Source organism: Alloalcanivorax gelatiniphagus, from assembly GCF_005938655.1.
Taxonomy (GTDB): domain Bacteria; phylum Pseudomonadota; class Gammaproteobacteria; order Pseudomonadales; family Alcanivoracaceae; genus Alloalcanivorax; species Alloalcanivorax gelatiniphagus.
The window spans coordinates 109,721-164,564 of record NZ_VCQT01000012.1 but is presented as its reverse complement, the minus strand read 5'-3'; the positions used below and the strand labels follow the sequence as shown (position 1 = coordinate 164,564).

Below are 54,844 nucleotides of genomic sequence, written 5' to 3'. Positions count from 1 at the left end.
ATGGCCGCGCCGGCAAGCAACGCACCACGGTACGCCAGATGCTCACCCATCGGGCCGGCATCCCGCGCCCGGACCGGCCGGTGGAGCCGGACATTCTGTATCGCCCGGACGACATTCTCGACATCCTGTGCCGCGCCGAGCCCGCCACCCTGGGCACCCAGGCCTACCACGCCATCACCGCCGGTTTCGTGCTCGGCGCGGTGCTGGAGACGGTCACCGGCGAGCCGCTCAACAGCACCCTGGACCGGGTGGTGCGCCGGCCCCTGGGCATGCGCCATTTCACCTTCGGCGGCACCGGCCCGGAGCGGGCCCGGGACGTGGCCACCGGCCGGCCGATGAAGCTGGTGGACCTGTTCCTCAATCACGCGGTGGGCGGCACCCTGGACGAAGTGGTGCGGGTCACCAACGATGACCGTTTCCAGGACACCGTGGTGCCGGCGGGCAATCTGTACGCCACCGCCGAGGAAGCCAGCCGCTTCTTCCAGATGCTGCTGGACGACGGCCGCTGGGGGGATCATCAGCTGTTCCGGCCGGAGACCGTGCGCGAGGCGCGCCGGCCCGCCTCCCGGCGGCCCCGGCTGGACCGCACCCTGATGCTGCCGCTGACCTTCTCCGCCGGCTTTATGCTGGGCAATCGGGGCATCGGCCTGTTCGGCCCGGCGGCGCCCCGGGCCTTCGGGCATCTCGGCTTTATCAACATCTTCTGCTGGGCGGACCCGGACCGGGCCCTGAGCGGCGCCCTGCTGACCACCGGCAAGGGCCTGATCGGCCCGCACCTGCCGGCGTTGCTGAATCTGCAATACACCATCAACCGGGCCACCGCCGGCGCCTGATCGCGGCTGAAGCCGCTCCTACGGTGCTCGGTAGGAGCGGCTTCAGCCGCGATAAAAAAAGGGCGCGTGATTACGCGCCCTTCTTTGTTGTGGCTGAAAGCGCCAGGGTCAGACCGCGGCTTTCATGGCCGCCCGTTCCGCGCTCAGGCCCCGGTAGAGGCTCAGGCACATCACCAGCAGCACCACGGTAAACGGCAGACCGGTGGTCACCGCGCCCGCCTGCAGGGCGTCGAGCGCCTGCTCGCCGCCGCCGTACAGCAGCGCACCAGCGATCAGGCCTTCCATCACCGCCCAGAACACCCGCTGGGGCACCGGCGCGTCGAGCTTGCCGCCGGCGGTGATCGAGTCGATCACCAGGGACCCGGAATCCGAGGAGGTGATAAAGAACACCAGCACCAGCAGGATCGCCAGGAACGAGGTGATGCCCGCCAGCGGCAGTTGCTCCAGCATCTGGAACAGGGCCAGGGAGGACTCGCCGATGCCGCCGGCCAGTTTACCGACGCCATTGAGCACCTGATCCAGGCCGGAGCCACCGAAGGTGGCCATCCACACGATGGTGACCACGGTGGGCACGATCAGCACGGCGGTGAGGAATTCACGCACGGTGCGCCCGTAGGAAACCCGCGCCACGAACATGCCCACGAACGGGGACCAGGAAATCCACCAGGCCCAGTAGAACACGGTCCAGTTGTGCAGGAAGTCCTGATCCTCCCGGCCGAACCAGTTGCTCAGCGGAATCAGGTTGGTGGCGTAATCGACGGCGGTGCGCCCCATGGAGGTGAAGATCAGCAGGGTGGGCCCGGCGATCATCACGAACAGCAGCAGCAGCGCCGCCACGCCCATGTTGATGTTACTGAGCAGCTTGACGCCGCCGTCCAACCCACGCACCACCGAAAGGGTGGCCACCGCGGTGACGCCGACGATGATGCCGATCTGCACATTGAGCGCATTGGGCGTATCGAACAGAAAGTGCAGGCCGCCGGCGGCCTGTTTGGCGCCCAGCCCCAGGGAGGTGGCCAGACCAAAGATGGTGGCCAGCACCGCCAGCACATCGATGATGTGCCCGGCCCAACCCCAGCAGCGGTCACCGAGGATCGGATAGAACGCGGAGCGGATGGTCAGCGGCATGCCCTTGTTGTAGGCGAAGAACGCCAGCGACAACGCCACCACGCCATAGATCGCCCAGGGGTGCAGACCCCAGTGGTACATCACCGCGCCCAGGGCCCGGTCCATGGCCTGCGGCGTATTCGGTTCCACGTTCAGCGGCGTGCCGTACCAGTCGGTGTAATAACCCACCGGCTCCGCCACGCTCCAGAACATCAGACCAATACCCATGCCCGCCGCGAACAACATGGCGAACCAGGACAGGGTCGAGAATTCGGGTTTGGCGCCCTTGCCGCCCAGGCGAATCTTGCCCACCGGCATCACGATCAGAAACAGACAGAACAGCACGAACACATTCGCGCCGAGCATGAACAACCAATCGAAGTGTTCGATGGTCCAGGTTTTGGCACCGCCCAGGGCGGTGTTGGCGACTTCCGGAAAGATCAGCGTACCGATCACGAAAGCCAGAATAAGCACCGCGCTGATGAAGAAGACCGGATTGTGCATGTCCATGCCCAGGACCTGCACATTATCCTGCCCCACTTCATAGTCGGTTTCATATTCCACGCTCATGGCATGACTCCTTTTGTGTCATGCGCGGAACCGTGGCGGGCGCGACGGTTCCGCACGGGGACTCAGCCGGCCCGAGGGTCCGGCTGAAAGAGGGACGACCGACCGACGACTAGAAGTAGAAATCGAAGGCGACGTAGAAGGCGTTGAAGTCCGATTCGTAAACATCACCGTAGGCGTTGATGTCACCGTCGGACTGCAGATACTCGACGTAGATCCAGCCGGGGCCGTACTGATAACGCACGCCCGGCGCGAAGAATTCCACGTCGTCGGCGTCGTTGCCGGTGGTGTCGGTGCTGGCGACACCGGCGTCGATGTAATAGAACCAGTCGTCGTGGTTGTAGCCCAGCTCCACCACATGGCGCTGGTTCTCGATCTTGTCATCCACCGGTGCGTTGGCGGAGGCCAGCAGTGCGTCCATGCCTCCGAAGTCCCGCTCCACGCTGATGAAACGGTACTTGGCGGTCCAGTTGTCCTTCTCGAACATGTAGTGCAGGTCGTAGGCGCGGTGGCTGCCGTCGTCATTGCTGGCGGACGGATTGCCCGCCGCCACCGGCACCAGATCCTGCAGGCGGCCGTACTGGGCGGACACACCGACGGTGTGGTGTTCCATGAAGTTCCAATCCAGATTCACCACGCCGGTTTTGATTTTCCGGTAGGTGTCGCTGGAACCCCAGTGGCCGTTGTCGTCCACGGTGTCGGTGGAGTCCTCACCCCAGTCGTCCTGGTGGTAGTAGGCCACGTCGTAGTGGAAAGCACCGGCGTCACCGCTGTACTTGAGGCCCACGTCCATCTGGTCGCCGTAGCCGCCCTGCAGGCCATCACCGGGCCAGAAGTTCGCCGTCTTCCAACCGAACGGCACCTGGCTTTTACCGATTTTCAGGCTGCTGTCGTCGGTGACGTCGTAACCGATCCAGGCTTTGTGAACGGTCAGGTTGTCGCCGCTGTTGTTGCTGGAGGGGTCGGTGAACGAACCGGTGCCAAAACGGGTTTCGGCGCTGAAGTGCCAGGGGCCATAGCTGCCGTCGTCGTCGGCGTAAATAATCAGGGCGGGATCGGCGAAGTTGCCGCCGGTTTCGTTGTCCAGATCTTCATTGAAGGCGGGTGAATTGAAATCGGATTTGGTGATGTTCTGATACACCCACCAAACCCCGGCGCTCAGCTCGGCGCCGGCATGGGCGGAGGTCGGCAGCGTCAAGGACGCAGCAGCGGCCGACACCGCGATCAAGCCCATCGCGGGCGTTTTGATAAGAGTCTTCATTATTGTCTCCCCAGCTTCAGGTAGGTGAAAGCCTAAGGATCAGAGAACCAATGTCAAACGAGGAGACCGACTCCAAGCCTCTTGCAATCGAGGAAAAAGCCTTCCAATACAGGGGTTTGGCGAATTATAAAAATATTGAAAAATGGCGGAACTTTTCGGCGATGATAATCATTCTTGTGCCAGAAAAATAAAAACAGAAAATATCAAGACAAAAAAAGCGCGGCGTTGGACGCCGCGCTTTTTCATTCACCGTAAATAAAAACGGCGATTTTCACATGTTACTGACGATGGCATCGCGCACCGCGCCCAGGTCCGCATCGATGGTCACCATGCGTGAATCCTTGCACTGATCGATGGCGGTATCCGGGTCCTTGAGGCCGTTGCCGGTGAGCGTGCACACCACCGTGGAGCCCTCGGCGATCTTGCCCGCCTTGATGTCGCGCATGGCACCGCCGATGGAAGCGGCGGAGGCGGGCTCGCAGAAGATCCCTTCTTTTTCGGCGAGCATTTTCTGCGCCGCCAGAATCTCCTGGTCGGTCAGTTCGTCGAACCAGCCGCCGGACTCTTCCTTCACTTTCCAGGCCTTGTCCCAGGATTGCGGGTTGCCGATACGGATGGCGGTGGCCACGGTTTCCGGGTCTTGCACCGGCGCGCCGCGCAGGAACGGCGCGGCGCCGTTGGCCTGGTAGCCGACCATCTTCGGACGGCCGCCGATCACCGGGCCGCCGGCATAACGGCATTTGCCTTCGCAGAAGGCGCAGGCCTCGGTGATCAGGTCGCTCTTGGCCGAGGAATACTCGCAATAGCCGATCCAGTGGGCGGTGATATTGCCCGCGTTGCCCACCGGCAGGCAGTGGTAATCCGGCGCCCGGCCCAGCTCCTCGATGATCTCGAAGGCGGCGGTTTTCTGCCCCTGCAGACGATAGGGGTTCACCGAGTTAACGATGGTCACCGGCGCCTGGGCAGCCACTTCCTTGACCAGCTGCATGCCCTGGTCGAAGTTGCCACGGATCTGCATGATCACGGCGCCGTACATCATCGCCTGGGCCAGCTTGCCCATGGCGATCTTGCCTTCCGGAATGATCACGAAGGCGGTGATGCCGGCACGGGCCGCATAGGCCGCCGCCGCCGCCGAGGTGTTGCCGGTGGAGGCGCAGATGATGGCGTTGCTGCCCTCTTCCACCGCCTTGGTCACCGCCATGGTCATGCCCCGGTCCTTGAACGAGCCGGTGGGGTTGAGACCTTCGTATTTGACGTAGATGTCCACGTCCTTGCCGAGCAGGCGCGGAATGTTCTTGAGCCGGATCAGCGGCGTGTTGCCCTCGCCCAGGCTGATCAGGGGGGTGTCGTCGTTGACCGGCAGGTGGTCGCGGTAACGGTTGATCAGGCCGGTGTAACGGTCACGGAATGGCATGGCTTGGTCTCTCTAAGCGTCTCAGGCGTCCAGCGTTTCCACGCGGATGCGCATTATGTTCTTGTCCACGGTGTCCAGGGCGGCGATCTCCGCCAGGGCGGCGTTCATGTCGCCCTCCAGCACCCGATGGGTCATCATCACGATGGGCACCAGCCCTTCTTCGGTTTCCTTCTGCACCATGGCTTCGATGCTGACCCGGTTGTCGCTGAGAATGCGGGTCACGTCGGCCAGCACGCCGGGCTTGTCCTGCACGTGCAGGCGCAAATAGAAGCCACAGGACACATCGTCAATGGTGAGGATGCGCTCGTCGGACATCTGGTCGGCGTGGAAGCCCAGGTAGGGCACCCGCTCCTCATGGTCCACGGTGAGCGCGCGGCCCATCTCGATAATGTCCGCCACCACCGCCGAGGCGGTGGGTTCGGCGCCGGCGCCGGCGCCGTAGTACATGGTCGGCCCCACCGCGTCGCCGTCGATCATCACCGCGTTCATCACGCCGTTCACCGCCGACAGCATGGTCTCGGTGGGGATCAGGGTCGGATGCACGCGCAGCTCGATGCCGTTACCGGTGTCCTTGGCGATGCCCAGATGCTTGATGCGGTAGCCGAACTGGGCAGCGCTTTTCACATCCTCGATGGTGATGCGGCCGATGCCTTCCATGTACACCTTGGAAAACTGCAGCGGAATGCCAAAGGCGATGGAGGCGATGATGGTGAGCTTGTGGGCGGCGTCCACGCCTTCCACGTCGAAGGTCGGGTCGGCTTCGGCATAGCCCAGCTCCTGGGCTTCCTTGAGCACCTCGGCGAAGGCGCGACCGCCCTGCTCCATCTCGGTGAGGATGTAGTTGCCGGTGCCGTTGATGATGCCCGCCACCCAGTTGATGTGGTTGGCGGCCAGGCCCTCGCCCAGGGATTTGAGAATCGGGATACCGCCGGCCACCGCCGCTTCGAACGCCACGTCCACGCCGTTCTCGTGGGCGGCGTGGAAGATCTCGTTGCCGTGCTCGGCGATCAGCGCCTTGTTGGCGGTGACGATGTGCTTGCCGGCGCGAATCGCCGTGAGCACCAGCTCCCGGGCGGTGTCGGTGCCACCGATCAGTTCCACCAGGATGTCCACCTCGGGATCGGTGGCCACCGCGAAGATATCCCGGGAAACGCGCACCCCGGTGATGTCGCAGTCCGGGTTGTCACGGCGCGCGCCAATATGGGCGATCTCAATGGGACGGCCCACCCGCCGGGCGATTTCCCGGGCGTTGCGTTTCAGTACGTTGACGGTACCTGAGCCCACGGTGCCCAGGCCCGCGATACCGACCTTTACCGGGTTCACACGCTTTCCTCTCAGTCAGTCCAGCAGGCCGTCGGCGCGGAACATCTTCTTGATGCCACGCAGGGCCTGCCGGGTGCGTTGTTCGTTTTCAATCAGGGCGAAGCGCACATGATCGTCGCCGTATTCGCCGAAGCCAATGCCGGGGGAAACCGCCACGCCGGCTTCCTTCAGCAGTTTCTTGGAAAACTCCAGGGAGCCCATGGCCCGGTACGCGGCCGGCAAGGGTGCCCATACGAACATGGTGGCGCGGGGCTTTTCCACCGTCCAGCCCAGCTCGCAGAGGCCGTCGCAGAGCACGTCGCGGCGCCGCTGGTAGAGGTCGCGGATCTCGCCGACGCAGCTTTGATCACCTTCCAGGGCGGCGATGGCGGCCACCTGGATCGGCGTGAAGGTGCCGTAGTCCAGATAGGACTTGATGCGCGCCAGGGCGTGAATCAGCTCCTTGTTGCCGCAGCAGAAGCCCACCCGCCAGCCGGGCATGTTGTAGCTCTTGGACAGGGAGAAGAACTCCACCGCCACGTCGCGGGCGCCTTCCACCTGCAGAATCGAGGGCGCCTGGTAGCCGTCGAACACGATGTCCGCGTAGGCGATGTCGTGCACCACCCAGATGCCGTATTCCCGGGCGATGGCCACCACCTTCTCGAAGAACTCCAGGTCCACGCATTGGGCGGTGGGGTTGCCGGGAAAATTCAGCACCAGCAGTTTCGGCTTGGGCCAGGATTCCTTGATGGCGCGCACCAGCTCCTCGAAGAAGTCCACGCCTTCCACCAGCGGCACATGACGAATGTCCGCGTTGGCGATAACAAAGCCATAGGGGTGGATCGGATAGCTGGGGTTGGGCACCAGCACGGTGTCGCCGGGGCCCATGGTGGCGAGGGCCAGATGGGCCAGGCCTTCCTTGGAGCCGATGGTGACGATGGCCTCGGAGGCCGGGTCCAGCTCCACCTGGTAACGGCGCCGGTACCAGTCGGTGATCGCCCGGCGCAGCCGCGGAATCCCCTTGGACTGGGAATAGCGGTGGGTGTCGCCCCGCTGGGCCGCCTCGGTGAGCTTGTCGACGATGTGCTTGGGGGTCGGCTGGTCCGGGTTGCCCATGCCGAAATCAATGATGTCCTCACCCCGGGCACGCGCCGCCATCTTCAACTCGCCGACGATGTTGAAGACATAGGGGGGCAAGCGCTTGATGCGCTGAAAATCAGCTTCCACGGCATCACCTTGGCGGGGGGAATCGGAAGCCGGACACATTAACGGGGCAACCTGCCGCCGTCAATGTAAAAGGCCCCGCCAGCGCGGCGCAAAGCGCCGTCTGGCGGGGCCTGCGGGCCGCCGGACCGGTTACAGGTCGAGGCGCTGCCGGAGTTGCTCCGGGGTCACGTAGCCACCCAGTTGCTGGCCCTCGGCGGTGTAGATCGCCGGGGTGCCCCGCACGCCGAAGTCCAGGCCCATCTTGTAGTCCCGGTCCACCGCCTCGGCGCAGTCGCCCAGGTCCGCGTCGGAAATGCTGTCGTTCAGCTTGGCGGCGGTGAGCGCCTGGGCGGGTTTGGCGTCACACCAGATATGGCGCATGTCCTCGGCGGACTGGGAATCCGGCCCGCCGCGGGGGAACGCCAGATAGTGCACGGTGATGCCGGCCTTGGTGTAGTCCTCGATATGGCGGTGCAGCTTGCGGCAGTAGCCGCAGGTGATGTCGGTGAAGGCGAAGATCTCCGCTTTCTCCTTACCCTTGGCGGGGTAGGTGATCATGCTGGATTTATCCAGGCCGGCCAGACCGTCGCGGCGCACTTTCTCGTAGCGCTCTTCCTTCAGGTTCACCGGCCCGGCGTCGCGCATCTGGATCACGTCGCCGGTGAAAATCAGCTTGCCGTCGGTGGAGGCGTAGATGATGTCGCTGCCATTGATCTCCACTTCCACCAGACCGTCCGCCGGGGAGGGATCGATGGCGGTGATGTTGGCGCGCGGAAACGCCTGCTTGAATTCGGCGCGGAACGCTTTCTCGTCGATGCCCCCATCGGCACGGGCAATCGCCGTAACGGCCAGCAGGCCGAGGGCGGCGGCGGTCAGTGCTTTCATTGTGTCGTTCTCCAGTTCCATGTTGTCCGCCGGGCGGGGGCGGGCTTTGATGATATAGGACTCAGGCCACGGGAGTCAGGTTCCCGAGCGCGGATGGTGGGCGTCGTAGACCTCCCGCAGGCGGTGCTGGGCCACATGGGTGTAGATCTGGGTGGTGGACAGATCGCTATGCCCCAGCAACAGCTGCACCACTCTCAGATCGGCGCCATGGTTAAGCAGATGGGTGGCGAAGGCATGCCTGAGTGTATGGGGGGAAAGCGACTTTTGCACTCCCGCCCGCACCGCCAGCTGCTTGATGCGGTGCCAGAAGGTCTGGCGCGTCATGCGCGTGCCCCGCCGGCTGGGAAACAGCACCTCCCGGTCGTCGCCGAGCAGCGCCGGCCGGCCGTCGCGCAGATAGCGCTCCAGCCAGTGCAGCGCCTCCTCGCCCAGGGGCACCAGCCGTTCCTTGTCGCCCTTGCCGACCACCCGCACCAGCCCCTGGCGGGTGTTCACCTGCCCCAGGGTCAGGCCCACCAGTTCCGACACCCGCAAACCGGAGGCGTAGAGCACTTCCAGCATGGCCCGGTCCCGCAGCCCCAGGGCATCGTCCAGATCCGGCGCCGCCAGCAGGGCTTCCACCTCCGCTTCCGAGAGGGTCTTTGGCAGCGGCCGGCCCAGGCGCGGGCGCGCCACGTTCAGGGTGGGGTCCTCGGCGATGCGGTTCTCGCGCTTCATCCAGCGGAAAAAGCTCCTCATCGCCGACAGTTGCCGGGCCAGGGAGCGGGCACTGATGCCAACCCGCCCGGCCAGGTAGTCGAGCACATCGGACCGCTGGCAGCGCGCCAGACCCTGGTGGCGGGCGGCCAGCCATTGGCCGAACTGGCGCAGGTCGCGGCCATAGTTGTCCAGGGTATGGCGGCTCAGCCCCCGTTCCAGCCACTGGCCGTCCAGCCAGGCGTCGATCAGGGCCTGGTCGGCGTCGGGCAGGGGCGGCGGTGCGGGGGTTGGCGTGGGCATGGCGGGAGTATTGGCGAAGGCCAGGAAAAACTCAACGGCGGCGGGGTTTTACCATTTATTACCCGGGACGGCGGCGGCCTCTTGGCATACTGGGCAGGGAAACATTCAACAAGCGAGGAGCAAGTGTTATGGGCATTCTGTCGTGGATCATTCTGGGCTTGCTGGCGGGCATCATCGCCAAGTGGATTATTCCCGGGCGCGACGGCGGCGGCTTTATCGTAACCACCTTGCTGGGCATCATCGGTGCCATCGTGGGCGGCTGGCTGGGCGCCATGGCGGGCATTGGCGGACCGGTGAGTTCGTTCAGCCTGGGCAGCCTGTTCACCGCCATCGTCGGTGCCCTGGTGGTCCTGGCGGTGTTCCGGGCGGTGGCCCGCTGATCCTTTCGATGCAGGAGCGGCTTCAGCCGCGATAATCCGCCTCGACGGTGGTGGTTATCGCGGCTGAAGCCGCTCCTACAGAGGGAAGCACAAAAAAGAAGGGCCGCCCTTTGCGGGGCGGCCCTTCTTTTTGGGTCCGTGGTCGTCTCCACGCCGGACCAGAGGTCGCTTCCAAAAGCCCTACAGCAAAGGCTGAAGCGACGTGGCTCGCGGACGCGGTCGCCGCGGGAACGTTTCCTAGCGGATTTTTTCCTTGATCCGCGCGGATTTGCCGGAGCGCTCGCGCAGGTAGTACAGCTTGGCGCGACGCACGTCACCGCGGCGGTTCACTTCGATGGAATCGATGATCGGGCTGTGCAGTTGGAACACCCGCTCAACGCCCACGCCGTGGGACACTTTACGCACCGTGAAGGCGGAGTTCAGGCCGCGGTTACGGCGGGCGATGACCACGCCCTGGAACGCCTGCAGACGCTCCCGGTTGCCTTCCTTTACTTTCACTTGCACGGTGACGGTGTCACCGGCGCCGAACTCGGGCACATCCGCTTTCATCTGTGCCTGTTCGATTTCCTGAATCAGGGGTTTCTTGCCGCTCATGGCGCGCTCCTCGGTTCATTGTCGCTGTATCGCTACTCGCCGCCGTCCGCCTGATGTTCACGGATGTATTCGTCGAGCAACTCGCTCTCTTCCTGGCTCAAGCCCCGCGCCTTGCGGGCCTCAAGCAGTTCGGGACGCCACCGCCAGGTGCGTCCCAGTGCCTGTTTCAACCGCCAGCGGCGAATCCGCTCGTGATCGCCGCTGAGCAGTACCTCAGGCACGCTGCGGTCCCGATAGGTCTCGGGCCGCGTGTAATGCGGGCAGTCCAGCAGGTTCTCCAGTTCTCCGGAGAACGAATCCTGGGCCGCCGAATCCTGATGCCCGAGTACTCCGGGCAACAACCGGGTGACCGCGTCGATCAGCACCAGCGCCGGCAGTTCACCGCCGCTGAGTACGTAGTCGCCGATGGAAACCTGTTCATCCACCTCGGTTTCGATCAGCCGCTCGTCCACGCCTTCATAGCGCCCGGCCAGCAGGATCAGCCCCGGTGTGGCCGCCAGCCGCGCCGCCCGGGCCTGGGTCAACGGCCGCCCCTGGGGCGACAGATAGACCACCCGGGCACCGGGGTTGCCCTGCCGGGCCGCCGCCAGTGCTTTCTCCAGCGGCGCCACCTTCATCACCATTCCGGGGCCGCCGCCAAAGGGCCGGTCGTCCACGGTACGGTGCCGGTCCTCGGTGAAATCCCGGGGGTTCACCGTGTCCAGCGTCAGCAGGCCGTTTTCCACCGCCCGCCGGGTAACCCCGAAGTCGGTGACGGCGCGGGCCATCTCCGGAAACAGGCTGACCAGCGTGATCCGCACTAGAACTCCGGGTCCCAGTCCACACGCAGTTCGCCGGCATCCAGGTCCACGTCGCGCACCACCTGACCGGGGGTCCAGGGCAGCAGCCGTTCCTGTCGGTCCAGGCTGTCCCCGTCGCCGCGCACCACCAATACATCGTTGGCGCCGGTTTCCATCAGGCTGTGCACCCGGCCCAGGTCCCGGCCGTCGTCGAGTTTCACGCGCAGACCGATCAGGTCCCGCCAGTAATACTCGTCGTCGCCGGACTCCGGCAGTTGCGAACGGGGCACGGCGATTTCCCGCCCCACCAGTTCGCGGCGGGCCTGTTCACGGTCGTCGTACCCGTCCAGGCCGGCCACCAGCCCCTTGCCCTGACGGCGGCGGCCACCGAGCTTGACCTCTCGCCAGGCGCCGTCGTCGAACAGATACCAGGGCTGGTAATCAAAGATGTTCTCGATGGGGTCGGTGTAGGAATAGACCTTCACCCACCCTTTCACGCCGTGGACCGACACAATGCGGCCCACCACCAACACCTCATCGGGTGTCAGCATGATCAGGCGCTCTGCTGGGCTTCCCGGCGGGCTTCCTTGACCAGCGCCTTGACGCGATCAGAAGCCTGGGCACCCTTGGCAACCCAAGCGTCCACCGCCTCGACGTCCAGCTTCAGACGGATTTCACCGCCACGGGCGATGGGGTTGAAGAAACCCAGGTTGTCGATGAAGCGGCCATCACGGGCGTCGCGGCTGTTGGCGGCGACAATGCGATAGAAGGGGCGTTTTTTGGAGCCACCACGGGCAAGACGAAGCACTACCATAGTTATCTACCTTGATTTCAATCCGGTTTCCCGACCGGTGCCCGCCTGGTTGGCGAGGCGCCGGCCATCGTATCCGCTTGAAAATCCACCGGAATCGGGTCCGGGGATCGCGAAGGGCGCAGATTGTACGCCGTTCAGGGAGCGAGATAAAGTCCCGCCGGCGGTTAGCGGCCCCCGCCCATGGGAGGCAGGCCACCTCCGCCGCCGCCCATGGGCGGCAGACCACCGCCACCGGGGGGCATGCCGCCGCCACCGGCACCGCCGGAGCCACCGCCGCCCATCATGCCTTCCATGCCGCGCATCATGTTTTTCATGCCGCCCTTGGTGCGCATCTTCTTCATCATCTTCGCCATCATTTTCTGCTGCTTCATGAGGCGGTTGAGATCCTGCACCTCCAGGCCGGCGCCGCTGCAGATACGCTTCTTGCGGGAGCCCTTGATCAGGTCCGGGTTACGGCGTTCCTTGGGCGTCATGGAGTCGATCAGCGCTTCCATGTGCTTCATTTGCTTCATCGCCGCCGGGTCCTGGGCGGCCTGCATCATGCCGCCCATGCCGGGCAGTTTGTCGAGCAGACTGCCGAGGCCGCCCATGTTCCGCATCTGCTGGAACTGGTCCTTGAGGTCCTCGAAGTCCATCGCCTTGCCTTTCTTGAACTTCTTGGCGATTTTGTCCGCTTTCTTCTTGTCGATGGTGCGCTCGGCCTGCTCCACCAGGGACAGCACGTCGCCCATGCCGAGAATCCGGCTGGCGATCCGGTCCGGGTAGAACGGCTCCAGAGCGTCGGTTTTCTCGCCCATGCCGATGAACTTGATCGGCTTGCCGGTGAGGTGGCGCACGGACAGGGCGGCGCCGCCCCGGGAGTCGCCGTCGGCCTTGGTCAGGATCACGCCGGTGAGCGGCAGCGCCTCGTTGAAGGCGCGGGCCGTGTTGGCGGCGTCCTGGCCGGTCATGGCGTCGACCACGAACAGGGTTTCGGTGGGGTTGATGGCGCTGTTGAGACGCTTGATCTCGGCCATCATGTCTTCATCGACGTGCAGCCGGCCGGCGGTATCGACGATCAGCACGTCCATGTATTTGTTGCGCGCCGCCTGCAGGGCGCCGTTGGCGATCTCCACCGGGTCCTGGTCGCTGCGCGACGGGAAGAACTCCGCCTTGACCTCACCGGCCAGGGTTTCCAGCTGATCGATGGCGGCCGGACGGTAAACGTCGGCGGACACCACCATCACCTTTTTCTTCTCACGCTCCTGCAGGAAACGGGCGAGCTTGGCCACGGAGGTGGTTTTACCGGCCCCCTGCAGACCCGCCATCAGGATGATGGCCGGCGGCTTGACGGCCAGATTGAGGGCGTCGTTCTCGTCGCCCATGGTGTGGATCAGCTCGTCGTTGACGATCTTGACGAACGCCTGGCCCGGGTTGAGGCTCTTCAGCACTTCCTGGCCCAGGGCCTTTTCCTTGACCTGCTCGACGAATTCCTTGACCACCGGCAGGGCCACGTCGGCCTCCAGCAGTGCCTTGCGAACCTCGCGCAGGGTATCGCGGATGTTGTCCTCGGTGAGTTGCCCCTGACCGGCCAGGCTCTTCAGCGACTGACCGAGACGGTCCGTGAGATTCTCGAACATGATCATCGACCTCCAGAATTGCGGGCGCCCGCGGGCCGGATTGCACGGCGCGGCGCGACAGGGGGCCGATTATAGGGCACCCACCCCCCGGCCGTCATGGCGGCGCTTCAAATGGTTCCCCACCTATGCCAGACTTCGGCGGCTTTCGCGGAGAAATCACCACCTATGAACCCTGCCGTGGCCTTTGGCCTGATCGCTACTCTTTTCTATGCTCTGGCCGCATTGCTGGTTTACCGGCAGTTTGGCAGCCAGACGGCCCCCTCGCGCCTGCGCTTGCTGGCGCCCGCCACGGTGGCGGTGGTGGCCCACGCGGTATCGCTGTACTTCCTGCTGGTCACCGACCAGGGTCTGATGCTGGGCCTGCTGCCGGTGGCTTCGTGCATGGCGGCGGCGGTCACCGGCATGGTGGTGGTATCCAGCCTGTACCGCCCGTTCCAATGGATCGGCGCCCTGGTGTTCCCGTTCTCGGCGGTGATCGTGCCGGCCAGCCTGTGGATACACACTGGCTATGTGCGCCCCATGGAACATGGCATCGGCCTGCATGTGCTGCTGTCGATCCTGGCCTATTCGGTGCTGGTGATCTCCGCCTGCCAGGCGATTCTGCTGCTGATCCAGCACCGCCAGCTGAAGGACGGCCATATCCGTGGCGTGATGCGCGTGTTCCCGCCGATCCAGATCATGGAGTCGATGCTGTTCGACACCATCTGGCTGGGCGAGGCGCTGCTCACCGTGGCGATTCTGTTCGGCTTTTTTTACGTGGACGATCTGTTCGCCCAGCACCTGGTGCACAAGACCGTGCTGACCCTGGCGTCCTGGGTGATCTTCGCGGTGCTGCTGGCCGGCCGCCACCTCAAGGGCTGGCGCGGCCTTACCGCGATCCGCTTCACCCTGACCGGTTTCGCGGTGCTGCTGGTGGCCTTCTTCGGCTCCCAGCTGGTGCTGGAGGTCATCCTGAGACGGCCGTGACCGGCGCCGTCACCAACGGCATGGCCGCTTGACAGCCCCGCGCCCCGACCAAACAATGGCCGTCCAATAAGCAACCAAACGACTCCCTCTTGGACAGTTTCTCCGACGGGTGGCTGATCACCGCCCTGGTCATCCTGATTCTCGCCTCCGCGTTCTTCTCCAGCAGTGAAACCGGCATGGTGGCGATCAACCGCTACCGACTGCGCCATCTGGCCCGGCAAGGCCACCGCGCCGCCCGGCGGGTGGAGGAACTGTTGCGCCGCACCGACCGGCTGCTGTCGGTGATTCTGATTGGCAATAATTTCGTCAACAACTTCACCGCCACGGTGGCGGCGATCCTGGCGATCCGCTGGCTGGGGGATTCCGGCGCGGCGGTGGCGCCGGTGGTGATCACTCTGGTGATGCTGGTGTTCGCCGAGATCACGCCGAAGACCTACGCCGCCATGAAGCCGGAGCGCATCGCCTTTCCCGCCAGTGTGGTGCTCAAGCCGCTGCAGGTGCTGCTGGCACCACTGGTGTGGCTGGTCAACGGGGTCAGCATGTTCTTCCTGCGCCTGGCCGGCGCACCCGCCGGCCAGGGCGAGGACGACCATCTCAGCCCGGAGGAACTGCGCACCGTGGTCAACGAGGCCGGCGGCCTGATTCCGGAAAAACACCAGAAGATGCTGCTCAATATCCTCGACCTGGAAAGCGTCACGGTGGAGGACATCATGATCCCGCGCAACGAGATGGTGGGCGTGGACATCGATGATGATATGGACGAGATCATGTCCACCCTGCGCGCCAGCCAGCACACCCGTCTGCCGGTCTACCGGGGCGACCCGAACAACATGCTCGGCACCCTGCACCTGCGCAAGCTCAGCCGCCTGCTGCTCAAGGAAGACATCAACAAGGCGGAACTGATGCAGTACACGGTGGAGCCGTATTTCGTGCCGGAAGGCACCTCCCTGAACCGCCAGCTGATCAACTTCCAGAACGCCAAGCGGCGCATCGGCATCGTGGTGGACGAATACGGCGACGTGCTGGGCCTGGTGACCCTGGAGGATATTCTCGAGGAGATTGTCGGCGAGTTCACCACCGATCTGGCCGCCAGCAGCCAGGACATCCATCCCCAGGAGGACGGCAGCTTCGTGATCGACGGCGCCACCCACCTGCGCGACATCAACCGGTCCCTGGAGTGGGAGCTGCCCACCGGCGGCCCGCGTACCCTCAACGGGCTGATCCTGGAACATCTGGAAGACATCCCCGACGCCAATATTTCGATCCGCATCGGCGACTATCTGATCGAGATCGTGCAGGTGAAGGACAATATGGTGAAAACCGCGCGGATGCGGCGGGCGTCGACCTAGCCGTCGTCGCGGTCGGCGGTGGTGTCCACCACCGCGTGGGGTGAACCGATCCAGGCACGAATATCGCCCTCGTGGCGATCCACCAGCCGCCGGCCCTCGTCGATGGCCTCGCCGGCGCGGTGGAAGTCCATCAGGGCGAAGTCCTCCAGCAGCGGAATCAGGGTGATCTCCGGCGGGTCACCGGCCATCCGGGACCGGGTGATACGGTCCTGCATGATATTGACGCTGGAAGCCACCACATCGAAGAAGCCCGGGCTCTGCCCTTCCCCGGTGGTGAAATAGCCGGCCATCTTCTGCCACAGGCTGCGGTCTTCCTCGCTCTGATGCTCATCGTCCGGGGGCCGCTGGCGGCTCAGATGGGCCCCCACCAACTGGGCATTCAGGTTCACCGCGATCACCACGTCGGCGCCAAAGGCGCGGGCGGCGGACACCGGCACCGGATTCACCAGACCACCGTCGAGCATCCAGCGGGTCTGGTGCTGGAACGGCGAGAACAGGCCCGGCAGGGCGCAGGAGGCGCGGGCGGCATCCAGCACCGGGCCCTTGCTGATCCACACTTCCCGGCCGCTTTTCATGTCCGTGGCCACGGTAACGAAACGCTTGTCGAGCTGCTCGATGTCCGGGTTGCTGTGCATCTCCTCGAAGAAGCCGAACAGCTTTTCGCCCTTCACCACGCCGCCGGAGAAGGTGAAGTCCATCAGGCCGAACACATCCCGGGTGGTGAGGGTCTTGACCCAGTCGCTGAACTCCGCCAGCGCGCCGCTGACATAGGCGCCACCCACCAGGGCGCCGATGGAGGTGCCGGCCACCACATCGATGTCCACGCCCAGTTCCTCCAGGCCCTGGATAATGCCGATGTGCGCCCAGCCCCGGGCCGAGCCGCTGCCCAGCGCCAGCCCCACCCGGGGCCGGCGCGGCACCTGCGGGGCCGCGCTGCCGTGCTCGTTACCGTCGCTCTTCTTCAGGCTGGGCAGGTTAAGGGGGGATTTCATCGGCGCGCTCTCATGACCATTGCTCAGGAAAGGGTGACTTCCTCCATCACGCAGGGGGCCTCCTCGCCCGCCATGCGCCGCTGGCTGCGCGCCAGCACTTCCCGCTGCCAATCCGCCGGCAGCCGGCCCCAATAGCTGATCTCGCGGCCGGTGCGGAAACAGCCCACGCACACGTCGTCACCGTCCAGCGCGCAGATCGATACGCACGGGGACACCACCCGGGGTTCAGTCCTGGAAACGCTCATCGATCTCCAGATGCTCCTCGAAATGGCGGGCATGGGCGGCGTAATGCTGGCTGCTCATGGTGAGGATGGCCTTGTGGCCGTCGGAAATCTCCTTGACCACCTTGGCCGGGGCACCCATCACCAGGGAATTGTCGGGGATCTCCATGCCCTCGGGCACCAGGGCGTGGGCGCCGATGATGCAGTTGTTGCCGATCCTGGCCTTGTTGAGCACCACGGCATTAATGCCGATCAGGGTGTTATCACCAATGGTGCAACCGTGCAGCATGACCTTGTGGCCGATGGTGACCCCCTTGCCAATTTTCATCGGCACGCCCGGGTCCACATGCAGCACGGAGTTTTCCTGAACATTGGAGTTGTCGCCGATTTCGATCAGGTCGTTGTCGCCACGGATCACCGCGCCGAACCAGACACTCACGTTCTCGCCCAGCACCACCGAGCCAATCACGGTGGCATTGGGGGCGACCCACTGTCCTTCGCCGCGCAGCTCCACGCGCCGATCTCCCAATTTATAGATCATCGTTCACCCGTCAGGTCGAAACGCACATCGGCGTCGTACACATGGTTGATCAGGTCCAGGATCATGAACGCGGTCAGACCCCAGATATGCTTGCCCTCGTAATGGTAGCTGGGCATGCGCAGCCGGCGCCCGTAGAACTCCACCGGCGCCGACAGCTGCGGCGGCTGGTCCAGGAAAAAGTTCAGCGGCACATGGAAGATGCTCTCGATCTCGCCGGGCTCCGGCACCAGCGACACCCCCGGGCGCACCAGCCCCACGAACGGGGTCACCTTGATGCCGAACCGGGACGGCACCGGCGACAGATTGCCCACCACTTCCACCTGGTCGTCCGGCAGGCCCACCTCCTCCAGGCTCTCGCGCAGGGCGGTGGCCCTCAGATCCAGGTCCTCCGGGTCGCGCTTGCCCCCGGGGAACGCCACCTGGCCGGCATGGGTGGACAGGCCCTGGGCGCGCACCGTCAGGATCAGTTCCGGTTCCGGCTGGTCCACGAACGGCATCAGCACGGCCGCCTCCGGCAGTACCACCGGCAGGTCGTTATAGGGGTAGGCCGCCATCCGCTGCCGCAACAGGTCCAACACTTCCACGCTCCCGAGGTTGATTCAACACCGCTTTCAAACAACAGTTTGAACAGAGGTCGCCCGTCGGGCAAGCCGAACCTGGCGCCACCAACGACCTCCACATGAGATTGCCGCCGGCTCGCGGAGCCAGTAGTCTGGCCGTTCGCCGACCCGGAGCCGCCGAGCCTATCGATGAAATACTGCAGTCATTGTGGCAATGAAATCCTGTTTTCCGTTCCCGAGGGCGACAACCGTCCCCGCTACTGGTGCGATCAGTGCGGCACCATCCACTATCAGAACCCCAAGATCGTGGTCGGCGCCATCCCGGTCTGGGAAGGCCGTATTCTGCTCTGCAAAAGGGCCATCGAACCGCGCATCGGCTACTGGACCCTGCCCGCCGGCTATATGGAGAACGGCGAGACCCTGCAGGAAGGGGCCGCCCGGGAAACCTGGGAAGAAGCCTGCGCCACGGTCGCCATCGGCGACCTGTACACGGTGTTCAACCTGCCGCACATCAACCAGGTCTACATGTTCTTCCTCAGCGAGATGGTCAACGGCGACTACGGCGTGGGCGACGAAAGCGCCGACGCGGCCCTGTTCACCGAGGACCAGATCCCCTGGGACGAGCTGGCCTTCCCCACCATCGGCCGTACCCTGAAGTTCTACTTTCAGGACCGGGCCGGCGGCACCGACTTCCCGGTGCGCACCCAGGACATCCAGCCGCTGCGGCGCAAGCCGTCCCTGGACGACGCGATGTGATTGTTCGCCGGATCTACAATGTGGGGTATCGCGACTGAAGTCGCTCCTACAGCATTGATTGTAGGAGCGACTTCAGTCGCGATACCCCAGAGCCGCACTCAGCCCGGCAAGTCCTCAAGCCGCCACAGATCAATGGCGGGCTCTTCATAGGGGTGGGCAAGACGCAGGGCGCTGAGGGCGGCCTTGAGGTGGTCGTCGGTGCAGATCATCTCGACGCGGAACTCGTCCACGGTCTCCACCTTATCGTGTTCGCCCAGATGGGGATGGCTGCCTTCCAGGGGCCGGAACTGGCCCTGGCCCCGCACCTGGAAGCTGCAGCGGTCGTAGTTGCCGATGCGGCCGGCGCCGGCCTCGAAGACGGCGGTCTTGACCGCTTCGGCGTGGTCTTCCGGTACGTAGAAGCAGAGCTTGTAGACAATCATGGCGGCGGTCTCCGGTTGGGTGGCGTATTCGGGACTGCGGTTATCGCGGCTGAAGCCGCTCCTACAGGGAGCAGCCGGCCCGGCCTGTAGGAGCGGCTTCAGCCGCGATCCGCCGCGACCCGATCAGGCCGGCTGGTCCGCCGGTGCCAGGTGCGCGAAACGATCACGCAGGCGGTAATCACCCCGGGCGGAAACCCAGATGCCGGTGGCTTCCACGGTCTGGGTGTCGCCGGCGAACACCTTGGCTTCGACGAACAGCTTACGCCCTTCCAGCCGGTTCAGCCGCGCCTCGAAACGGATCTCCGTATTCAGCGGCGTGGGCGCCAGGTAACGAATATTGAGGGTGCCGGTCATGCCCAGGCCGGTGACGAAATCCTGGGTCTTGGCCATAAGCATGTCCAGGGCCAGGGCCAGCACCCCGCCGTGCACCTTGCCCGGCGGACCCATGAACACCCGCCCGAAGGTGGCGCTGCCACGCACCGTGTCACCGTCCAGCCACAGGGTCATGGGCGGCGACAGCGGGCTGGCCGGGCCGGACAGGATCTCGAACTCGGCCATGTCCAGGGCGTCCTGGCGGCTGCCCTGGCCGGTGATCAGACGACCCAGAATATCGCGCATGCTGCGATGCCCGTGGCTTTCCAGCTGCTCACGCAGGGCCCGGGCCTGGGCGGTGTAATCGGCCAGCGCCGACTCATCCGCGTCCAAACGCACCAGCTGCTCGCTGATCGCCAGCAACTCCCGCGCCAGCTCCCGCCGCTGCTCGGACACCGGCGTCGGCTCCGGGGACTCGCCGATGGGGAGATCGAAGTAGTTGAAGGTTTGCTCTGTCATTCAAACTCGCTCAGGCGGCTGCGCCGCCGATTCAGGATGCAGGATACAGGATGAAGGGCGGGCACCTTACCGGCTCCCTGTATCCTGAACCCTGCATCCTGTAACGCGGCCACAGGCCGCTTATCCAACCCACTTACGCGCGTTGGCGAACATCCGGTACCAGGGGCCGTTTTCGAAGCGGCGCCAGTCGTCCGGTATCCAGCTGTTCTGCAGGACCCGGAATACCCGTTCCGGGTGCGGCATCATGATGGTGACGCGGCCGTCGCGGGTGGTGAAGCCGGTGGCGCCACGGGCGGAGCCGTTGGGGTTGGCCGGGTACTGCTCCGCCGGGTTGCCCAGGTTGTCCACGAAGCGCATGGCCAGCAGGCGGTTTTCCTCGTTGCGGTTGAGGGCGTCATCGCTGATTTCCACCCGGCCCTCGCCGTGGGCCACGGCGATGGGCAGACGGGTACCGGCCATGTCACGGAGCAGAATGGACGGTGAATCCTGCACTTCCACCAGGCTGGTGCGGGCCTCGAACTGTTCGCTCAGGTTGCGCACGAAGCGCGGCCAGTGTTCCGCCCCGGGGATCAGGTCCTTCAGGTTGGAGAGCATCTGACAGCCGTTGCAGACGCCCAGGGCGAAGGTGTCCTCGCGGAAGAAGAACCGGTTGAAGGCGTCACGCAGCTGTTCGTTGTAGAGCACCGTCTTGGCCCAGCCTTCGCCGGCGCCGAGCACGTCGCCGTAGGAGAAGCCACCGCAGGCCACCAGGCCCTTCATGTCGGCCAGGTCCACGCGGCCGGCCAGCAGGTCGCTCATATGCACGTCCACGGCGCGGAAGCCGGCGCGGTCGAAGGCGGCGGCCATTTCCATATGGCCGTTGACGCCCTGCTCGCGGAGCACGGCGATGGCGGGCCTGGCTCCCCGGTTCAGGTAGGGAGCGGCCACGTCCTCGCTCATGTCGAAGGTCAGCCGCACGTTCAGGCCCGGGTCGTTGGAGTCCGGCACGGCGTCGAATTCCTGGCGGGCGCAGTCCGGGTTGTCGCGCAGCGCCTGGATCCGATAGCTGGTTTCCGACCACAGCCGCTGCAGGCCCCAGCGCGGCCGCTCGCGCAGCACCGCGCCGCCCAGGCGCAGGCGCATCACGTCGTCGTCATTGGGGGTGCCCACATGGTGCACGCAGCCGGCCAGGCCGGCGTCCTCGTAGCGCTGGCGCACCGCCGCCACGTCCTCGGCGCGCACCTGGATCACCGCGCCGGCTTCCTCGGCGAACAGCGCCGCCACCGCTTCCGGCACGTCGCCGGCAATGTTGTCGAGCACGATATCCACGCCCACCCGGCCGGCGAACGCCATTTCCGCCAGGGTGGTGAACAGGCCGCCGTCGGAGCGGTCGTGGTAGGCCAGCAGGCGGCCTTCCGCCAGCAGCGCCTGGGTGGTGTCGAAGAAGGCGATCAGGTCCGCCGGGTCATCCAGGTCCGGGGCCTGGTCACCGACCTGGCCGTACACCTGGGCCAGGGCGGAGCCGCCCAGCCGGTCCTGGCCACGGCCCAGGTCGATCAGCAGCAGCTCGCTGTCCATGCCGGTGCGGATCTGCGGGGTGGCGGTGAGACCGATGTCGGTGACGGTGGCGAAACCGGACACGATCAGCGACAGCGGCGCGGTGACGCTCTTCTCGATGCCGCGTTCCTGCCACAGGGTGCGCATGGACAGGGAGTCCTTGCCCACCGGGATGGCGATGCCCAGGGCCGGGCACAGCTCCATGCCCACCGCCTTGACGGTGTCGAACAGGGCCTGGTCCTCGCCGGGGTGGCCGGCGGCGGCCATCCAGTTGGCGGACAGGCGGATATTGGCCAGCGACCCGATGTGAGCGGCGGCCAGGTTGGTGAGCGTCTCGGCCACCGCCATGCGGCCGGCGGCCGGCGCGTTGACCAGGGCCGCCGGGGTGCGCTCGCCCATGGCCATGGCTTCGCCGGTGCGCTGGTTATAACCGGTGGCGGTGACCGCGCAATCGGCCACCGGCACCTGCCAGGGGCCGACCATCTGATCGCGGTGCACCAGGCCGGTCACCGAGCGGTCGCCGATGGTGATCAGGAAGTTCTTGGAGGCCACCGTGGGCAGGCGCATGACCCGCTCGATGGCGTCCTTGAGCTTGATGCCCTCGGTGCTGAACGGCCGGCGTTCGAAGTCCTCGCGGTCAAAGGCACGCTGCATTTTCGGCGGCTTGCCGAACAACACGTCCATGGGCAGGTCCACCGGCGCGTCGCCGAAGTGCTCGTCGCCCACCCGCAGGTGTTCCTCGGTGGTGGCCTCGCCGAGCACCGCGAACGGCGCCCGCTCCCGGTCGCACAGGGCGCTGAAGCGCTCCAGATCCTCGGGCAGCACCGCCAGCACGTAGCGCTCCTGGGCCTCGTTGCACCAGATTTCCACCGGGCTCATGCCGGGTTCGGCGCTGGGCACCTTGCGCAGTTCCAGCCGCGCGCCCCGGTCGTGGTCGTGGACCAGCTCCGGCAGGGCGTTGGACAGGCCGCCGGCGCCCACGTCGTGGATCGAGACGATGGGGTTGTGCTCACCCAGGGCCCAGCAGCGGTCGATCACTTCCTGCACCCGGCGTTCGATTTCCGGGTTACCGCGCTGCACCGAGGCGAAGTCCAGGGTCTCGTCGGACTCGCCGCTGGCCATGGAACTGGCGGCGCCGCCGCCCAGGCCGATCAGCATGGCCGGGCCGCCCAGCACGATCACCTTGGCGCCGTCGGGAATCTCGTTCTTGTGCACATCGCCGTCGCGCACGTTGCCCAGGCCACCGGCGATCATGATCGGCTTGTGGTAGCCGCGCCGTTCCTCGCCATTGATGCCCGGCGCTTGCAGTTCCAGGGTGCGGAAGTAGCCGCACAGATTGGGGCGGCCGAATTCGTTGTTGAAGGCGGCACCACCCAGGGGGCCGTCGATCATGATGTCCAGCGGCGAGGCGATGCGGTCCGGGCGACCGTAGTCGTCTTCCCAGGGCTGCTCGAAGCCGGGGATGCGCAGGTTGGACACCGAGAAGCCGGTGAGGCCGGCCTTGGGCTTGCCGCCCCGGCCGGTGGCGCCCTCGTCGCGGATCTCGCCGCCGGCGCCGGTGGCCGCCCCCGGGTGCGGGGCGATGGCGGTGGGATGGTTGTGGGTCTCCACCTTCATCAGCATGTGCACCGGCTCGTTGACGTAGCGGTACACCTGGGCGCCGCTGTCCTCGGCGGGGAAGAAACGGTCCGCCGCCGGGCCTTGCACCACCGCCGCGTTGTCGCTGTAGGCGCTGAGCACGCCGTCCGGGGCCTGCTTGTGGGTGTTGCGGATCATCGCGAACAGGCTCAGATCCTGGGCCTGGCCGTCGATGGTCCAGTCGGCGTTGAAGATCTTGTGGCGGCAGTGCTCGGAGTTGGCCTGGGCGAACATCATCAGCTCGGCGTCCGAGGGGTTGCGGCCCAGGGCGGTGAAGCGCTCCACCAGATAGTCGATCTCGTCGTCGGCCAGGGCCAGGCCCAGGGCGCCGTTGGCCTCGGCCAGGGCCTCGCGGCCACCGCCGATCACATCCACGGTGGTCAGGGGCCGGGGCTGGTGATGGGTGAACAGCCGGTCGGCGTCCTCCACCCGGTCCAGCACCGCTTCCACCATGCGGTCGTGCAGGGCGGCGGCCAGGTCCCGGCGCGCCACCTCGCCTTCCAGGCGCAGCCGGTACTCGATGCCACGCTCCACGCGGGCCACCTTATCCAGGCCGGCGTTGTGGCAGATTTCAGTGGCCTTGGAGGACCAGGGCGACACCGTGCCCGGCCGTGGCACCACCACGAAGGTCTCGCCGTCCACGGCGGTCTCTTCCAGGCTCGGCCCATAATGCAGCAGGCCATCCAGAACCTGCCGCTCCCGGTCATCGAGATCGGCGCTCAGTTCCACGAAATGCACGAAGCGGGCGGACAACGCCGCCACCTGGGGCAGGGCTTCCAGCAGTTTTTCTTTACGAAAGGCGGACAGCGCCGGGCTACCTGGGAGGATCAGCATAGGATCGGCTTTTTCCATCGGATGACTGTGACTGACGGGGGAGATCACGGAGCCGCAGGCTCCACGGCCCGCAATGATACGGGATGGGCGAGCGAATTCCTATTCGCCGAACCGCCGGCGCAGGGGGTGTTCATAGGGGCCAATACATCTTTCGTTACCCCTTGGCGGGGCGAATTTGCTGGATTTTTAAGCAGTTGCCGTGCAAAATTCCGCCCGCATTACGTGATCGGGATCACAAACGGAGCCCCCACGGCATGACGAAGCTGCTTAAACCCTCGCTGTTCAAAGGGGGCCGCCACAGCCTGGCCAGAGCATTGCTGGCGCCACTCGCCCTGCTGGTGATCGTGGCCGCCACCATGGCGCTGCGCCCTTCCCCCACCGCGCTGGAACGTATCCAGGCGCGGGGCGAGCTGGTGGTGGCCACGCGCCCATCCCTGACCACCGTGTACCGGGATTCCAACGGCCTCACCGGCATGGAATACGAGCTGGCGCGGGGCTTCGCCGAGCGCCTCGGCGTGGATCTCAAACTCCTGAAAGTGGACAGCAACGCCGCCCTCAGCAAGGCGGTGCGGCGCGGCCGCGCCGATCTCGCCGCCGCCGCCCTGCTGGCCGGCGAGGACGGTAACCAGGGCCTGCGCTACAGCACCCCCTACCAGATCGTCGACACCCTGGTGATGTACCGGCTGGGCAGCCCCCGCCCCGGTGAACTCGCCGACCTGAATGGCAAGACCGTGGTGCTGCGCGCCGGCAGCCGCCACCGGGAGATGCTGGCCCAGGCCCGCGCCGCCCACCCGGACCTGGACTTCAAGGTGGTGGAGAAAAGCTCCGCCGAGCAGGTGCTGGCGCTGCTGGAACAGGGCGAGGCGGACTACGGCCTGATCAACTCCAACGCCTACACCATGCACCGGGCCCTGTTCCCGGACCTGGCCTCCGGTTTTACCCTGAACCGGGACCAGGGTCTGGCCTGGGCCTTCAATAACGGTGGCGACGACAGCCTCTACCTGGCCGCCCAGCGCTACCTCACCCAGACCAAGGCGGACGGCACCGCCGAACGGCTGGCGCAGCGCTTCTATGGACAGATGGAGCAGTTCGATCTGTATTCCGCGCGCAGCTTTATCCGCCACCTGGACGACCGTCTGCCCAACTACACCGCCGACTTCCGCCAGGCCGCCGACAGCGCCGGCTTCGACTGGCGCCTGCTGGCGGCCATGGCCTATCAGGAATCCCTGTGGGACGCCCAGGCGATCTCGCCCACCGGGGTGGAAGGCCTGATGATGCTGACCACCCGCACCGCCCGGGAAATGGGCGTCAGCGACCGCACCGACCCGGCCCAGAGCATCCGCGCCGGCGCCGGCTACCTGCGCCAGCTGCACGACCGCATCCCCGAGCGCATCCAGGAACCGGACCGCACCTGGATGGCCCTGGCCGCCTACAACATGGGCATGGGGCACCTGGAAGACGCCCGGGTGCTGACCCAGCGCCAGGGCGGCGACCCGGACCATTGGGCGGACGTGAAAACCCGCCTGACCCTGCTCGACCACCCGGCCTATGTGAACCAGCTGCGCTACGGCCCCGCCCCCGGCGGCCAGGCGGCGGTCTATGTGCGCCATATCCGCCACTACTACGACCTGCTGGTCCGCGCCGACAATTCCGAGCGCCACGGCCAGACCCTGGTGGCTGCCAGCGAATAATCCCCCCAAAGGAATATCGCGGCTGAAGCCGCTCCTACGGTGGAAAGGAAGCGGTAGGAGCGGCTTCAGCCGCGATATGCGCCCGCCGTCCCGGTAGGAGCGGCCGGGCGGCGTTCCGCTTTAGCCGCGATCTGGGCCGCGATCCAGGTCCCGCGAACGCCGCTCCCGGAAGAAATCCCGCAACAACCCGGCGGCCCGTTCCGCCGCCACGCCGCCCACCACCTCCACCCGGTGGTTGTAGAAGGTCCGCTCCGGCAGGCCCAGCTGGCTCTCGCACACCCCGGCCCGGGGCTCCCGGGCGCCGTACACCAGCCGCGCGATGCGGGCGTGCATCAGGGCTCCGAAACACATGGTGCAGGGTTCGATGGTCACGTACAGGCTGGCCCCGGGCAGCCGGTAGTTGCCCTGCCGGGCGGCGGCATCGCGCAGCGCGTTGACCTCGGCATGCCCGGTGGGATCGTGGGCACCGATGGGCCGGTTCCAGCCCTCCCCCAACACCTCGCCGTCACGCACCACCACCGCCCCCACCGGCACCTCGCCCTCGGCCCCCGCCCGCTCCGCCAGCGCCAACGCCCGCTCCATCCAATAGTCGTCGTTCTGCATAACCCGCTACCTTATTCTCCGTGCGGCATAGTAGACGGCGGCAAGCTTCAAGCTGCAAGCTCCAGGCTGGGCTGGGTTGGCGGGGAGGCCGTGCCAAAGACAGGCCAGTTGAAAGTTCAAAGTTAAAAGTTGAAAGGTCCGGGCTGCCAGGCTTTCCCGCGGCCTTCGGCCGGCGTCGACTTGTAGCTTGCAGCCCTCTATTCGCGGGCACGGCCTCCCCGCCCGCTCACGCCCCTCCCGCGTTTCAACTTTTAACTTTGAACTTTCAACTGGCCAATCCACCGGCACACCACCTTCGCCCCCCCCCAAGCTTGCCGCTTGCCGCTTGAAGCTTGCGACTTGCCGCTTATCGCCTCCTTTCCGCTACAATCGTCCCTCACCCGCCGCGCGCCCGCGGCGACCCTTCGTGACAACAAGGAGCCGCCACCATGACGACTCTGGGCACCCCCGGCGCCGACGGCGCTACCCGCGTACTGCTGCTGGGTTCCGGGGAACTGGGCAAGGAAGTGACCATCGAGCTGACCCGTCTGGGTTGCGAGGTGATCGCCGTGGACCGTTATGACAACGCCCCGGCCATGCAGGTGGCCCATCGCCACCATGTGATCAACATGCTCGACGCCGACGCGGTGCGGGCGGTGGTGGAGCAGGAGAAGCCGCACTATATCGTGCCCGAGATTGAGGCCATCGCCACCGACGAGCTGATCAAACTGGAGCAGGAAGGCTTCAACGTGGTGCCCACCGCCCGCGCCGCCCGCCTGACCATGAACCGGGAAGGCATCCGCCGGCTGGCCGCCGAGGAGCTGGGCCTGCCCACCTCGCCCTACCGCTTCGCCGGCGACAAGGAGGAGTACCTGGCGGCGGTGAAGGAAGTGGGTCTGCCGTGCGTGATCAAGCCGGTGATGTCCTCCTCCGGCAAGGGCCAGAGCCTGGTGAAAACCGAGGACCAGGTGGAAGCCGCCTGGGACTATGCCCAGTCCGGCGGCCGCGCCGGCCAGGGCCGGGTGATCGTGGAAGGCTTCGTGGAGTTCGAGTACGAAATCACTCTGCTCACCGTGCGCCACGTGGACGGCACCGCCTTCTGCGCGCCCATCGGCCACCGCCAGGAAGACGGCGACTACCGGGAATCCTGGCAGCCGCAGCCGATGAACGACGCCGCCCTGGTGGAGGCCGAGCGCCAGGCCCGCGCCATCACCGACGCCCTGGGCGGGCGCGGCATCTTCGGCGTGGAGCTGTTCGTGAAAGGCGACCAGGTGTGGTTCAGCGAGGTCTCGCCGCGGCCCCACGACACCGGTCTGGTGACGCTGATGTCCCAGGATCTGTCCGAGTTCGCCCTGCACGCCCGCGCCATCCTCGGCCTGCCGGTACCGCAGATCGAACAGCGCGGCCCCAGCGCCTCTTCGGTGCTGCTGGTGAAAGGCGACTCCCGGAATATGCGCTACGGCGGCCTGCGCGAGGCCCTGGCGCAGCCGGACACCGACCTGCGTCTGTTCGGCAAACCGGAAGTCAGCGGCAGCCGCCGGCTGGGCGTTGGCCTGGCCCGGGCGGACAGCGTGGAACAAGCGCGCGTCAAAGCGAACCAAGTGATCGCCGCCATCAAAGTGGAACTCTGAGCCCACGCCCTTGCCGGGGCGGCGGCAACGCCGGCCCCCCGGCAGGACCCTGTTTAACGCAAGGCCCATGGTTTAAGGCCCCATGGTTTAACTCAAGGAGAGGTTATTCATGTATCGGGACACCCACAGCAAGGTCATCGGCTATTGCCTCTGGATCTTCGGCTTCATGGGCGCGCACCGTTTCTACTACGGCCGCCAGATCACCGGCACCATCTGGTTCTTTACCCTGGGGCTGTTTTTCATCGGCTGGATCATCGACCTGTTCCTGATCCCGGGAATGGACCGGGACGCGGACCTGCGCTACCGCTCCGGCCCCACCGACTACAACATCGCCTGGATACTGCTCACCTTCCTGGGCATTTTCGGCCTGCACCGCTTCTACCTGGGCAAGTGGATCACCGGCATCATCTACCTGTTCACCGCCGGTCTGTTCGGGCTGGGGATTCTTTATGATTTCTGGACTTTGAACGGGCAGGTCAGCACCAAGAACATGATGCAGGGGTCGCTTTAGCGGGGCGGCTGCAAGCTGCAAGCTGCAAGCAGGCCCTGCCTACTCGTAGCTTGTAGCTTGTAGCTTGTAGCTTGTAGCTTGAGTCTTGTAGCTCGTGGCTAGTTCTTCATCGCATATCGGCCACTGCCGAGAAAACACAGCGCCACGGCGGTGAACAGGTACATGCCCTGCAGTTCGATGGCCCAGCCGCCATTGCCGCCCAGGGCGAACAGCTGGCCCATGTGCGCCAGGGCAATCGCCACCAGCATATTGCCGACGATGATCGCCGCGCCGATGCGGGTCTGGTAGCCGATGATCACCATGATCGGCGCGATCACCTCACCGATGAACACCCCATAGGCCAGAAAACCCGGCAACCCCACGCCCTGCAGCATGCCGCTGATGCCGCTAACACCGTGCTGCAGCTTAAAAATGCCGTGCAGCAAAATCATGATCCCCAGGGCAAGGCGCAATACCAGCTTGCCCACGTCCGCGTTTTGCATGGTCTCTCCTTCTCGTATCGCCAACCGGGGAATCCCGACTTGGATCTGATCGCGCTCTATTGAACGGTTTTCCCCGGAAAAAGGAAAGCAACCCGCCGTCACTTGCGCTATTTATGCACGGTGAGCCCTGGCCGCCGATGTCGGTTTTCGCCCCGAAGGATGTCCGTATCCGCCCTTCCCGATATCGCCCCTTTACATGATGATCATCATCAATATATAAATGATGAACGTCATTTAACCAAAGCGGCCCGGAGGCCGCCGGGAGCCACGCCAATGCGAGTCAGCAAGGAACAAGCCGCCGCCAACCGGGAAAGGATCGTCGAGGAAGCCGCCCGTCTATTCCGCGAACGGGGCTTCGACGGCATCGGCGTGGCGGAACTGATGAACAGCGCCGGCCTTACCCATGGCGGCTTCTACGGCCACTTCGACTCCAAGGACCAACTAATGGCGGAGGCCTGCGAACACGCCATCGGCATCACCGGAAAGCGCTGGCGCAAGCTGCTGGCCGGCGACGACGGGCCCTCCATGGACGCCCTCGCCAGCCGCTACCTGTCCCCGCGCCACCGGGACCATCCCGGTGATGGCTGCGTGCTCGCCGCGCTGGCCGGGGAGGCACCGCGTCAGAGTGCACCGGTGCGCGGCGCCTTCACCCGCAGCGTGCGCCGTTTTATCGATCTGCTCGACGGTGCCCTGCCCGGCCGCCGGGCGGCCCTGCGGCGCCGCAAGGCGGTGGCCGCCACCGCCGCCATGGTGGGTGGCCTGATCCTGGCCCGGGCGGTGGACGACGACACCCTGTCCCGGGAGATTCTCGACGCGGTGGCAGCCGAACTGCCCGGCACCAGCAAACCCAGATCCTGACCCGACCTCCTCACCCAACCTCTTCACCCGACGAAAAGGAATCACCATGACCAATCTCGAAGAAATGACCGGCCTGCAGGCCCTGCGGCATGCCCTGCGCAGCGACACCCACCGGGGCATCGGCCACACCATGGAGTTCGCCCTGGTGGAACTGGAAGAAGGCCGGGTGGTGTTCGAAGGCCATCCCACGGAAAAGGTCTACAACCCCATCGGCACCGTGCACGGCGGCTACGCCGCCACGCTGCTGGACTCCGCCTGCGGTTGCGCCGTGCACTCCACCCTGGGCGCCGGCCAGGGCTACAGCACCGCGGAACTGAAAGTGGCCTATCACAAGGCCATGACCAAGGACACCGGCCCGGTGCGCGCCGAAGGCAAGGTGGTGTCCCGGGGCCGGCGGCTGGCGTTTGCCGAGGCGCGGCTCACCGGCGCCGACGGCACCCTGTACGCCAGCGCCACCTCCACCCTGATTCTGCTCTGAGGCCCCGCCCATGAGCCAGGCCGTCGCCGCCGCCAAAGCCCCCGCGCCGGAACGCACCCGCCGCATTCTGCACGGCCCGGTGCTGCCCACGCTGCTGGCCCTGGCCGCCCCCAATCTGGTGGTGATGCTGGCCCAGGCCACCGCCAATTTTCTGGAAAGCTACTACGTGGGCTTGCTGGGGGTGGACGCCCTGGCCGGGGCGGCGCTGGTGTTCCCGCTGGTGATGTTGATGATGATGATGTCCGCCGGCGGCATCGGCGGCGGCATTTCCTCGGCCATCGCCCGCGCCCTGGGCGCCGGCGACAGCGACCGGGCGGACGCCCTGGCGCTGCACGCGGCGGTGATCGCCACCGCCTTCGGGCTGCTCTGCTCGGCGCTGGTGATTCTGTTCGCGCGGCCGCTGTACGCGCTGATGGGCGGCGAAGGCGCCGCCCTGGACGCGGCGGTGGCCTACTCCACCGCGCTGTTCTCCGGCGTCACCTTCCTGTGGCTGATGAACGGCCTGTCGGCGGTGTTGCGCGGCGCCGGCAACATGCGCGCCCCGGCCTGGGTGCTCACCGGCGGCGTGCCCGGGCTGCTGGTGTTGTCGCCGGTGCTGATCTTCGGCGCCGGTCCACTGCCGGCGCTGGGCATCGTCGGCGCCGGCCTGGCCCTGGCCATTTACTACCTGGTCGCCACCCTGATTCTGCTGGCCGTGCTGGTGCGTGGCCACGGCGGCGTGCGCCTGCGCCGGGGGCTGGCCCTGCGGCGGGAGTTGTTCGCCGCCATTCTTGGCGTCGGCCTGTGGTCGTCGCTGAACACGGTGCTCTCCAACCTGTGCGTGATGGCCGCCACCTTCTTCGTGGCGCGCACCAGCATGGAAGCCCTGGCCGGCTTCGGGCTGGGCATCCGCATCGAGTACCTGCAGATCCCCATCGTGTTCGGCTTCGGCACCGCGCTGGTGGCCATGGTCGGCATGAACCTGGGGGCCGGCCAGGCCCACCGCGCCCGGCGCATTGCCTGGACCGGCGCGGCGGTGGCCTTCGTCGCCACCGAGGCGGTGGGGCTCACCGCCGCCTTCTTCCCGGAACCCTGGCTGCGGCTGTTCACCGACGACGCCGAAGCCATCGCCACCGGCGCGCTCTATCTGCGCACCGTGGCCCCGGCCTACGGCTTCCTGGGCGTGGGGCTGGCACTGTACTTCGCCAGCCAGGGCGCCGGACGCATGACCTGGCCGCTGTTCGGCAGCCTCACCCGGCTGGCGATTCTGATTGTTGGCGGCGCCCTGATGAGTTGGTGGCGCCCCGGCGACCTGGCCGCGCTGTGCGCCGTGATGGTGGCGGCGCTGGTCGGCATCGCCCTGGTCAACGGCCTGCCCTGGCTTCGTCAGCTACCCGGCGGCCCCTTACTGAAACTGCTCCCTACTGAAAGCGAGAGAACGCCATGAAAGCCGTGATTGCCAGCTATGCCCGCTCGCCGTTTCACTTCGCCAACAAAGGTGCCCTCGCCGGGGTGCGGCCGGATGATCTGGCCAGCCAGGTGGTACGCGGCCTGCTGGCCCGCACCGACCTGGACCCGGCCCTGCTCGAGGATGTGATCCTCGGCTGCGCCTATCCCGAGGCCGCCCAGGGCAACAACCTGGCGCGCATCGTCGGCCTGCTCAGCGGCCTGCCCGAACAGGTCGGCGGCATGACCGTGAATCGCTTCTGCGGTTCGTCCATGTCCGCCATCCACATCGCCGCCGCGCAGATCGAAGCCGGCCTCGGCGACGCCTACCTGTGCGTGGGCGTGGAATCCATGACCATGGTGCCCCAGGGCGGCTTCAACTTCTCGCCCAACCCCTGGCTCCAGGAGCATACCGACGCCTATATCTCCATGGGCCGCACCGCCGAAAACGTAGCACAGCGCTATGCCATCCCCCGCGCCGACCAGGAGCAAATGGCCCTGGAATCCCACCATAAAGCCGCCGCCGCCCGGGAACAGGGCCGGCTCAGCGACGAAATCGTGGCCATCGACACCGGCGATGGAAACCGCATCACCGAGGACGGCTGCATCCGCCCCACCACCTCCCTGGAGGCCCTCGCCAAGCTGCCGCCGGCCTTCGATGAAAACGGGGTGGTCACCGCCGGCACCTCCTCGCCGCTCACCGACGGCGCCTCGGCGGTGCTGGTCACCAGCGAAGCGTTCGCCGCCCGTCACGGGCTGGCGCCCAGCGCCCGCATCCGCGCCCTGGCCAGCGCCGGCTGCGACCCGGCGGTGATGGGGCTGGGCCCGATTCCCGCCACCCGCAAGGCTCTGGCCCGGGCCGGCCTCAGCGCCGACCACCTGGACGTGGTGGAAATCAACGAAGCCTTCGCCTCCCAGGCGCTGGCCTGCATCGGCGACCTGCACCTCAACCCGGCCACCATCAACCTGGACGGCGGCGGCCTGTCCATCGGCCACCCACTGGGTGCCACCGGTGCCCGCATCACCGGCAAAGCCGCCGCCCTGCTGCAACGCCAAGGTGGCCGCTACGCCCTGGCCACCCAGTGCATCGGTGGCGGCCAAGGCGTGGCCACCATTCTGGAAGCCCTGTAAATGTTCTCTTCCCCCCTGGCTGCCCGCTTGCGACACCGAGGCGTCCACTACGCCCGGGCGATCGCCGGCGCCACCTTTCTCACCATGCTCTCCGCATCGGCGGCGCTGGGCATGCCGGGGGCTTTTTTACGCCCATTGGGCGATGAATTCGGCTGGAACACGGAACAAATTTCGTCGGCGCTGGCCCTGCGCTTCGTGCTGTTCGGACTGATGGCGCCGTTTTCCGCCATGCGGATCGAGCGCTTCGGCCGGCGCCGCACCATGACCACCGCGCACCTCCTGGTGGCCGGCGGCGGCGCGCCTGATCCGCAAACCGGCCGGCCCGGCCAGCGCCTGAGCGGGCCTCAAAGCACCTCGAACACGCTATACAGCGGGCCGTCCGGATAGCGGTGGCCGGTGGCCACCGCCACCGTATGATTCAGCCCGTCCAGCGCCGGCGCCCCGGTTTCAAACCGCACCGCCGCCCGGAAGTAATACTCCGACGGGTCCACCTCCTCGCCGGCGGCCAGCCGCGCCATCACCGCCTCCGGCCCATGCCGGTAACCGTTGTAGCGCATACCGATGGTCAGCCCCTCCACGGTCTCCAGCACCAGCCGCACATCCAGGGTCACCACGCCGTTGTCGCGGAACGTCAGCCAATCGCTGCCGCCGGTCAGCACCCGGCCATTCAGCGCCGGCCGCTCGCTCTCAAATTCCCCGCCGGTGACCACCGCCACCCGACGCCGCCCGAACGGCGTCTCCCCCAATTCCTGGAGCGGCGCCACGGTCAGTTTGATGGCGAACAACGGGCGGGTTTCGATACGGCCAAGGGCCGCCGGCGCGGCGTCGAGCAAAGCGGGCATGGGACACTCCTGTTCTGTCCTGTCGAAGGACATTGGACAATAACACGGTGCCGGCTGAACGCTTCATACGGCCACGGCGGCGATGGCGCCGGCTGGTGACTACAGGTCGAGCGCTTCCTGTTCCGGAACCTCCTTGTCCGAGGACCGGCCCCGCCAAGCTGCGGAAGCAAACGACCGGGATGAAGGCGAAGCATCGATGGCTTTCCGATCCTGTCGCTGATGAGGGAGCCCACCCTTGCTTTGATCGGACCAGCTGGCAGATAATCGTACGGCAATACCGTACATAACCGGACACCTGAAATGGATACCGTCAGCGTCAACAAGTTCAGGGAAAACCTGAAAAAGCTTGTGGAACAAAGCCTTAGCAAACACGAACCCCTCAGGGTCACTCGTCGTTCCGGAGAGGATTTCGTGGTCCTCAGCGCCGCCGACTGGGAGCGCGAACAGGAAACGCTGTACGTTTTGCAGAACAGCAGCCTGATGCATCAACTGGCTGAATCGAGCAAAACGCACGGTGAGCGTAACGGATATACGCCAACCGACGAGCAAATGGATGAGATCACTGGTCTTTGAAGGAAAAACCTGGGAGGCGTACGAAACGATGCGCCAAAAGGACAAAAAGCTGCACGATGCCGCGCGTAAAGTTATCAAGGAACTAGTGCGCTGCGACGATCCCACAGTCGGTATCGGTAAGCCCGAACCGCTCAAGCACAATCTGTCTGGCTTCTGGTCCAGACGCTTGTCCCAGAAAGATCGGATTGTGTATAAGTTTGATTCCACCTCAATCTATATTTTCGCTCTCGGCGGGCATTATGATCAGTCCTGAGCCCGCCCTGGCGCTCCATTGCTAACTGTCCAGCATTCTCATTAATGGCGTATTCGATAGGCACAGAACGGCACAGGGCTGGATATATTTTCTGCGGTGGGTTATCTGTAACACCTTCACCGCAATTGGTCCATTCGGTCTGTAGAGCACGTCAGAAAACGCTTAAAAATAAATCCACGCACATTATTTATTTGGCTTCCTGGCCGGCGGAAAGACGTCTAAAAGTATCACAAAACCGCCTCCACTCAGGCAGCAAGGCAACGACTCTATCTTCGTTCAGGTGCTTGCCCCTAAAATAAATGCTCAGCACCTCCCCTTGCTTCCTAAGAATGGCCTTATCGCCAAAGCACCTTATTTCTTGAGCAAGCGCATCAAAAAAATGACGCTCAGCACCAGGGCCCCATACCCGCCATCCGTCTTCGACCATCCAGGCATCAGCAAGCTCAAACCGAGCTTCCAGAGGGCTCGGCTTTCGCATCAAAAAGTCCTGGCCTCCGTTATCCGACAGCAAACACCCCAAGCATGTAATTTCTGAGGCTCCACCATACCGACCGATACCAACCAGGGTGATCAAATCGCAAACAAAAGTGCCATCGCCGTCATCATCCACGTAACACCTGGCACCAAAAGGCAAAGAAACAGCCCCTTTGGATCGAATCTTTAGTGCCTTCAATATCTTTCGCGCGCGTTCTTTATTTGCAGGCTTCAAGCCCTCGTTTCTAAGACTCCCCCTTCTCTTCTTCTGACGAGCGAGCAAAAAGCAAAAATAGGAAAGCACCACAAAAAAGACAATGAAAAACACAACAATAAATTCATCTTTATGCATAAATATGGCCGCACCCACCACAGTTCGCCAACTTACTTTCTTTCTATATAGCTTTGAAAACCCTCTCAGCCCTCAATCAAATCCTGGAAGCACATACCATAACCACCATCTCCATTCCGCTCGCCGCATCAGACGTCTAATATCCCGAAAACCGGAACGTACAGAAAAGCCCCTCCACAAAAAGCCCCAAAACCAGAACCAAAAACCAATAAAACATCAAAAGAAAATAAAAAATAAATTTATTTTTTAACAGTCCTCGCTTAAGAAAAAAAACCGGCAAGAACCACAAAAAAACGCCGATCACCCCAGCCAGATGCAACGGGATCACAGATGTGAACAATGCTATAAAATAAAAAATCCAAACGTGCACCACATCAACTCTTTCATTATTCATCACGCCTCTCACACACGTCTTTCCATGCACCTACAAACATCGAAACCAAAAAAGCATTCATTACAGCAATCATCGCCAACCCCCAACACTGCCCCTTTCGAAAGCCCAACATATCGACCTCTCTAGCAAAGAAAGAATAAGAAAAATAACAGCGCCCAAAAAACCAGAGCGATGAACATCTGCAAAACGCCCAGATTACAGTTGACGCACGCAACCCAAGGGCAGAGAGGATCATATTTAATAACAATTTTTTCTTTCCGAGGTATATTCATATCTCCACTACTCTTACCCACCAGCTCACCGCGAAAGAGCTGACCCCCTGAAAGGGCAAATCGCCAATATACTTTTCCGTCAACCTCGTATTTATACCGCCGCAACCGAAGTACGCCGACGCCGCCAACCAATTTCGCGGGCACAGCGACCAACGACCCCTTTCTCAGAAAAAGAACCAGACAGAAAGCAACATATACCGAAACAGAAAAAAACATGCCCCCTGCAATTAGCTGAGACAGAGGAGATGACAAAGGGAAGGGAAAAGGGTTCATACATACTCCGGCCGCTATTCAGGCAAGGCACTGTATACGTGCATATTGAGTAGCATCATGATCCTCACTGGGATAGACCTTCAGCCGGCCCAGCCCAAAAACGCCAGCAAGCCACCCAAAAAAAATAACCCAGAAAGCCATCATACCTACGATTCGCCAATTTATATTATTTTTTACGTACCTTTTGAAATCTTCTGAGTCCCTCAACTCCCAGAAATACATGCCAGAAACCACCACCGCCATACCGCCAGTCATCCATAAAAAAGCTGAGTGCAACCCAGCCCCCTCATAAGCATTTGACATCAAAATAATTGCCAAAAGGTCATAAAAACACATTTTTGCAAATATCATAAGAAAAGCCAGCGCATACTGTCGCCCTGTCCATTTACAGAACCGCGACGCAAAAAAAGATGTCTAAAGAGCGTCCCAAGATTCAAATAATCAGCGCAAACCTTCAGTGTATTCAGCAATGAAATTCAACACCACTAACATAGAGACCAAAATAGTCCAAAACAAAACCTCACCTCTTTTCGATACAAACCTCTCTCTAAATAATGGAAAAACCATAAAAACAAAACAAAAAAGTCCAGAAAAATAAAAGCCAGTTGACAGGTACTCAATGCTCGCAGCCGCAAAAACCAAAGCAAAAAAATATTGAAAGAACATCTTTGCATTTTTACCCATCTTCTCCACACCCCATCCTTCTAGATAAGACAGAACTAACCACCACCCCAATCATAAGTGAAATACTCATTACCATCGCGAGAGTCACAAAAATCGCAAAAAAAGGCAGCACAGCATAAGCAACGCCAAACACCATAAATGAAACAAAAATCTGTTTTATCAATGCAAAAAATAAACCACAAGAATAGACATCAAAAACAAAACCAAGGGCATCAAGGACCTTGCCGAGGCCACCAAAAATAATTTTCGCCAAACAACTAGAAGCGAAAAGTTCGCCGGCAGTAGCCAACCATGACAACGCTTCGTCGAACCACGAATCCAGCACGCCTCCACTCTCTCCGCTGGAGATAAGATACGCCCCGGCACCTGTATTCGGGTCTAGCACCGTATAGCCCACAGCGGCGCGGCCGTGGAAATTGACCGGTCGCTCATGGGCGGTGACTTCCTTTCCTGCCAGGACTGCATTGCGGATGTCGCTTTCTTCATCAAGGCTCAGATCAAGGCCCGCCAGCGCCTGGTTGAGGTTAGCTCGGGTGATGGTCCAGATTTTCTGTCCCTCAGCTGCGGCGAGCTGTAGCGCCTTAACGGCGCTGATACCATGGGCTGAGTTTTCTTCGGTGCTACACATTTGCTCTGGCAGTAGATGTTCCATGGCGGCGACGTTATCCACGTCCATGGTCAGCCCGCTGGCCGTAACATTCCTAGGGATACCGAACCAACCGGCTTTCGAAAAGGCTTAGACTCAGACGGGAACCGTCTCCCCCTACAAAGCTTCCCAACATAAAACTAAATAAAGCCCACACCGAAAAACAACGAGGCAGCGTTTATCCCCAAATAGACAACATCAAAAGGAAGAACATGCCACCTACTGGAAAATGACTCATAAAACTTCTCATTCCCTGGCCGCGAGAGAAAAAACCTCCGGAAGACCATCATCAATCTCTCCCCCCACAACAAAAAACAAACCAAGAACAAAGCCAAAGCTGCAATAAGGACAGGATCCCCTCCACCAAACCGCCAGGAAGTCCAAAAGCCAACAGGGGTCAGAGGAATCAATAAAAGTCTTAGAGAGCGAACCAGCGCCACCTTTTCAGTCACCGCACCCCAAACCTCAAAATAAAGCCAAGAAAAGTACATCAATGCCCACCCAGAGAGCAGGTACATGAAAAAAGCCCCGAACCGCTGAATGGCGTAAAGGTCCGGATTTTCAATCCAGACCACCCTCAACATCACAAGAGAGTAGACACCCAGGAGTCCCCACATACGCACCCGACGGAATTCAGTGCAGGAAAGAACAATCTGACCGCTTTGCGCGTCCACAACGCCCGAAAGCCGGGTGAGATCCGACAAAACGAATCCAGCTTCCATGACTGGCCAGCGGCGTTTCCATGCCTTTCCCCCACGATTTTTAACCGCCCTGTCCCCCAGTGGACGGACGGTGTTTTGTTACGTGAAGGAAAAACTAGCAAAGCTTTGGGGGAAGGCTTGTAAGCAATTTCTTACATGGCTGTAGGCAAAACGCCCTTTCGGGCGTTTAATAAGCAAAAATGTGAAACGCTTCAAATCCTGTTCAGTATCGCCATCCAGATCGCCTTGGCGTCGCGCTGGTAGGCGCCCATGCGTTCGATCAGTTGGTGGCGGGGGCGGTTGTCGATCAGGGTATCGGGCAGCAGGGGGTCGAGCAGGATCAGGCGGATGGCGGCGCGGCCGAGCAGCAGGCTTTCGGCGGCCACTTCCGATTCCGGGCGGCGGGTGAGGGTTTTGTGGCTGGCGGCCAGTTGCCGGGCCATGTGCCGGTATTGTTGCTTGAGCGCGGAGCAGTCCCATAGGCGGCGGGCTTGTTTTTCGTCGGCACTGGAGAGTTCGGTGACGGCGAATACCCGGGCTTCCTGCGCCAGGCCCAGGCGGGCCAGGTCCTTGCGCAGGCCGGCGATGCCGCCGCTCAGATTGTCCGGCCGCAGGCGCAGGCCGGTGTCGCCGAGCAGGCGGAAGCCACGCAACGCCAGCGCCCGTTCGTGGCGGCGCCAGGCGGTTTTGTCCCGGCGCGGCACGGCGCTGTCGAGCACCGCGGCCCAGCCGCCGGTCCAGTCGCGCACCCGCTGCTCCCGGCGCAGCCAGCTTTCCACTTCGCCGAACAGGCCGCTGGTGGCGGTATCCAGCCGGTACAGCCCGCGCTCAGGGCTGACCACCCGTCCTTGCCGTTGCAGGCGGTTCAGGGCCACCCGCACGTTCTGGGCGCGCAGGTCGCACAGTTCTCCGGCATGGCAGAGGGCGGCCACCGACAGTTCGTGGCGGTCGTGGGTGGAGAGCAGGTCCATCACCATGTCGGTGGCGCTCATTGCGCTGTCCGTCGAAGGCCCAGCCAAATTTCCACTTTTGTCTTTCATGGACAACACCTGAAATATATCCTAATCTGGAAAACACAGACAAAATAAGTAACAACGGCCGGGACCCATCGTTTCCGGCGAGGAGTCCCCAGTGTCGACATCCCCAGTGCTTACCCGGACGGACGGTGCCATCCGGACGATCATCATCAACCGCCCGGAGAAACGCAATGCGGTGGATCAGCCCACCGCCGTCGCGTTGCGTGCCGCCTTCGAGGCCTTCGAGGCCGATGAGGCGGCGCGGGTGGCGGTGTTGGCCGGCGCCGGGGGCACCTTTTGCGCCGGCGCCGATCTGCAAGCCCTGGGCGATCCGCAGCTGCGCAATGAGGTCGAACCGGAAGGTACCGGCCCGGGCCCCATGGGTCCCAGCCGCATGCTGCTGAGCAAACCGGTGATCGCGGCGGTGTCCGGCCATGCGGTGGCCGGCGGCCTGGAGCTGTCGTTGCTGTGCGATCTGCGCGTGGTGGAGCGCTCGGCGGTGTTCGGGGTGTTCTGCCGGCGCTGGGGGGTGCCGCTGATCGACGGCGGCACCGTGCGCCTGCCGCGCATTGTCGGCCAGGGCCGGGCCCTGGACATGATTCTTACCGGCCGCCCGGTGGACGCCGAGGAAGCCCTGCGGATGGGCCTGGCCAATCGGGTGGTGGACGATGGCACCGCCCTGGAAGCCGCCCAGGACCTGGCCCGTCAGATCGCCAGCTTCCCTCAACAATGCATGAAGGCGGACCGCGCCTCCGCCTACGGCCAGTGGGACCACGAGCTGGCGGAGGCGCTGCGCCGGGAAGGGGCCGGCGGCTACCCGGTGGTGTTCGAGGAAGCCATCGCCGGCGCGGAGCGCTTCGCCAAGGGTGCCGGCCGCCACGGCGAATTCGAATAACGACGGCATCCGCAACAACAACGGACAGAACAATAACGGGAGAGTCTGATGAGCACCACCTATCTGGACCTGATTCACCGGGGCGCCGGCTACAATCCGGAGCGCACCGCCATTGTGTTCGGCGACGAGAGTCTGACCTTCGGCGAGACCCAGACACTCAGCAACCAGCTGGCCCACGCATTGATCGAGCGGGGCGTGCGGCGGGGTGACCGGGTCGCCCTGCTGCTGAATAACAGCCTGTACAGCGTGCCGGTGGACTTCGCCTGCGTGAAGGCGGGCATCAACCGGGTGCCGCTGAACGCCCGTCTGTCCCTGGAGGAGCACGCCCGCATGCTGGAGGAAACCGGCGTCGGGATGCTGCTGTACGGCGCCGACCTGGCGGAGCGCGCGGCGGCCCTGGGCGACGCCCGGCCCGGGCTGGTGTGCCACGGCATCGGCGCCGACGCGGTGGGCGACGATCTGCTGGCCGCCGCCGCCGGCTGCAGCGCGGCGGCGCCGGACGTGGCGGTGGCCCCGGACGATGTGATCCTGACCCTGTTCACCTCCGGCACCACCGGCACCTTGAAGGCCGCCCAGCACACCCAGGCGTCCTATGCCGGTGTCTGCCGTAACGTGCTGCTCAACCTGCTGGACGTGCAGCGCGACGACGCCATGCTGCACGCGGCCTCCCTGATCCACGCCTCCGGCGTGTTCGTGCTGCCGTTCTGGCTGCGCGGCGCGCGCACCGTGATCATGCCCGGCTTCGATCCCGGCGCCTTCCTGGACCTGATCGAACAGCAAGGCATCACGGCGGTGAACATGGTGCCCACCATGCTGCAGATGCTGCTCGGCCATCCGCGTTTCGAGAGCACCGACGTGAGCCTGCTGCGCCAGGTGATCTACGGCGCCTCGCCCATGCCCCGGCCGGTGATCGAGCAGGCCATGCAGCTGTGGGGCCGGGAGAAGTTCTGGCAATACTACGGCCAGACCGAGTGCCCGCTGGCCATCGCGGTGCTGCGCCCGGAGGACCACCGGGGCGATCTGCTGGGCGCCTGCGGCCGCCCGTCCCTGGATGTGGAAATCCGGCTGGTGGACGAGGCCGGCCAGGACGTGCCCACCGGCGAGCCCGGCGAGATCGCGGTGCGTGCGCCGTCGATGATGGCCGGCTACCACAATGCCCCGGCGCTGAACCGGGAGATGTTCATGGAGGGCGGCTGGCTGCGCACCCGGGACGTGGGCGAGTTCGACCAGCGCGGCTACCTGCATCTCAAGGACCGCACCTCGGACATGATCATCACCGGCGGCTACAACGTGTACCCCCGGGAAGTGGAGGACGTGCTGATCGCCCACCCGGCGGTGGCGGAATGCGCGGTGATTGGCGTCCAGGACGACAAATGGGTGGAGGCGGTGACCGCCGTGGTGGCGCTGAAGCCGGGTCAGAACGTGGACCAGGACAGCCTGATCGCCTTCGTCGCCGGCAAGGTGGCGTCCTACAAAAAGCCGCAGCGAGTGATCTTCACCGACGCCATTCCCAAGACCGCCGTGGGCAAGCTCAACCGCAAGGCCCTGCGCGATCAGTACGGCGGCAACTGAACCCGACCCGGCACCGCCGCGCCTCGCCATGGTACCTTGGGGTCCGGTTAACCATGGAGCGAGGCAATGAGCATTAAGGTGGTTTCCTTCGATGTGTTCGGGACGGTGGTGGATTGGTTCAGCACCATCGAACGGGAAGCGCGGGCACTGAATTTGCCGGTGCCCGCCGATCAATTCGCTCTCACCTGGCGGCAAGGCTACCTAACGGCCATCACCCGGGTGTTATCCGGGGAAGCGCCCTGGGCGCTGATTGACGACATCCACTATCAGATCCTTGAAGAGATGCTGGCGCGCTTCGGTATCGATGATCTGGATGAAGACCGGAAGCGGCACTTGAATCTGGCCTGGCACCGGCTCGATCCCTGGCCGGACAGTTCGGCGGCCTTGTACCGGCTGAAGAGTCGTTTCAACACCTGCACCCTGTCCAATGGCAACCTGAGCCTGCTCGAGGATCTGGCCCGCCACGGCGACCTGCCCTGGAGTGATGTGCTCTCCGCCGAGACCTTCGGCACTTTTAAACCGGACCCCAAGGTGTACCTGGGCGCCGCGGAAACCTTCCAGGTAAAACCGGAGCAGGTGCTGATGGTGGCCACCCATCAGGAAGATCTGGAGGCCGCCAGGGCGGCGGGGCTGCGCACCGCCTATGTGAAACGGCCCTTGGAATACGGGCCGACAGGACCGGCCAAGCAATTTTCCGAGGACCACGATTTTCTGGCCGAGGATATGCTGGACCTGGCGGAGCAGCTTGGCTGTTAATCCGCGCGACGGCTGATCCGCACTACTCCACCCGCCACCACTCCGGCAGCAGCCCGCGCACCTGCCGGCGACCGAAGCGGTCGTCGATCAGGTGCACCACGCCTTCGTCGTCGCCGGTGCGGATCACCCGGCCGGCGGCCTGCACCACCTTGCGCAGGCCCGGGTACAGATAGGTGTAGTCGTAACCGTCGCCGAACAGGGCCGCCAGCCGTTCCTTGAACTGTTCATTCACCGGGTTCACCTGGGGCAGCCCCAGGGTGGCCACGAAGGCGCCGATCAGGCGCCGGCCGGGCAGATCGATGCCCTCGGAAAAAGCGCCGCCCAACACCGCGAAGCCGATCCCTTCCCCACCCTCCTGGAAACGGTCCAGGAAATCCTGGCGGGCGTTTTCGTCCATGCGTCGTTCCTGGGCCCACACCGGAATGTCCGGCCATTGCTGCCGGAACACCGCCAGCGCCCGCTCCAGATAGTCGTAGCTGCTGAAGAACGCCAGATAGTTGCCGGGCCGTTGCCGGTATTGCTCGCCGATCAGGGCGGCGATGGGCGCCAGGGACGCCTGCCGGTCCCGGTAGCGGGTGGAGATTTGCCGGGCGATGCGCACCTGGAGCTGCTCGGCGCGGAACGGCGAGGGCACGTCCGCCCAGGCGGTGTTGTCCGGCAGGCCGAGCAGGTCGGCGTAATAGCGCGCCGGGCTCAGGGTGGCGGAGAACAGCACGGCGGCGCGGGCGGTTTCGAACCGTGGCGCCAGCAGCGCCGCCGGCACCACGTTACGCAGGCAAAGCCGCGAGCCGGGCCGGCCCCGGGCGGGCACCAGCCGCTCGCTGTCGAACAGGAAGGCATCGCCGTCGTAGAGTTCCGCCACCCGGTTGAAATGCAGGGCGTCGAAGTAGAAGCGGGTAAGGTCGCCGTCCAGGGGCTCCGGGTGCTCGGCCATGTGGTCGTTGATGGCGGCCAGCATCTGCTGCAGGGCCAACAAAAACGCCTGGGGCGGATCATCATGGACCCGGTAATCCTGGTCCGGCTGGGCGGCGTCGATGTCCTTGTTAAGGGCGTTCCACTGGCGGTTAAGCCGTTCGAAGGCGGCCTTGAGATCCTTGGGCACCGCCCGCTTCACACGGCGGAAAGTAATCTGATCCAGCTCGGCGCTGTACATGCCCCGGGCCCGGTCCACCAGGTTGTGGGCTTCGTCCGCCAGCACCGCTACCCGCCACTGGTTTTCCGTGGTCAGGCCGTGCAGTAGTGCGGAAAGATCGAAGAAATAGTTGTAGTCACCCACCACCAGGTCGCTCCAGCGGGCCATCTCCTGGCTCAGGTAGTAGGGGCAAACGTCGTGCTCCAGGGCCAGCTCGCGCAGCCGCGCCCGGTCCAGCATGGCCTCGCCGGCGGCGGCGGCGCGGGCCGCCGGCAGGCGGTCGTAGAAGCCTTCCGCCAACGGACAGGATTCACCGTGGCAGGCCCGGTCCGGGTGTTCGCAGCTCTTTTCCCGGGCGATCAGCTCCAGGGTACGCAGGGGCGGGTCGCCCGGTTCCGGCGCCACCGGGTCCGGCGTCAGGGTGCGCACCGCGTCCAGGGCCAGCCGCCGGCCCGGCGTCTTGGCACTAAGGAAAAACAGCTTATCCAACCCCCGGCCCGGGGCGGCCTTGAGCAGCGGGAACAGGGTGCCCAGGGTCTTGCCGATGCCGGTGGGCGCCTGGGCCAGCAGGGTGCGGCCGGTGCAGGCGGTCTGGTAGACCGACTCCGCCAGCACCCGCTGGCCGGGTCGGAAATCGCCGTGGGGAAACACCAGGGTGGCCAAGTGCTGATCCCGGCGCCGGCGGTGCGCCAGCTCCCGGTCCGCCCATTGCAGGAAACGCTCGCACTGATCCTGGAAGAACACCTCCAGATCCTCCGCGTGGTGTATTTCCCGCAGCGGCGTTTCCTTCTGTTTGACCACGTCGAAATAGATCAGCGCCAGCTCCACGCTGTCCAGCGCCCGGGCCCGGCACAACAGGGCCCCGTAGACCTTGAGCTGGGCCCAGTGCAGGGCCCGGTGGTTGTCCGGCTGGCGGGTCAGGTCGCCACGAAAGGTTTTGATCTCTTCCAGCCGGTTGCGGCCCGGGTCATAGCCGTCGGCGCGACCGCGCACCTTGAGATGACGGTGCTCGCCGCTCAGCGCCACTTCCGTTTCATAGCCCTGGCCGCGTCGGCCGGCGACGGTGGCGTGGCCGGCCATGCCCTCCTGGGCGGTGGGCGACGGCGTGAAGCGCAGGTCCAGATCGCCGGCCTTGGCGGTGAATTCGCACAGGGCGCGTACCGCCACGGTGTAGCTGGTTGCCTCGCTCACCGTGCTCACCGGGCCTCCCAGGCTACCTTGCAGACCACCGCCGGCATTTCCTGCTCGGCGAAGTAGCTCAGCCAGCGGCGCTGGTTGTCCTGCAGCCGGTCGCCGGGGCCTTTCACCTCGATCATCCGGTACTCGCCGCGCTCCGGGAAAAACTGGATCAGGTCCGGCAGGCCGGCGCGGTTGGCCTTGATGTCACACAGCAGCCGTTCGCCATGGCGTGCCAGGTGGGCGGCGGGAATGCAGTCCAGGGCGAGCTCCAGCAGCGGCTCGGAGAGCATGCCCCAATGCACCAACGGCGATTGAATGCCCTGCTTGCGCTGGAAGGTATCGAGAATACGCCGCCGGTGGCGGCCGCTTTCCAGGTCGGCGAAGGCGGCGGCGAAAAGGTCCCGGCGCCGGGCCACGAAGTCCGGCCGGTGCAGGTCCGCCGGGCCGCTCTGGAATGGATGAAAGAAGGCCCCGGGCAGAGGCGCGAACAGGGCCTCCCAGCACAGCAGGCCGAACAGGCCGGTGAGCAGGGTATTTTCCACGTAGAACACCGGCGCCCGGTCGTCATGGAAATGTTCGGCCACCGCCCCCTCCACGCGACCGGCGTCGATCAGGCGCGATAGCGGCAAGGTCAGCGACCACTCCTCGGTGGCCAGCGGCGCCGCCGGGGCGGGCCGGGGCAGCCCCAGCTTGCGATGCAGGCGCGGCAGCAACCGGTCCAGGGCCTGGCGCTCCGCTTCGCTTTCCGGGCGGGCGGCGGCTTCGTCGGCCAGGGTCAGGGCGGCCCGGTACTCACCGCGCCGCTCCAGCACCCGCAGCCGCCGGGCGCGGGCGTCCGGGTGCTGGCATTGCGCGTACAGGGCCTCGGCCTGTTCCAGCTGGTGTTCCCGTTCCCACTGCCGGGCCAGCTTATAGCGCAGCTTGTGGCGACGCTCCTCCACCCAGGGGTTGCCGGTGTCGCCGGCGGGCAGATCGGCGGCCACCGCCTCCACCGCTTCGCCGGCCTCGAACCGTTGCCGGCAGGCGTGCAGCGCCAGCCAGGCGTCCAGGTCGGCGCGGTGGCGGTAGGGCCGCGTGGTGGCGTCCAGGCGCACCCGCTCGTAGCGGAAGGTGCCCAGCTCGGTGAGCACGAACTCGCGCCAGTCCTGGTACAGGTTGCCGAAGAACATCAGCCGCAGGCGCTCGCACACCGGCATCACGGTAAGCTGCCAGGCCGCCGGCAGGTGGCCTTCCGGGTCCCAGGCCGACAGCGGGCGCGGCGTCGACGCCGGTTCCGCCAGGGCCACCAGCCAGTCCGCCTTGCGACCGTGACGGTCCAGGCCGGCGGCGGCCAGCCGGGGGGCCAGGGCGCGGCCCAGCTCCGCCTTGGTGTAGAGGCGGAACAGTTCTTCCAGGGTCAGATCGCCGTCCCGGCGCACCCAGCCGGCGGCTTCAAGGATCGTCAGCGCCGGCATGGCCGGGCCGATTTCCGGGTAACGGAGTTTGTCGGCGCGGAACAGCTCGCCGCTGCGCATCACCATGCGCGTAAGCAGCGCCCGGGGCGCCTCCGGCAGCGCCGCCACGCCGTCCACGAAGGCCCGTTCGGCGTCGTCGAGCAGGTCCCCGTGACACTCGCTTACCCAGCGCAGCACGGTCTCGAAGTTGCGCAGGTAGTAGAGCGGGTCGTCCAGGGTGGCGGGGGTGGCGATACTGTCCATTTGGCTAGTATAGGGGTGGGTTTCCGGTGATGCGAGTGTCGGGCGCCGCCCGGGGGTGATCGCGGCTGAAGCCGCTCCTACAGGCAGGGTGTGGGGCTGCGGGGGATCGCGGCTGAAGCCGCTCCTACAGTAATTCGGCATCGGGTGGTGGGGGCGCGGGGGATCGCGGCTGAAGCGGAACGCCGCCCGGCCGCTCCTACGGCAATTCGGCGTCGGGTGGGGGAATCCCGTCGTGCGCTGTGGTGGCGGTGATCATATGGGTAGGAGCGGCTTTAGCCGCGATCAGGCGGTGATGCGCGCCAGGGCCTCACGGATTTCGGCGTCGTCACGGGGCCGCACCAGCCGCGCCACCTCCTCACCGTCGCGCAGAAAAATCAGCGTCGGCCACAGCTTGACCCGGTACGAGCGCCCCAGGGGCCGGCCCTTACCGTCTTCCACCTTGATGTGTTCCAGGTCCGGGTACTCGGCCAGGGCCGCCTGGATCAACGGCTGGGCGGCGTGGCAATGGCCGCACCAATTGGTGCCGAACTCCAGCACCCGGGCGCCGGGGTGCGCGTCCACGGCGGCGCGGTCCAGGGTTTCCGGAGAGTAATGGGATTGATAGGCCATGGGCGTTGCTCCGCATCGGGGGCTCGGGTCGGCAAGCATACACCGACCGGGCCGGCACCCTTCAAGTGGGTGATGGCCGGTCAGTGGCGCCGCGCCCGCAGGGCACGTAGCGGCGCGGCCAGCGTCAGCGCGATCAGCCCGCCCAGCAGGGCCAGGGCCATGTCCTTCTGGGCGTCCCAGGGGTCGCCCTGGGTACCCAGGAAGGCATCGCTGCCATCCCCGAAGGCCACCGCCGCGCCCCATTCGATCAGTTCATAGATCATCGAGCTGGCCAGAATCAGGGAGAACGCGAAGAAACCGGCCCAGGCGCCGCGCAGGCCGACACCGTCGCGGCACAGCTGGCGCAGCGGTAGCACCAGCAGCACGCCGTACAGAAAATGCAGCACGCGGTCGTACTGATTGCGCTGCCAGCCCAACAATTCGTCGATGCTGAAGCCGGCCAGTTGCCGGGCCCAGGCGTCATAGGGCACCAGCGAGTAGGTGTAGTGGGCACCGATTTCGTGGAGCACCAGGAACAGGGTGATCAGCGCATAGCTGCCGGCGGAGAACCGGAACCAGCGGCGCGTGCCCCAAAGGGCGGCCAGGAACAGGGCCACCACGGCGTTTTCCATCAGCCAGGTTTCCCGCTCCACCGGCGCCACCGCCAGTACCGCCATCACCACCAGTAGGATCGCGGAGCAGGCCGCGAAGGTTTTGCGTTCGTCCATGTTTTTGCCGGCACCCGGTTCAACGTTTTTGGTGTCCGGAGCTTACCACTGGAGGGGAGGACGCCGAAGCGTCGCGCGGCCCAAAAGCATCGCGACTGAAGTCGCTCCTACCTCGTTCTTTAACCGTAGGAGCGACTTCAGTCGCGATGGGGGCCGAGATCAGGGCGCCACGTAGGCGGTTTTCACCGTGGTGAAGAATTCGGCGGCGTAGCGGCCCTGTTCCCGGGAGCCGTAGCTGGAGCCCTTACGGCCACCGAAGGGCACGTGGTAATCGACACCGGCGGTGGGGGTGTTGACCATCACCATGCCGGCTTCCGCGTGGTGGCGGAAGTGGCTGGCGTGCTTCAGGGACGAGGTGCAAATACCGGCGGACAGACCGAACTCGGTATCGTTGGCCAGGGCCAGGGCGTGCTCGTAATCGTCCGCCGCCAGAACGCAGGCCACCGGGCCGAAGATCTCTTCCCGGGCGATGCGCATGGTCGGGTCGGTGTCGGCGAACAGGGCCGGGGCCATGTAGAAACCGTCGCTGCCGCGCTGCAGACGCTCACCGCCGCACACCAGGCGGGCGCCCTCGTCGCGGCCGGTATCCACGTAACCCAGATCCTGGTCGAGCTGGCTCTGGTCCACCACCGGACCAATATCGGTGCCCTCACCCAGCGCATGATCCACGGTCAAACCGGCCAGGCGCCGTTGCACGCCGTCCACGAAGCGGTCGTGGATGCCCTTCTCCACAATAAACCGGGACGAGGCGGTGCAGCGCTGGCCGGTGGAGAAATAGGCCCCCTGCACCGCCACTTCCACGGCCCGGTCCAGGTCCGCGTCATCGAGCACCACCAGCGGGTTCTTGCCGCCCATTTCCAGCTGCAGCTTGGCGAAGCGGGCGCCAGCGGTGGCCATCACCCGGGCACCGGTGGTGCCGGAGCCGGTGAAGGTGATGGCGTCCACGTCCGGGCTTTCCAGCAGGGTCTGGCCGACCACGCTGCCACGCCCCATGGTCAGGTTGAAAACCCCTTCCGGCAGGCCGCTGCGGCTGATGATTTCCGCCAGCGCCCAGGCGGACCCGGGCACCAGGTCGGCGGGTTTGAACACCACGCAGTTGCCATGGGCCAGGGCCGGGGCGATCTTCCAGGCGGGAATCGCGATGGGGAAATTCCAGGGCGTGATAATGCCCACCACGCCCACCGGTTCCCGGGTGATGTGCACGTCCATGCCCGGGCGCACCGACGGCAGGGTCTCGCCGCCGGGGCGCAGCACTTCACCGGCGAAGAAGCGGAAAATCTGCGCCGCCCGGTTCACCTCGGCGATGCCTTCCGGCAAGGTCTTGCCCTCTTCCCGGGACAGCAACCGGCCCAACTCTTCCTTGCGGGCGGCCAGTTCCAGGCCAATAAAGTCCAGCGCATCGGCGCGGGCCTGAATGCCGCCCCGGCGCCAGGCCGGAAAAGCGGCCCGGGCGGCGGCGATGGCCTGGCGGGTTTGTTCGGCGTCGGCCTGGGCGTACTCATCGATCACGTCCGTGGTGTCGGAGGGATTGATGTTGGGCCGGGCGCCGGCGCCCCGGCTCCAGGCACCGGCGATAAAGTTGTTACGCATGATCGATCAATCTCCCAGGTTGGCCGCGCGCGCGGTGCGCTTGCGGAACGCGGCCCACAGCGGCAGCACCAGGAACAGCGCGGTAAGAATCAGGAAAATGGTGCTGGGCACGCTGTCAACGAAGGCCATGTAGTCACCCCGGGCCAACAGCAAACCACGGCGGAAATGCACTTCCATCATCGGCCCGAGAATAAAGCCGAGCAGCAACGGCGCCGCCGGGAATTTCAAGCGGATCAGGAAGTAGCCGACCACCCCGAAGAACAGCGCGGTGTAGATATCGAACACGCTGGAGCGCACCGAGAACACGCCGATGCAGATAAAGAACAGCATGGCCGGGTACAGCACATGGTAGGGAATCGACAACATGCGCACCCACACCCGGATCAGCGGCAGGTTCAGCACCAGCAGCATGATGTTGCCCACGCCAAAGCTCACCACCAGGCCCCAGAACATCTCCGGATTACTGGTCACCAGTTCCGGCCCGGGCGAAATACCGTGCAGGATCATGGCGCCGAGCAGCACCGCCATGACCGCGTCGCCGGGAATGCCCAGACTCAGGGTGGGAATGAACGCCGCCTGCACCGCCGCGTTGTTGGCGGATTCCGGAGAAGCCACGCCGCGCACTTCGCCCTTGCCGAAATTCTCCGGATTCTTGGCCAGTTTCTTTTCCGCCGCATAGGCCATGAAGGCGGCAATCGCCGGACCGGAGCCGGGCAGCGCGCCGACGAAGGCGCCAATGCCGGAACCGCGCAGGATGGTCTTCCACAGGCCGTTCCATTCGTGCCGTTTGGGCAGCATGGATTTGAAGGTCAGGCCACTGGCCTTGAGCGGGGAGCGTTTTTCCTGGCCCAGGTTGGCGAGGATCTCGCCCACCCCGAACAGCCCCATGGCCAGGGCCACCAGACTGATGCCGTCGGACAGCGCCAGCACGCCGAAGGTAAAGCGCTCGGTGCCGGAGGTGTCGTCGGTGCCCACCAGCCCCAGGGCGATGCCCAGCATCACCATGGTCATGCCCTTGAGCGGCGAGCCCACGGACAGGGTGGACGCCGCCACCAGGCCCAGCAGCATGATCGAGAAATAGTCCACCGCGCCGAAATCCGTGGCGAAGGACGCGATCATGGGCGTGAACCCCAGCACCATGAAAATCGCCACGATGCCACCGCAGAACGAAGAGATGGCGGCGGTGAACAGGGCCACGCCGGCGCGCCCCTGCTTGGTCATCTGGTTGCCGTCGATACAGGTGACCGCCGCCGACGCCGTGCCGGGCAGGTTAAGCAGAATGGCGGCGATGGAGCCGCCGTACTGGGCACCGTAGAAAATCCCCGCCAGCATGATCAGCGCGATCGGCGGAGACAGGTAATAGGTCATCGGCAGCGCCAGGGAAATCGCCGCCAGCGGACCGATACCGGGCAGCACGCCCACGAAGGTGCCGACCAGCACACCGACGAAACAGAACAGCAGGCCCTGCCAGGAAAACGCGACCTCGGCGCCGAGCGCCAGATTGTGAAGGATATCCATCAAATCACCACTCGAACGGGGCCACCGGAATGCCGAAGCCGTAAATGAACACCAGGACGCCGAGCACACTCAGCCCCACCGCGGTGGCCACCGCCGCCACCGGCCGCACCGGCTTTTCCGCCAGCGACACCAGCAACACCAGCGCCGCCGTGGCGGGCACCAGCCCGGCCCGCTCCAGCAAGGCGGCGAACGCCACGAAACCGGCGCTGATGGTGAGAATGGGGCGCGGAATCCAGAATTGCTCTTCGCTTCTTTCCGAATGCCACACTTCCAGCACCAGCAGCGTGGCGAACAGCAAAAGTACCGAGCCGATCATCACCGGGAAAAAACCGGGACCCATGCGGCGCAACGAACCCATGTCGTAGCCACTGCCCTGGACAATCACATAGAGGCCAAACAGGCCGAGCAGCAGCGCCGCGCTCACCTGCAACCAGTTAATGGAACGAGCCATTTATTATTCTCCTCCGAGGCGCCATGCGCGTTGTGAGAATAGAGTCAGTAACCGCCGGCCTGAGACGGCGACAAATGGTCCTTGAAACGGCGCGACAGGGCGTCCGTGGCCCGCGCCAGCAGGGCGGCATCCGCGCCCACGGCGAGAAACCGGCAACCGGCGGCGAGATGCTCCCGGGCCAGGTCCTCGTTGACGGTGAGAGCGCCGGCGGGCTTGCCCGCCGCCTGGATGCGTTTGAAGGCGTCCAGCAGGGCGGCGTTGACCTCCGGATGACCGGGCTGGCCCAGGTAGCCCATGTCCGCGCCCAGGTCGGCGGCGCCGATAAACACGCCATCGACCCCGTTCACGGCGGCGATCTCATCCAGGTTGTCCAGGCCGGCGCGACTTTCCACCTGCAGCAGCACGCACAATTGTTCGTGGCAGTGGTGTACGTAGTCCGGCACCCGGCCCCAGCGCGAGGCCCGCGCCAGGCCGGCGCCCACGCCGCGACGGCCATGGGGCGGGTAGCGGGTGGCCTCGACGATGGCGCGGGCCTGCTCGGCGCTTTCCACCATCGGTACCAGAAAGGTCTGCACGCCGGCGTCCAGCAGCGGCTTGAGGGTGTCGGCGTCGCCGTTCACCGGGCGCACCACCGGGTGCGTCGGATACGGCGCCACCGCCTGCAGCTGGTCGAGGATCGAGCGCACATCGTTGGGGCCGTGCTCGCCGTCGATCAGCAACCAGTCGAAACCGGCGCCGGCGGCGATCTCGGTGCCGTAGCCATTGGCCAGGGCGCACCACAGGCCGATCTGGGTGCGGCCTTGCAGCAGTGCCTGCTTGAAGGAATTGACCGGAAGATCCATAACCGCCTCCTGTCAGACGAAGCGCAGACCCAGCGCGCCGAGCGGGCCGTAGTCCACGTGGAAGGTATCGCCGGCGGACGCTGCCACCGGACGGGTGAAGGAACCGGCCAGCACGATCTCGCCGGCTTTCAGGGTGACGCCATGGGGGGCCAGCTTGTTGGCCAGCCAGGCGATGCCCTTGGCCGGGTGGCCGAGCACGCCGGCGGCCACGCCGGTTTCCTCCACCAGGCCGTTGCGGCTGCACACCGCCGCGCTCCAGCGCAGGTCCATGTCGAACGGACGAATGGTGCGCCCGCCCAGCACCACGCCAGCGTTGGCGGCGTTGTCGGAAATGGTGTCGAACACCTTGCGCGGGGCACCGCTGGCCGGGTCCACCTGACGCACCCGGGCGTCGATGATTTCCAGCGCCGGGATCACGTACTCGGTGGCACGCATCACGTCCAGCACGGTGCAGTCCGGGCCGGTGAGATCCCGTTCCAGCACGAATGCCAGCTCCACTTCCAGGCGCGGCACGATAAACCGGTCCACCGGAATTTCCGCGTTGTCCTCGAACAACATGTCGTCGAGCAGCACGCCGTAGTCCGGCTCGTCGATGCGCGCGGACAGCTGCATGGCCCGGGAGGTGAGGCCGATTTTGTGGCCCATCACCCGGCGGCCACGGGCCACTTTCATGTCTACCCACTGGCGCTGGATGGCGTAGGCCTCGGCGAAGCCGATCTCCGGGTATTGCAGGGTCAGATGGTCGATCTGGGTGCGTTCCTGCTCGGCGCGGTCGAGGCGCTCCGCCGCATCGCGGATGGCGGCGTCATCGAGTTTGGTCTGTGCGGACATCAGGGCTTCCTCTCGATAATGGTGTTGTGCAGGGCGCCAATGCCCTCGATTTCCGTGACCACCTCGTCGCCGGGCATCACGTTGACGGTGCCCTTGGGCGTGCCGGTGAGAATCACGTCGCCGGGCCGCAGGGTCATGAAGCCGCTGAAGTATTCGATCAGGAACGGCACGTCGAAAATCATGTCCTTGGTGGAACCTTCCTGGGTGGTCTCGCCGTTGACGCGGGTGGTCAGGCGCAGGTTCATGGGATCGGGAATGTCCGCCGCGTCCACCAGCCAGGGGCCGATGGGGGTGCAGTTGTCACGGCTCTTGATGCGGAAGTTGGGCCGGTAGAACCCTTCCAGGTAGTTGCGCACCGCGTAGTCGTTGGCCACGGTGTAGCCGGCGATGTAGTCGTAGGCGTCCGCCTTGGCCACGTTGCGCGCCGGCTTGCCGACCACGATGGCCAGCTCGCACTCATAGTGCATATTGGTGGCGTCCACGGGGCGCGGCGTGAACGCGCGGTGGCCGACCAGGGTGTTGGCGCCCTTCAGGAACACCATCGGTTCCTCCGGCGCCTTGGAAGCGATCTCGGCGGCGTGGTCGGCGTAGTTCAGCCCCAGCGCCAGGATCGTGCCCGGGGTCACCGGCGGCAGCCACACCACCTCGGTTTCCTCCACCCGGCGGCCGTCCGCCAGACGCAGCTTGCCGTTGTCTTCCCAGGCCTGCTGCACGCGGCCTTCGAATGCGATTCGGGCTTGTTTCATCGGGCGTTCTCCCCTTCGCGGACCAACGGATTTTCAAGACGACCCAGGCCGTCGATCTCCACCGCCACGGTATCGCCGGCGCCGGCCAGGGGCGCGTCCGGGGACACCCCCACCAGGATCAGATCACCGGGGTACAGGCTGGTGTAATCGGAGAGGTCGGCGAGCAGCGTGGCCACCGGCCGTACCAGTTCGGCCAGCCGCCATTGCTGGCGGCATTCGCCGTTGACCAGAGCGCGCACGGTGAGACCATCCGGGTCGGGCAGATCGGCGGCGTCCACCAGATTCGGGCCAATCGGGCAGAAGCCGTCCCGGCATTTCTGCTTGAGCGGCTGCCGGAACAGGCTCTCGTGGGGCACGGTCACGTCATTGACCAGGGTGTAGCCGGCGATGGCGGCGCGGGCCTGGTCGGCGCTGGCGCGGGTCAGGGTGTTCTTGATCACCACGCCCAGGGTGGCGCCCACGCGCACCTGGTCCACGTCGGCGGGGATCGGTACCGGTTCACCGGCGGCGATCTGGGTGTTCGGGGTTTTCACGTACATTACCGGGCCGGTGGGCGCGCCGTTGTAGGGCGCTTCGTTGATGGCGTCACCGAGCCGGTCCAGTTCTTCCTGGACATTGAGCAGGCAGCCGTAGACGGCACCGCT

58 protein-coding genes (2 of these 58 cut by a window edge) are annotated in these 54,844 nt (G+C 64.9%); 18 read left to right on the top strand and 40 right to left on the bottom strand.

What is annotated here, in order from left to right; translation table 11 throughout:
* Positions 1–833: the 3' portion of a serine hydrolase domain-containing protein gene (locus FGS76_RS02770; RefSeq protein ID WP_138771095.1), read on the top strand. The gene continues 394 nt to the left of window position 1, outside the view; only the last 833 of its 1,227 coding nucleotides appear in the window; its start codon lies beyond the left edge, outside the window; it ends in the stop codon at positions 831–833.
* 108 nt (positions 834–941) lie between these two features.
* On the opposite strand, the gene FGS76_RS02765 is transcribed toward FGS76_RS02770, so the two are convergent.
* The 7 genes from FGS76_RS02765 to xerD form a co-directional block, all read right to left on the bottom strand.
* Positions 942–2,510, bottom strand: coding sequence for a BCCT family transporter (locus tag FGS76_RS02765; RefSeq protein ID WP_138771094.1), 1,569 nt, complete (start codon positions 2,508–2,510; stop codon positions 942–944).
* A 109-nt stretch (positions 2,511–2,619) separates the two neighbouring features.
* Positions 2,620–3,768: a putative porin gene (locus FGS76_RS02760; RefSeq protein WP_240692376.1), complete on the bottom strand. Its 1,149-nt coding sequence runs from the start codon at positions 3,766–3,768 to the stop codon at positions 2,620–2,622.
* Between the two features lie 271 nt (positions 3,769–4,039).
* The gene (gene thrC, locus FGS76_RS02755; RefSeq protein WP_138771093.1) at positions 4,040–5,182 is read right to left on the bottom strand and encodes a threonine synthase; all 1,143 of its coding nucleotides are present in this window, start codon (positions 5,180–5,182) and stop codon (positions 4,040–4,042) included.
* Positions 5,183–5,203: 21 nt separating this feature from the next.
* A complete protein-coding gene (locus tag FGS76_RS02750; RefSeq protein WP_138771092.1) occupies positions 5,204–6,505 on the bottom strand; it encodes a homoserine dehydrogenase in 1,302 nt (433 codons plus the stop codon).
* Between the two features lie 15 nt (positions 6,506–6,520).
* Positions 6,521–7,711, bottom strand: coding sequence for an alanine transaminase (alaC, locus tag FGS76_RS02745; protein ID WP_205717157.1), 1,191 nt, complete (start codon positions 7,709–7,711; stop codon positions 6,521–6,523).
* A gap of 129 nt (positions 7,712–7,840) precedes the next feature.
* The gene (locus FGS76_RS02740; RefSeq protein ID WP_138771090.1) at positions 7,841–8,575 is read right to left on the bottom strand and encodes a DsbC family protein; all 735 of its coding nucleotides are present in this window, start codon (positions 8,573–8,575) and stop codon (positions 7,841–7,843) included.
* A 75-nt stretch (positions 8,576–8,650) separates the two neighbouring features.
* Positions 8,651–9,574 (bottom strand): site-specific tyrosine recombinase XerD, encoded by a 924-nt coding sequence (gene xerD, locus FGS76_RS02735; RefSeq protein ID WP_138771089.1) that lies wholly within the window; start codon positions 9,572–9,574, stop codon positions 8,651–8,653.
* Between the two features lie 128 nt (positions 9,575–9,702).
* On the opposite strand from xerD, the gene FGS76_RS02730 reads away from it, so the two are divergent.
* Positions 9,703–9,954 (top strand): GlsB/YeaQ/YmgE family stress response membrane protein, encoded by a 252-nt coding sequence (locus tag FGS76_RS02730; RefSeq protein ID WP_138771088.1) that lies wholly within the window; start codon positions 9,703–9,705, stop codon positions 9,952–9,954.
* Between the two features lie 237 nt (positions 9,955–10,191).
* On the opposite strand, the gene rplS is transcribed toward FGS76_RS02730, so the two are convergent.
* The 5 genes from rplS to ffh all read right to left on the bottom strand — a co-directional run bounded on the left by rplS (position 10,192) and on the right by ffh (position 13,760).
* Positions 10,192–10,548: a 50S ribosomal protein L19 gene (gene rplS, locus FGS76_RS02725; RefSeq protein WP_138771087.1), complete on the bottom strand. Its 357-nt coding sequence runs from the start codon at positions 10,546–10,548 to the stop codon at positions 10,192–10,194.
* A 32-nt stretch (positions 10,549–10,580) separates the two neighbouring features.
* The gene (gene trmD, locus FGS76_RS02720; RefSeq protein ID WP_138771086.1) at positions 10,581–11,348 is read right to left on the bottom strand and encodes a tRNA (guanosine(37)-N1)-methyltransferase TrmD; all 768 of its coding nucleotides are present in this window, start codon (positions 11,346–11,348) and stop codon (positions 10,581–10,583) included.
* A complete protein-coding gene (rimM, locus tag FGS76_RS02715) occupies positions 11,348–11,878 on the bottom strand; it encodes a ribosome maturation factor RimM (protein ID WP_138771085.1) in 531 nt (176 codons plus the stop codon). Before rimM ends, trmD begins: the two co-directional genes overlap by 1 nt.
* 2 nt (positions 11,879–11,880) lie before the next feature.
* Positions 11,881–12,141 (bottom strand): 30S ribosomal protein S16, encoded by a 261-nt coding sequence (gene rpsP, locus FGS76_RS02710; protein ID WP_138771084.1) that lies wholly within the window; start codon positions 12,139–12,141, stop codon positions 11,881–11,883.
* 164 nt (positions 12,142–12,305) lie between these two features.
* Positions 12,306–13,760 (bottom strand): signal recognition particle protein, encoded by a 1,455-nt coding sequence (ffh, locus tag FGS76_RS02705; protein WP_138771083.1) that lies wholly within the window; start codon positions 13,758–13,760, stop codon positions 12,306–12,308.
* A gap of 165 nt (positions 13,761–13,925) precedes the next feature.
* Between ffh and FGS76_RS02700 the strand changes: the two genes are divergently transcribed.
* A complete protein-coding gene (locus FGS76_RS02700; protein WP_138771082.1) occupies positions 13,926–14,726 on the top strand; it encodes a cytochrome C assembly family protein in 801 nt (266 codons plus the stop codon).
* Positions 14,727–14,815: 89 nt separating this feature from the next.
* Positions 14,816–16,075: an HlyC/CorC family transporter gene (locus tag FGS76_RS02695; protein ID WP_138771081.1), complete on the top strand. Its 1,260-nt coding sequence runs from the start codon at positions 14,816–14,818 to the stop codon at positions 16,073–16,075.
* Here FGS76_RS02695 and rssA read toward each other — a convergent pair.
* From rssA to FGS76_RS02675, 4 genes are read right to left on the bottom strand one after another with little or no spacing between them, the layout of a single operon-like run.
* Positions 16,072–17,067 carry a patatin-like phospholipase RssA gene (gene rssA / locus FGS76_RS02690; RefSeq protein WP_138771080.1) on the bottom strand — a complete coding sequence of 332 codons (996 nt, stop codon included), beginning with the start codon at positions 17,065–17,067 and terminating at the stop codon, positions 16,072–16,074. The two genes, FGS76_RS02695 and rssA, sit on opposite strands and share 4 nt — an antisense overlap.
* A gap of 23 nt (positions 17,068–17,090) precedes the next feature.
* The gene (locus FGS76_RS02685; protein ID WP_138771079.1) at positions 17,091–17,312 is read right to left on the bottom strand and encodes a DUF1289 domain-containing protein; all 222 of its coding nucleotides are present in this window, start codon (positions 17,310–17,312) and stop codon (positions 17,091–17,093) included.
* The gene (locus tag FGS76_RS02680) at positions 17,293–17,829 is read right to left on the bottom strand and encodes a gamma carbonic anhydrase family protein (RefSeq protein WP_138771078.1); all 537 of its coding nucleotides are present in this window, start codon (positions 17,827–17,829) and stop codon (positions 17,293–17,295) included. Before FGS76_RS02680 ends, FGS76_RS02685 begins: the two co-directional genes overlap by 20 nt.
* The gene (locus tag FGS76_RS02675) at positions 17,826–18,407 is read right to left on the bottom strand and encodes a CoA pyrophosphatase (protein WP_138771077.1); all 582 of its coding nucleotides are present in this window, start codon (positions 18,405–18,407) and stop codon (positions 17,826–17,828) included. The genes FGS76_RS02680 and FGS76_RS02675 overlap by 4 nt, the downstream gene beginning before the upstream one ends.
* 171 nt (positions 18,408–18,578) lie before the next feature.
* Between FGS76_RS02675 and FGS76_RS02670 the strand changes: the two genes are divergently transcribed.
* A complete protein-coding gene (locus tag FGS76_RS02670; RefSeq protein WP_138771076.1) occupies positions 18,579–19,145 on the top strand; it encodes an NUDIX hydrolase in 567 nt (188 codons plus the stop codon).
* Between the two features lie 98 nt (positions 19,146–19,243).
* On the opposite strand, the gene FGS76_RS02665 is transcribed toward FGS76_RS02670, so the two are convergent.
* The 3 genes from FGS76_RS02665 to purL form a co-directional block, all read right to left on the bottom strand.
* Complete coding sequence (locus FGS76_RS02665; RefSeq protein WP_138771075.1) at positions 19,244–19,567, bottom strand: YqfO family protein; 324 nt, start codon at positions 19,565–19,567, stop codon at positions 19,244–19,246.
* 123 nt (positions 19,568–19,690) lie between these two features.
* Entirely contained in the window at positions 19,691–20,398 is a 708-nt protein-coding gene (locus FGS76_RS02660) for a PaaI family thioesterase (protein WP_138771074.1), read from the bottom strand.
* 120 nt (positions 20,399–20,518) lie between these two features.
* Positions 20,519–24,406 carry a phosphoribosylformylglycinamidine synthase gene (purL, locus tag FGS76_RS02655; protein WP_138771073.1) on the bottom strand — a complete coding sequence of 1,296 codons (3,888 nt, stop codon included), beginning with the start codon at positions 24,404–24,406 and terminating at the stop codon, positions 20,519–20,521.
* A gap of 254 nt (positions 24,407–24,660) precedes the next feature.
* Between purL and mltF the strand changes: the two genes are divergently transcribed.
* Entirely contained in the window at positions 24,661–26,097 is a 1,437-nt protein-coding gene (gene mltF, locus FGS76_RS02650; RefSeq protein WP_138771072.1) for a membrane-bound lytic murein transglycosylase MltF, read from the top strand.
* Positions 26,098–26,217: 120 nt separating this feature from the next.
* On the opposite strand, the gene tadA is transcribed toward mltF, so the two are convergent.
* On the bottom strand, positions 26,218–26,700 hold the full coding sequence (tadA, locus tag FGS76_RS02645; RefSeq protein WP_138771071.1) for a tRNA adenosine(34) deaminase TadA: 483 nt from the start codon (positions 26,698–26,700) through the stop codon (positions 26,218–26,220).
* Between the two features lie 428 nt (positions 26,701–27,128).
* Between tadA and purT the strand changes: the two genes are divergently transcribed.
* Together purT and FGS76_RS02635 are read left to right on the top strand one after the other, a co-directional pair.
* Complete coding sequence (gene purT, locus FGS76_RS02640; RefSeq protein ID WP_138771070.1) at positions 27,129–28,310, top strand: formate-dependent phosphoribosylglycinamide formyltransferase; 1,182 nt, start codon at positions 27,129–27,131, stop codon at positions 28,308–28,310.
* A gap of 109 nt (positions 28,311–28,419) precedes the next feature.
* Entirely contained in the window at positions 28,420–28,821 is a 402-nt protein-coding gene (locus tag FGS76_RS02635; RefSeq protein ID WP_138771069.1) for an NINE protein, read from the top strand.
* A gap of 98 nt (positions 28,822–28,919) precedes the next feature.
* Here the strand turns inward: FGS76_RS02635 and FGS76_RS02630 are convergent, their stop codons facing one another.
* A complete protein-coding gene (locus FGS76_RS02630) occupies positions 28,920–29,303 on the bottom strand; it encodes a DoxX family protein (protein ID WP_138771068.1) in 384 nt (127 codons plus the stop codon).
* A 273-nt stretch (positions 29,304–29,576) separates the two neighbouring features.
* Between FGS76_RS02630 and FGS76_RS02625 the strand changes: the two genes are divergently transcribed.
* The 5 genes from FGS76_RS02625 to FGS76_RS02605 are packed head-to-tail and all read left to right on the top strand — an operon-like array spanning position 29,577 to position 33,582.
* Positions 29,577–30,161 (top strand): TetR/AcrR family transcriptional regulator, encoded by a 585-nt coding sequence (locus FGS76_RS02625; protein ID WP_138771067.1) that lies wholly within the window; start codon positions 29,577–29,579, stop codon positions 30,159–30,161.
* A 46-nt stretch (positions 30,162–30,207) separates the two neighbouring features.
* Positions 30,208–30,639 (top strand): PaaI family thioesterase, encoded by a 432-nt coding sequence (locus FGS76_RS02620; RefSeq protein WP_138771066.1) that lies wholly within the window; start codon positions 30,208–30,210, stop codon positions 30,637–30,639.
* Between the two features lie 10 nt (positions 30,640–30,649).
* The gene (locus tag FGS76_RS02615; protein WP_138771065.1) at positions 30,650–32,065 is read left to right on the top strand and encodes an MATE family efflux transporter; all 1,416 of its coding nucleotides are present in this window, start codon (positions 30,650–30,652) and stop codon (positions 32,063–32,065) included.
* The gene (locus FGS76_RS02610) at positions 32,062–33,195 is read left to right on the top strand and encodes a thiolase family protein (protein WP_138771064.1); all 1,134 of its coding nucleotides are present in this window, start codon (positions 32,062–32,064) and stop codon (positions 33,193–33,195) included. Before FGS76_RS02615 ends, FGS76_RS02610 begins: the two co-directional genes overlap by 4 nt.
* The gene (locus FGS76_RS02605; protein ID WP_138771063.1) at positions 33,196–33,582 is read left to right on the top strand and encodes an MFS transporter; all 387 of its coding nucleotides are present in this window, start codon (positions 33,196–33,198) and stop codon (positions 33,580–33,582) included.
* Here the strand turns inward: FGS76_RS02605 and FGS76_RS02600 are convergent.
* A complete protein-coding gene (locus FGS76_RS02600) occupies positions 33,540–34,037 on the bottom strand; it encodes a DUF3237 domain-containing protein (RefSeq protein ID WP_138771062.1) in 498 nt (165 codons plus the stop codon). The genes FGS76_RS02605 and FGS76_RS02600 overlap by 43 nt on opposite strands.
* A gap of 300 nt (positions 34,038–34,337) precedes the next feature.
* Here FGS76_RS02600 and FGS76_RS02595 point away from each other — a divergent pair, with 300 nt between their 5' ends.
* Both FGS76_RS02595 and FGS76_RS02590 read left to right on the top strand, forming a co-directional pair.
* Entirely contained in the window at positions 34,338–34,610 is a 273-nt protein-coding gene (locus FGS76_RS02595) for a type II toxin-antitoxin system Phd/YefM family antitoxin (RefSeq protein ID WP_138771061.1), read from the top strand.
* Positions 34,591–34,863: a Txe/YoeB family addiction module toxin gene (locus FGS76_RS02590; protein WP_138771060.1), complete on the top strand. Its 273-nt coding sequence runs from the start codon at positions 34,591–34,593 to the stop codon at positions 34,861–34,863. Before FGS76_RS02595 ends, FGS76_RS02590 begins: the two co-directional genes overlap by 20 nt.
* 187 nt (positions 34,864–35,050) lie before the next feature.
* On the opposite strand, the gene FGS76_RS02585 is transcribed toward FGS76_RS02590, so the two are convergent.
* From FGS76_RS02585 to FGS76_RS02555, 7 genes are all read right to left on the bottom strand, one after another.
* Complete coding sequence (locus FGS76_RS02585; protein ID WP_138771059.1) at positions 35,051–35,689, bottom strand: hypothetical protein; 639 nt, start codon at positions 35,687–35,689, stop codon at positions 35,051–35,053.
* Positions 35,690–36,205: 516 nt separating this feature from the next.
* A complete protein-coding gene (locus tag FGS76_RS02580; RefSeq protein WP_138771058.1) occupies positions 36,206–36,628 on the bottom strand; it encodes a hypothetical protein in 423 nt (140 codons plus the stop codon).
* 18 nt (positions 36,629–36,646) lie between these two features.
* On the bottom strand, positions 36,647–36,979 hold the full coding sequence (locus FGS76_RS02575; RefSeq protein WP_138771057.1) for a hypothetical protein: 333 nt from the start codon (positions 36,977–36,979) through the stop codon (positions 36,647–36,649).
* A 90-nt stretch (positions 36,980–37,069) separates the two neighbouring features.
* On the bottom strand, positions 37,070–37,321 hold the full coding sequence (locus FGS76_RS02570; protein ID WP_138771056.1) for a hypothetical protein: 252 nt from the start codon (positions 37,319–37,321) through the stop codon (positions 37,070–37,072).
* The gene (locus tag FGS76_RS02565) at positions 37,305–37,988 is read right to left on the bottom strand and encodes a hypothetical protein (RefSeq protein WP_138771055.1); all 684 of its coding nucleotides are present in this window, start codon (positions 37,986–37,988) and stop codon (positions 37,305–37,307) included. The genes FGS76_RS02570 and FGS76_RS02565 overlap by 17 nt, the downstream gene beginning before the upstream one ends.
* Positions 37,989–38,098: 110 nt before the next feature.
* Positions 38,099–38,662: a hypothetical protein gene (locus FGS76_RS02560; RefSeq protein ID WP_138771054.1), complete on the bottom strand. Its 564-nt coding sequence runs from the start codon at positions 38,660–38,662 to the stop codon at positions 38,099–38,101.
* Between the two features lie 209 nt (positions 38,663–38,871).
* A complete protein-coding gene (locus tag FGS76_RS02555) occupies positions 38,872–39,651 on the bottom strand; it encodes a PaaX family transcriptional regulator C-terminal domain-containing protein (RefSeq protein ID WP_170214384.1) in 780 nt (259 codons plus the stop codon).
* 139 nt (positions 39,652–39,790) lie between these two features.
* Between FGS76_RS02555 and FGS76_RS02550 the strand changes: the two genes are divergently transcribed.
* From FGS76_RS02550 to FGS76_RS02540, 3 genes are all read left to right on the top strand, one after another.
* Positions 39,791–40,570 (top strand): crotonase/enoyl-CoA hydratase family protein, encoded by a 780-nt coding sequence (locus FGS76_RS02550; protein ID WP_138771052.1) that lies wholly within the window; start codon positions 39,791–39,793, stop codon positions 40,568–40,570.
* Positions 40,571–40,618: 48 nt separating this feature from the next.
* Positions 40,619–42,142 carry an AMP-binding protein gene (locus tag FGS76_RS02545; RefSeq protein ID WP_138771051.1) on the top strand — a complete coding sequence of 508 codons (1,524 nt, stop codon included), beginning with the start codon at positions 40,619–40,621 and terminating at the stop codon, positions 42,140–42,142.
* Positions 42,143–42,208: 66 nt separating this feature from the next.
* On the top strand, positions 42,209–42,898 hold the full coding sequence (locus FGS76_RS02540) for a haloacid dehalogenase type II (protein WP_138771050.1): 690 nt from the start codon (positions 42,209–42,211) through the stop codon (positions 42,896–42,898).
* Positions 42,899–42,920: 22 nt separating this feature from the next.
* Here FGS76_RS02540 and FGS76_RS02535 read toward each other — a convergent pair whose 3' ends face one another.
* From FGS76_RS02535 to FGS76_RS02485, 11 genes are all read right to left on the bottom strand, one after another.
* Positions 42,921–45,221, bottom strand: coding sequence for an ATP-dependent DNA helicase (locus FGS76_RS02535; RefSeq protein ID WP_138771110.1), 2,301 nt, complete (start codon positions 45,219–45,221; stop codon positions 42,921–42,923).
* A gap of 5 nt (positions 45,222–45,226) precedes the next feature.
* Entirely contained in the window at positions 45,227–46,906 is a 1,680-nt protein-coding gene (locus FGS76_RS02530; protein WP_138771049.1) for a VRR-NUC domain-containing protein, read from the bottom strand.
* 282 nt (positions 46,907–47,188) lie between these two features.
* Positions 47,189–47,515 carry a thioredoxin family protein gene (locus FGS76_RS02525; RefSeq protein WP_138771048.1) on the bottom strand — a complete coding sequence of 109 codons (327 nt, stop codon included), beginning with the start codon at positions 47,513–47,515 and terminating at the stop codon, positions 47,189–47,191.
* A gap of 80 nt (positions 47,516–47,595) precedes the next feature.
* Positions 47,596–48,222, bottom strand: a complete 627-nt coding sequence (locus tag FGS76_RS02520) for a DUF2238 domain-containing protein (RefSeq protein WP_138771047.1) — start codon at positions 48,220–48,222, stop codon at positions 47,596–47,598.
* A 159-nt stretch (positions 48,223–48,381) separates the two neighbouring features.
* Positions 48,382–49,812, bottom strand: a complete 1,431-nt coding sequence (locus FGS76_RS02515) for an aldehyde dehydrogenase family protein (protein WP_138771046.1) — start codon at positions 49,810–49,812, stop codon at positions 48,382–48,384.
* Positions 49,813–49,818: 6 nt separating this feature from the next.
* Positions 49,819–51,330 carry a tripartite tricarboxylate transporter permease gene (locus tag FGS76_RS02510; protein ID WP_138771045.1) on the bottom strand — a complete coding sequence of 504 codons (1,512 nt, stop codon included), beginning with the start codon at positions 51,328–51,330 and terminating at the stop codon, positions 49,819–49,821.
* Positions 51,331–51,334: 4 nt separating this feature from the next.
* Entirely contained in the window at positions 51,335–51,781 is a 447-nt protein-coding gene (locus tag FGS76_RS02505) for a tripartite tricarboxylate transporter TctB family protein (protein ID WP_138771044.1), read from the bottom strand.
* A gap of 44 nt (positions 51,782–51,825) precedes the next feature.
* On the bottom strand, positions 51,826–52,623 hold the full coding sequence (hpaI, locus tag FGS76_RS02500) for a 4-hydroxy-2-oxoheptanedioate aldolase (protein ID WP_138771043.1): 798 nt from the start codon (positions 52,621–52,623) through the stop codon (positions 51,826–51,828).
* Between the two features lie 12 nt (positions 52,624–52,635).
* Positions 52,636–53,454, bottom strand: coding sequence for a 2-oxo-hept-4-ene-1,7-dioate hydratase (hpaH, locus tag FGS76_RS02495; protein WP_138771042.1), 819 nt, complete (start codon positions 53,452–53,454; stop codon positions 52,636–52,638).
* On the bottom strand, positions 53,454–54,200 hold the full coding sequence (locus FGS76_RS02490; protein WP_138771041.1) for a fumarylacetoacetate hydrolase family protein: 747 nt from the start codon (positions 54,198–54,200) through the stop codon (positions 53,454–53,456). Before FGS76_RS02490 ends, hpaH begins: the two co-directional genes overlap by 1 nt.
* Positions 54,197–54,844, bottom strand: the 3' portion of a protein-coding gene (locus FGS76_RS02485; protein WP_138771040.1) for a fumarylacetoacetate hydrolase family protein. 39 nt of this gene lie beyond the right edge of the window; the window shows 648 of its 687 coding nt (coding positions 40–687); its start codon lies beyond the right edge, outside the window; the stop codon is at positions 54,197–54,199. The genes FGS76_RS02490 and FGS76_RS02485 overlap by 4 nt, the downstream gene beginning before the upstream one ends.

Excerpts from the sequence above, each read along its gene's own strand:
- FGS76_RS02575 (WP_138771057.1), bottom strand. The coding sequence starts at position 36,979 with ATGATATTTGCAAAAATGTGTTTTTATGACCTTTTGGCAATTATTTTG.
- FGS76_RS02610 (WP_138771064.1), top strand. The coding sequence starts at position 32,062 with ATGAAAGCCGTGATTGCCAGCTATGCCCGCTCGCCGTTTCACTTCGCC.
- FGS76_RS02660 (WP_138771074.1), bottom strand. The coding sequence starts at position 20,398 with ATGACAGAGCAAACCTTCAACTACTTCGATCTCCCCATCGGCGAGTCC.
- FGS76_RS02595 (WP_138771061.1), top strand. The coding sequence starts at position 34,338 with ATGGATACCGTCAGCGTCAACAAGTTCAGGGAAAACCTGAAAAAGCTT.
- FGS76_RS02565 (WP_138771055.1), bottom strand. The coding sequence starts at position 37,988 with ATGGACGTGGATAACGTCGCCGCCATGGAACATCTACTGCCAGAGCAA.
- FGS76_RS02700 (WP_138771082.1), top strand. The coding sequence starts at position 13,926 with ATGAACCCTGCCGTGGCCTTTGGCCTGATCGCTACTCTTTTCTATGCT.
- FGS76_RS02630 (WP_138771068.1), bottom strand. The coding sequence starts at position 29,303 with ATGCAAAACGCGGACGTGGGCAAGCTGGTATTGCGCCTTGCCCTGGGG.
- purT (WP_138771070.1), top strand. The coding sequence starts at position 27,129 with ATGACGACTCTGGGCACCCCCGGCGCCGACGGCGCTACCCGCGTACTG.
- FGS76_RS02615 (WP_138771065.1), top strand. The coding sequence starts at position 30,650 with ATGAGCCAGGCCGTCGCCGCCGCCAAAGCCCCCGCGCCGGAACGCACC.
- FGS76_RS02670 (WP_138771076.1), top strand. The coding sequence starts at position 18,579 with ATGAAATACTGCAGTCATTGTGGCAATGAAATCCTGTTTTCCGTTCCC.
- FGS76_RS02665 (WP_138771075.1), bottom strand. The coding sequence starts at position 19,567 with ATGATTGTCTACAAGCTCTGCTTCTACGTACCGGAAGACCACGCCGAA.
- FGS76_RS02620 (WP_138771066.1), top strand. The coding sequence starts at position 30,208 with ATGACCAATCTCGAAGAAATGACCGGCCTGCAGGCCCTGCGGCATGCC.
- FGS76_RS02525 (WP_138771048.1), bottom strand. The coding sequence starts at position 47,515 with ATGGCCTATCAATCCCATTACTCTCCGGAAACCCTGGACCGCGCCGCC.
- FGS76_RS02765 (WP_138771094.1), bottom strand. The coding sequence starts at position 2,510 with ATGAGCGTGGAATATGAAACCGACTATGAAGTGGGGCAGGATAATGTG.
- purL (WP_138771073.1), bottom strand. The coding sequence starts at position 24,406 with ATGCTGATCCTCCCAGGTAGCCCGGCGCTGTCCGCCTTTCGTAAAGAA.
- mltF (WP_138771072.1), top strand. The coding sequence starts at position 24,661 with ATGACGAAGCTGCTTAAACCCTCGCTGTTCAAAGGGGGCCGCCACAGC.
- tadA (WP_138771071.1), bottom strand. The coding sequence starts at position 26,700 with ATGCAGAACGACGACTATTGGATGGAGCGGGCGTTGGCGCTGGCGGAG.
- hpaI (WP_138771043.1), bottom strand. The coding sequence starts at position 52,623 with ATGGATCTTCCGGTCAATTCCTTCAAGCAGGCACTGCTGCAAGGCCGC.
- FGS76_RS02585 (WP_138771059.1), bottom strand. The coding sequence starts at position 35,689 with ATGCATAAAGATGAATTTATTGTTGTGTTTTTCATTGTCTTTTTTGTG.
- FGS76_RS02600 (WP_138771062.1), bottom strand. The coding sequence starts at position 34,037 with ATGCCCGCTTTGCTCGACGCCGCGCCGGCGGCCCTTGGCCGTATCGAA.
- hpaH (WP_138771042.1), bottom strand. The coding sequence starts at position 53,454 with ATGTCCGCACAGACCAAACTCGATGACGCCGCCATCCGCGATGCGGCG.
- FGS76_RS02625 (WP_138771067.1), top strand. The coding sequence starts at position 29,577 with ATGCGAGTCAGCAAGGAACAAGCCGCCGCCAACCGGGAAAGGATCGTC.
- xerD (WP_138771089.1), bottom strand. The coding sequence starts at position 9,574 with ATGCCCACGCCAACCCCCGCACCGCCGCCCCTGCCCGACGCCGACCAG.
- rimM (WP_138771085.1), bottom strand. The coding sequence starts at position 11,878 with ATGCTGACACCCGATGAGGTGTTGGTGGTGGGCCGCATTGTGTCGGTC.
- thrC (WP_138771093.1), bottom strand. The coding sequence starts at position 5,182 with ATGCCATTCCGTGACCGTTACACCGGCCTGATCAACCGTTACCGCGAC.
- FGS76_RS02730 (WP_138771088.1), top strand. The coding sequence starts at position 9,703 with ATGGGCATTCTGTCGTGGATCATTCTGGGCTTGCTGGCGGGCATCATC.
- FGS76_RS02510 (WP_138771045.1), bottom strand. The coding sequence starts at position 51,330 with ATGGATATCCTTCACAATCTGGCGCTCGGCGCCGAGGTCGCGTTTTCC.
- FGS76_RS02515 (WP_138771046.1), bottom strand. The coding sequence starts at position 49,812 with ATGCGTAACAACTTTATCGCCGGTGCCTGGAGCCGGGGCGCCGGCGCC.
- FGS76_RS02740 (WP_138771090.1), bottom strand. The coding sequence starts at position 8,575 with ATGAAAGCACTGACCGCCGCCGCCCTCGGCCTGCTGGCCGTTACGGCG.
- FGS76_RS02505 (WP_138771044.1), bottom strand. The coding sequence starts at position 51,781 with ATGGCTCGTTCCATTAACTGGTTGCAGGTGAGCGCGGCGCTGCTGCTC.
- rpsP (WP_138771084.1), bottom strand. The coding sequence starts at position 12,141 with ATGGTAGTGCTTCGTCTTGCCCGTGGTGGCTCCAAAAAACGCCCCTTC.
- FGS76_RS02520 (WP_138771047.1), bottom strand. The coding sequence starts at position 48,222 with ATGGACGAACGCAAAACCTTCGCGGCCTGCTCCGCGATCCTACTGGTG.
- FGS76_RS02545 (WP_138771051.1), top strand. The coding sequence starts at position 40,619 with ATGAGCACCACCTATCTGGACCTGATTCACCGGGGCGCCGGCTACAAT.
- rplS (WP_138771087.1), bottom strand. The coding sequence starts at position 10,548 with ATGAGCGGCAAGAAACCCCTGATTCAGGAAATCGAACAGGCACAGATG.
- FGS76_RS02760 (WP_240692376.1), bottom strand. The coding sequence starts at position 3,768 with ATGAAGACTCTTATCAAAACGCCCGCGATGGGCTTGATCGCGGTGTCG.
- FGS76_RS02540 (WP_138771050.1), top strand. The coding sequence starts at position 42,209 with ATGAGCATTAAGGTGGTTTCCTTCGATGTGTTCGGGACGGTGGTGGAT.
- ffh (WP_138771083.1), bottom strand. The coding sequence starts at position 13,760 with ATGTTCGAGAATCTCACGGACCGTCTCGGTCAGTCGCTGAAGAGCCTG.
- FGS76_RS02530 (WP_138771049.1), bottom strand. The coding sequence starts at position 46,906 with ATGGACAGTATCGCCACCCCCGCCACCCTGGACGACCCGCTCTACTAC.
- FGS76_RS02680 (WP_138771078.1), bottom strand. The coding sequence starts at position 17,829 with ATGATCTATAAATTGGGAGATCGGCGCGTGGAGCTGCGCGGCGAAGGA.
- FGS76_RS02555 (WP_170214384.1), bottom strand. The coding sequence starts at position 39,651 with ATGAGCGCCACCGACATGGTGATGGACCTGCTCTCCACCCACGACCGC.
- rssA (WP_138771080.1), bottom strand. The coding sequence starts at position 17,067 with ATGAAATCCCCCCTTAACCTGCCCAGCCTGAAGAAGAGCGACGGTAAC.
- FGS76_RS02635 (WP_138771069.1), top strand. The coding sequence starts at position 28,420 with ATGTATCGGGACACCCACAGCAAGGTCATCGGCTATTGCCTCTGGATC.
- FGS76_RS02605 (WP_138771063.1), top strand. The coding sequence starts at position 33,196 with ATGTTCTCTTCCCCCCTGGCTGCCCGCTTGCGACACCGAGGCGTCCAC.
- FGS76_RS02490 (WP_138771041.1), bottom strand. The coding sequence starts at position 54,200 with ATGAAACAAGCCCGAATCGCATTCGAAGGCCGCGTGCAGCAGGCCTGG.
- FGS76_RS02580 (WP_138771058.1), bottom strand. The coding sequence starts at position 36,628 with ATGAACCCTTTTCCCTTCCCTTTGTCATCTCCTCTGTCTCAGCTAATT.
- FGS76_RS02685 (WP_138771079.1), bottom strand. The coding sequence starts at position 17,312 with ATGAGCGTTTCCAGGACTGAACCCCGGGTGGTGTCCCCGTGCGTATCG.
- FGS76_RS02590 (WP_138771060.1), top strand. The coding sequence starts at position 34,591 with ATGAGATCACTGGTCTTTGAAGGAAAAACCTGGGAGGCGTACGAAACG.